This window comes from Streptomyces sp. NPDC042259, from assembly GCF_055582085.1.
The window spans coordinates 56,215-108,958 of record NZ_JBVJDW010000017.1; the positions used below are offsets into that span (position 1 = coordinate 56,215).

The following is a 52,744-nucleotide window of genomic DNA, read 5'->3' on the forward strand; positions in this document are numbered from 1 at the left end:
AAGAGGAGCGGCAGGCCCGCCGTACCGTCGCCTACCGGGCCTCCGCCTACGACGGCCTGCCCCTGGCCGTACGGGTCTCCGCGGCCAAAGTCCTCGAAGTGGTCGACCAGGGCCTGGACGCCGCACGTGCCCAGGCCGCAATGCGGGCCCTGGCCCTCACCGTCTACGACCACCGCAACAGCCGCTGACGCCAGCCGCCCGCGCTGCGCATTGCGCAGGCGGCCTGGGGCCGCCTTGAGCGAGTGCCCGGATGCCGTCATTCGGCAGAGGGTCATCGAGGCCGAGCCAGGCAAGAAGAAGCACGGCGCGATGTGGCTGGCGTGCATGGCCCCAGTCCAGCGCTGGTGATGGCCTATGACGGAGAAGAGGGAGCGGCTACGTTGCCAACCGGTCCTTCCACTCCTCCAGTGCGGTGGCGGTCTGCCGCAGGCCTGCTGCGAATTGGTCCAGCTCGGCCTTCGTCTTGATGTGCACGAACTCATGGAGGGCCTGGTCGCCCTCCATCAGTCCCAGATCCAGCCGGACAGGCGAGGCCCCTATCTCCCAATCATCGACGCTGAACGTCGTGATCTGCACGCCGAGGCCTTTGGGAATGTGATCTCCGGTGGGTAGCGGCAGGGTGATGGGCGCCGACTCGTGCAGGAGAGAGTCACCGTTCTCAGGGTTCTCATGGGCGTGCTCCTGGACGCACCATGAAGGGCAATTCAGCCCCGTCTTCGCCTTTTTCCGCGCAGCGGATTCCATGGCCGGAATCGTCTCACGCACCCGATCACCCTGTTGCCTGGCCCCGGCCGGTGGGGACGTGCCTGAGCTCCCCGTAGCGGCACCCCCGGCCTGCTGCGCCGCTGACGCACAGCCGGCGAAGGCGCGCTGTTCGACCACCCCCGCACCCTGCCCGCCCGACTGGCTGATCCGGCCCGTCTCATCGGCGAGAACGTCGAGTACTACCTGCCGGACACCCACACCCCCGCGGTCACCGCCGACTACCGGGAGTGCGCCCCGCTCCTCCTCCCCGATCCCACACTGGCCGACTGGCCCTCACCTCTGCGCGCCGTCTACCGCGCCCGCCGATGGATCGTGACGTACCGTCGGCACAGGCGCCTTGACAGGACGGGCGTTTATCCCGGCCTCGCGGTCCTCGCACGTCGCGCGAGGCCGGGACCCAGTCCCCGGCGGGGCCAGCGCGTGGCGGCCTCGGCACTTGACCGCGCCGGACCACCTTCGGTACCGCCCGGGACGGGTACATCACCCACTACCGCGTCCACGTGGCCGACGACCGTCACCTCCACGTCACCGGGACGACGCTGACGCCGGGCCCAGGAGTATCCTCCACGCCACGCAGGCGCCTGTACGCCGCACGCAGTTCAGCCAGATCGCCTACGCCCTACCCACCCGAGTTCCGCCACTAAAGGGCTTACCGCCTCATGCCGCTGAGCGTCCCCCTGCTGCTGGTCCCGGGCGAACCGGACCGCTCCTATACCGTGCATACCCACCGCGTCCGCTGGGAGGACGCCCGGCTCGCCGAGCACGGCACCCGGGGCTTCGCAGCCCTGATGGACGCCGCCCGCAGGCCTGCGCATGGTCTCCGAGTGCATCGCCGCCGAGCTGGCAGACGCCGACATCGCCGTTGTCCAGCACCCCGACGGGGCCGAGGCGGTGGCGCGCGTGCTGTGCGACGCCGAAACCTGCGCCGCCGTCGCCGTGCGCTACCACCGCGACGCAGAGGAGGACATCGAGGCCGAGACCGCCCGCGCCTGGGCTACCGAGAAGCTCGGGCACTCACACATGCAAGTCCTGTCCCTGCGTGAGGAGGAGCGCACGATGCCCGGCAAGTCGCCTGCGAACCTGCTTGCCGCCGTGCTGGCCGCCCAGCCGGAGCGCACCGGAGGCCTGTCCGACCGGGTCGTGCTGATGCTGGACGAGGCCGCCCACCTGTTCCGGGAGAACGGTCTCTTCCACGACCGGACCCCGGAGGGGGTGCGGGAGGAGATCGGCCGGCTGATCCGGACCGGCCGGGCGCGTTCGGCGACGGCGGGGATGTGCGGGCTGCGGTTGATCAGGTCGTCCGCAGCTGGCCAGAGGCCTCCACGCATGGACCGCCAGGGCGATGGTGCGTCACTGCGTATTCGACCAGGGGCCACTGAGCAGCTGGAGGCGTACCCCCGCCCGGCATCTGCTCTCAGCCTCATTGGCTCATTTAGCGTTCTATCCGAACCGAGGGGTACCGAGCCACCCTGTCGGAAGTGACTGAGAAGTCAACTGGCTGAGTGCGACGAGCGCTTGGGGGAGCCGGTGGTCTACGTTCCGATCCTTAAGGGCAAGGCAGTTCCTGGCACTTGAGCACACAACGCCGGAAGTTCGGTCCTGTATCCGTCCGGTGATGGAGCTCGTACCCGATCCCGGCCTTCGGGATCTGTTGGAGACATTCTGCGATCACGCCATGGACCGTGTCCCGGAAGGCATGGTGCTTACGGTCGATTGCGGTGCTCTGCCAGTAGAGCGGGTTTTGGAAGGGGATTCCGGCGGACCTGTGATGCGGCTCGGTGAGTCGCTGGGGCTGAGGGATGTACGTATGTGCCCTGTCGTCCGAGCCACTGACACCGACGACGTGCTGGCCGAGGCGGCGTACGTGACCGAGGGCCATCGGCAGGGGGCATGCCTACGTGTCTCTGTGACTCCTGGCCTGGACAAGCCACCAGATGAAAGACTGATCCGGAGGCTTCTTTGCGCCCTCCAGGCGGAGCCGGAGGAAGTTGACCTCCTTATAGATGCCGGGCCCGTGCGATCCCGCGCCGACAGGGACACGCTTGCTGGGAGGGCCATAGAAGCGCTCCGTAGTCTTTCGCGCTGGCCATGGCGCAATGAGTGTGTGGCTTCCGGTGCATTCCCCGTCAACCTGACAGGCTTCCCCCGGGGGCAGGCGACACCCGTAGCCAGATGGGATGCACAGCTATGGAAGCGGGTCGTGGGTCACTGGGGTAGGAAGCCACCTGACTTCGGGGACTTCGGTGTCACTCACCCGCGTATGCCGGTTCAAAGCCGTGGCACACCAGATCCCAATATGCGCTATACCACGACTGACGAATGGCAAGTCTTCGTCTATCCCCGTGTTCGCTCCGGGAATGACGACTTCTTCACCCTGAGCCGCGACCTGGTCTCCTCTTCCTACTGGCCGCCAACTGGCGCGCAAACCTCATGGGGTGATGCACGACTTCATGAATGCGCACACCGGCAGCGGCCGAAGGCCGGTGGTGGTAAGGAATGGAGGGCATGGGCAACATCGCATCATCTGGCTGTGGTGGCATCCAACCTGACCACTCACGGGCACCCTTGAACCCCTGACCACCCGCGAAGGCCCGGCTACGTTCCTCCGGCCCCCACACCTCCACTCACCAACACCACGCGGCCACTCTTCGACGGCGCATGCTATACACGAGTCCCCCTGGCCTGCGCAGCTTTAAGATGCTCGCAGACTTTTCCTGCAGGAGCAGAGCTGAAATCTCCACCGGTGCCGGTCTCACTCCCCTGACCAGCCCCGGAGTCAGCGCTGAGGTTTCAGGACGAGGGGAGTTCCTTGAAAGTATGGGTGCGGTGCCACTGGTAGTACGCTTCGCGCTGTGGAGTCCACCACGTGACCGTGCGACCGGCCAGTCGCTGCTGGATATGCTCGGCGACCTCGAAGATGCCCTCCGCAAGGGGGCTGACCTGGATGGCTCCTCCCTCGGCGACCGTGATGTACCCGTGCTCATACAAAGCATCGCAGCCAAAAGTGCAAGCGAGCATAGCGATATTGGCCAGGTCACGCTTCTCGTCATCGGTGCACATCGCCCGCTTCTTGATGTGCGCTCCTATCAAGAAGGTGCCGGGCAGTTCCCGCCCACACAGAGCGCACTGCCCCGTACTGCCGGGCAGGAGGCGACGCTTGAGGGCCACCTGCTCACCCCGCTGGGCACGTTGGGCTGTGCGCTCCAGCTCACCGTCGAAGGCAGCGATGGCCTTCTCTTCCTGCTCCGGATCCACGGCCAGGGCGGCTGCGGGGGAGGGGTCAAGGGTGAGGTAAGTCTGGAGAGTGTCACTTTCGTCCTCGTTGAGGACAGAGATGCCCATGATGTTGCGCTGCGGGTTCCAACTGAGGAGCTCGCGGATCTCGCTGACGGGAATGTCAAACCCCCGGGTACCAGAGAGGGCGTACATGTACTCCCAGGTATTGCCGTCAGCGTCGGTCCCCCACAGCTCCTCGGCCAAGGGCTGGCTGCGCCACATCAGTGCGATGGTGCCGCCGAAGTAGAGCTTCTTGTCGCCAGTGAAGAACACCCAGTCCCCAGGGCTCATCTTCTTGATACGGGAGACGTTGACGTTCTGCTTGCCCGGGACGACACCCCACATCTGCGCCGCGCCGGACGGAAACAGCTGCTTGAGCTGGTCGACGACCCCAGGCTCGAGCAGATGGGCGTAGTCCTCGAAGCTGACCGGGCTTGCGATGGTGTCTTCGTAGTGCTTGTTGACGACCTTCTCGGACCGGCGTGCCGGCTGCATCACGATGCGCATCGGATGAATCAACCCCCCAGTTGCGTGTACTTGTCCGCCCGGCCTCGCGCCTGCTCGACCGGGTACTTACGGCCGTTGACCTCGATCTTTTCCAGCAACGCCTGCTCCAGGTCGACGTCCAGGACGTCGGCCATCCTCAAAAGGTACGCGAAGACGTCCGCCATCTCCTCACGCACCCGAGCGGCTTTGGACGCCTCGCTCATCACGGTGGCGGACTCAGGGGCAGTCAGCCACTGGAAGACCTCCAGGAGTTCGCCACTCTCACCGGCCAACGCCATGGCCAGGTTCTTGGGTGTGTGGAACTGTTCCCACTCCCGTTCGGCAGCGAAGTCGGCAAGCGCCTGCTGAAGCGATCTGATGGTCATGACCAAGAAGTACCAGAAGCCACTGACACACCCCCCGGCGGACCCGCGCGCTGAGGCTGTCAGCCACCCCTGGTATAGGTCAAGCCATGCATGTCTACGAGGGCACCGTCGCCGACCTGGCCACGGAATTAGACAAACCGGCGTTCATCACGACGACCGAAAGCCGATTCACGCATCATTTCGGGACCACCCCCAGTCCACAAGAACTGCGCAGCTGGCGCCGCAGCTGGCCTCACCTGGTGGACGTACTCCTCGCCGCAGGCCTGAGCCACCTTCACATCCTGCTCGAGTACGCGCTGCCTGCTACCGGGGAACGCGTCGACGCCCTCCTGGCCGGCCAGACGCCCGACGGCCGGTTCGGCACGGTCGTCGTCGAACTCAAGCAATGGACCAACGCCCGCACCAACCAGGCGCGTCCGGGCATGCTCAAGGTCGGCGAGCGCACAGTGCAACATCCCGCCCGACAGGTCGGCGGATACGCCACCTACCTCACCGACTGGGTATCCCACGACGAAATCCCCCTGGACGTACGGGGCATCGCCGTCCTACATGACGCTCCCAGCACCCTGGTCGCAACCCTGCGAGCGCTCTCCGGCACCGGACCATCCTCCAGATTCCCCGTCCTGGGCCGCGATGACCTCACGCCCCACCCGAATGCCAGCGCCCTTGCCCACCGGCTCACCTGCGCTGACCTTGGCCCCGTGAACCCGGACCAACTGGGGGCATTCCTGCGGGCACGGCACCGCCCCTCGCCCAACCTGCTCGCACGAGCCGGCAAGGTGATCGACGGCCACGACGCTTTCGCCCTCATCGGTGACCAAGACCTCGCGCGCCAGGAAATTTTGCACACCGTCGCTGTCAGCCCCTCCCAGTCCAAGAAGAGCATCATCGTCGTGACCGGCGGGCCCGGCACCGGGAAGACCGCCATCGCCTGCCGAGTCCTGGGCGACCTATGCCAGCAGCCCGCCGCGAACCCACGTCTTGTCACCCCCAGCGGAACCCTCACCAGGCAGTTGCAGCGCACGGTCGGCTCCGTCTCCCGCGGACTCATCAGCACCTTCGTCGATAGAATCCCTGCAGGTGTGCAGCCCAGCAGCGTTGTACTGGTCGACGAAGCACACCGTGCACGGACCTACACAGACCACCGCCGCGGCACCTTCCCCACGACCTTGGGAAAGCTCATCGACAGGGCCGGCGTGACCGTGCTGTTTCTAGACGAGCAGCAGACTGTCCGGCCGACCGAAGGAATCACGCTCGACGAGATCACCCAGCACGCTACGAGCCAGGGCCACAGCCTCTGGCACATCAATCTCACCGCACAGTTCCGGTGCAACGGCTCAGGCGCCTATCTCGACTGGATCAACCAACTCCTGCAACCCGAAGGTCCCCCGCCGGCATGGATCGCCACCGACTACGACCTGGCCGTAGCACAGGATCCGCAGGAATGCGAGAACTGGATCACCGCGCACACCGACAACGGCAGCATCGCCAGGATCACCGCCGGCTTCTGCTGGCCCTGGGACTCTCCGCCCACTCCGCCCCTGCTGCCGGAAGTTCACATCTCCTGGGCAGGAACAGACGGCCCCCGCACCTGGTCCCACCCGTGGAACTCACGCGCCGACGTGACCGACATCGACCACCCCGACATACCTGCTCGCCCCTACTGGGCAACCGATCCCGGTGGCCACCGACTAGTCGGCTGCGTCTACACAGCACAAGGCATGGAATACGACTACAACGTCGTCATCATGGGCAACGACCTTATCCGCCGCGACGGGCGCTGGATAGCCGTCCCCGACGCCAGCCATGACGATGCACTCCGCCACCTGGCCCCGCACCGCTACCTCTCCTACGGCCTGAACACCTACCGCGTCCTCGCCAGCCGCGGCGCCAAGGGGACCCGCCTTTACTCCACCGACCAGGAAACGCAGAGCTACCTTCAAGCACTCCTGCCACCTACTCCGGAACAAGGGGAAGTACCGCTCAGCTGACCTGAACACTCTGCTCGGCAGCCAGCCGAACGCAGACCTAGTGCCGCGTCAGAGAGCATATGCGCCAGGTGGCGAGTCCCAGTACTGGCCGCGATCGGCGTCCCAACGGGGCGGTCGGCACCCGGGCAGCGGGGAAAAGTGGGTGCAGACCCCGGCGTACTCGGGGAACGGTGCTCTCTGCGCAGGCGGACGTGAGCCGATCGCGTCCGGAGCTCCCGGGGTTCGCTCGCCTCGACGGCCTGCTGTCCGTGGTTGCTTTGCGCTGTTCCCCGTACCGCCGGGGGTCTCCCCGTCGTGCGAGGCGGCGGACGGGTGGCCGTTCGACTGAGCGGCCTCTTTGACCGAAGGGGCAGGGGGCAGTCGGAGGCGGCCGGGCGCGGTGTCAGTTCGGTGTGGCGGGTGTTCCGTCAGTGTGGCGGGCTGCCCGTACGCAGGAGTCGATCCACGCGCAGAGCTCGTCGAGGGCGGTTTCGGCCCGCTCCCTGTCCCCGGTGATGAGGTAGTCGCCCTGCAGGCCGGAGAAGGCGCTGTTGAGCAGGGTGGCCGTGGGTAGGGCGCTGCTCTCGGGCATGCCGCGTCGCATAAGGCAAGAGGCGACGAACTCGGCGCGTCCGCGGACGAATCCGGCGCCGGGCAGCGGGAGTCGTCCTGCTGCGGCGAGCCCTTCGATCTCTCTGATCAGCCGAGTCATGGCAAGTTCGCGGGGGCCGAGGGTGCGGTCCCACGCCGAGCGGACGATGGGGCCGACCTCGACATCCGGGTCGTTCCAGCCGGGCGTCGACTGCAGCGCCGCGTGCTGGCGCTCGTCCAGTCGCAGGAGGACCGCGGTGAGGAGGGCGTTCTTGTCGGCGAAGTGGTGGGTGAGCACGCGGGTGGTCTGCCCGATCCCCTCCGCCAGTGTGCGCAGTGAGAAATTCCCGATTCCTGTGGCGGCGAGCTGCTCGATCGCCGCGTCGGTGACCTCACGACGGCGCTCCGGGCTGGCGGGTCTGGGCACTCGAACACACCTCCATGTCGTGCACAGTCATACTCTGACACAAGGTTAAGGAAACGTTTGTTACCCTTACGGTATGACGCCGTTATCCCGCGCCCGCCCGGTGTGGCTGCTTGCTCTCACACTTGCCGCCTTCGCTGTTCAGACGGACGACTACATCATCATCGGAGTCCTCCCCGCGATCTCGGACACCGTGCACTTGTCCGAGACCGCCACGGGTCAACTGGTCACGGTCTACTCGCTGACTTACGCCGTCGCCGCCCCCGTATGGGCGCTGCTGCCGGTGAGAATCGCCCGGAAGCGAGCGCTGTGCGGGGCACTCGCCGTATTCGGCGCCGCGAACTTCGCGGTGCTGCTCGTGGACGGGTACGCAGTGCTCATGGCGCTCAGGGTCGTCGCCGCCCTGGCTGCCGCCATGGTGCTGCCCTCCGCGCTCGCCGCGGCCAGCGCGGAGGCCCCACCGGAGCGGCAGGGCCGGTACCTGGCGACCGTCATGACCGGCCTGACCGGGGCGGTGCTGCTGGGGGTCCCCGTCGGCACCTGGATCGGCGCGGCCCTCGGATGGAGGGCGACCTTCGTGTTCGGCGGGCTCCTCGGCATCTGCGCGCTCCTCATGCTCGTCCGCACCCTTCCCCGAGCGGAGGCGCACGCTGTCGAGGAGCGAAAGACGCTCGGGTTCATGGTCCGGCCTCTCCTCAACGGCACCGTTACGGTGATCCTGCTGGTCACCGTGCTGACCGTCGCCGGCAATCTGGCGTTCCAGACGTACATCGCGCCGTTCCTGTCGGGGGTCTCCGGTGTGACGCCGACGGTGCTCGGCGTTCTGCTGGTCTGCTCCGGCGCCGGGGGCCTGCTCGGTACGCAGGTGTCCGGTCGTCTCATCGACCGGTACAGCCCGGGACGGGTCTTCGCGCTGGCGAGCTCGGTGTTCTGCGGGGCCATGCTGGCATTCGCTGGGTTCTGGCTCGTCCGGCCGGTCCCGGTGGCGTTTGCCGCCGCGCTGCTGGTGTGCTGGTCGGCTGCCGCGTGGGCGGTGCCGCCCAGCCTTCAGTCCCTGATGCTCGCCCGTGCGGGCAGGGAGGCCGCGGGGCAGGCGATGGCGGTCCACAGCAGCTCCGTCTACATCGGGGCCGCGCTCGGAGGAGCAGTCGGTGGGGGCGTCATCGCCGCAGACATGGGCCTGATTCCGGTCGTCGCTGCGGTCCTGGCGTTCCTCGGCCTCGTGGTCCTTGTGCCCGTCATGCGGAGCCGTGCCGACGGGGCGGCACACGGGGCCGTCATGACGGAACGGAAACATGAGACGACGACCTAGCCGGCCTGTGTTCGGGACATAGCCACCGTCACCGCTCCGGGGCGAATTCCATCAGGAACAGCCCCTTCTCCTCTGTAGGGACGGTGGACACGAGCCGCAGCCCGGCCCTCTTCCCTACCTGCTGGAATTCCTCCTCGGTCCGTTCCACCCCGCCCAGCACCACCAACATGGCCATGTCCCTCTGGCTCACCGCTAGTTGAGCAGCCGTCTCCTCCGATTCGGTGTCGCCCGACTCGGTGCGAATGCGATCCACGACGAAAACCCGGCCTTGCCCGTTGAGGGCATCGGCACAGCGGTGCAGCACGGTGACCGCGTCCTTGTCCGGCCAGTCGTGAAGGATGTGGGCCAGGAGGTAAACGTCACCGCCTGGCGGCAGTGCGTCGAAGAAGCTGCCGCTGAGCGCGGTCGCCCGTTCCGACAGCCCTTCCTCAGCGAATAGCGCGGAAGCACGTTTTGCCGTCGCTGCCTGTTCGACGACGGTGCCGCGCAGATGCGCGTGTCCGCGCAGCAGGGCGACCAGCAGCATTCCAGTTCCGCCGCCCACGTCCACCACATCTCGGACGGTCCTCCAGTCCCGGTTGGCAGCGAGCCACGGGCCGATACCGGAGATGTGGGCGGACATTGCACGGTCGAACGCTTCCGCCAGTTCCTGGTCGGCCGCGAGGGCCTTCCAGAATGGTTTTCCGTGGACATCTTCCCAGGCGGGCTGTCCGGTACGGACGGAGTGGAGCAGGCCAGGTATGACTTGGTCGCCGGCCCGGGCCCAGGCGTCGCCCTGGTCGTAAAAGCCCGCGATCCCCGCCGGGTGGTCGCGGCACAGTACTTGCCCCAATCCGGTCAACCCGAAGCCCGTAGCCCCCTGCCTCTGCAGCAGGCCCAGGTTCGCCAAGTGGCGCAGGAGCCGGAGTAGGGCATGTGGGTCCGTCTGGGTACACGCGGCCAACGGGCCGGGCTCGGTGAAGCCTTGGGCGACCAGGTCGGGGATGCGCAAGGTGACGGCGGCGCGTATCGCCCAGGGAGTGAAGAGCGTTCCCATGCAAGTGACCCGCTCCACAGCGGAGGGGGCCGTCGTACCATCAGAGGTTGCGGCGCTCATCGCGTCTTCCCTTCATGAGGCTGCAGCTAATGTCCGGACTGAGGCTTCGTGCGACTGAGGGACGCATCAGTGTGGTCCGTCCCGAACGCGGTGGGCAGATGCGCTGAGGCCGAGTGGGCTCCTCCGTTTCGGGGCCGAGGCCCTCCGGGTAGGACTCGGAAAGGCGCCACAGCGAGAACAGGCTGAGCACAGCGGTGGCGATGACGAAACCCGACACCGCCCACACCGATCCCGTCAGCGCGACGAGACGGTCGGACATGGTGGGCGCCAAAGCGCCGCCCACCATGACCCCAGTGTTGAAGACCAGGGCGACGGCGGTGAAACGGATGCGGGTCTCGAACATGCCGGCCAGGTACGCGCTCAACGGTCCTGAGTAAATCGCGTAGACGAGCATGGAGACAGAAAATCCAACCGTGATCAACCAGGGCGATCGGGTCCGCAGCAACCAGATCAGCGGAACCGCCCACACTGCACAGAGCAGCGCCCCGGCCATGCAGACCCTACGCCGCCCGAGGCGGTCGGAGAACACCGCCGATGCGAAGCCGGCGACCGACTGCACGGCGATGGAGGTCAAGGTAACGCGAAGCATAGTCCGGTGTGAGACGTCGAGAACGGTTGTCCCATAGGACAGCGCGAAAGTCTGCGTCACGAAATAGAGAACGTTGCCGACCACCAGTGCGCCGGTGGAGAGCGTCAACACCCGCAGCTTACGTCGGACAACGTAAGTGAGAGGAACCCGAACCTTCCCATGCCTTCGCGCAGAGGCCTTGAAGGCAGGTGTCTCGGATATCGAAACCCGCGCGAAGACCGCGACGCCAGCCAGCACACAACTGGCGAGGAACGGTACGCGCCAGCCCCATGCCCGGAACTGATCAGGCGTCATCCCCATCGACAGCAGGAGGAAAACGCCGTTGGCCAGCAACGCTCCGAGAGAGGCACCGGCTCCGGGGAATGCCGAGTACAACCCCCGATGGCGGGGCGGGGCATGTTCGACAGCCAGCACCACGGCACCCATGCCCTCACCACCGAGGGCGGCCCCCTGCATCATCCGGAGCAGCACGAGAAGTACGGGCGCAGCGACACCGATGTCCGCGTACCCCGGCAGCAGACCAATGGAGACGGTCGCCGATCCCATCGTCAGCAAAGAGTAGATGAGCACCTGCGTGCGTCCGGAGCGGTCGCCGAAGTGCCCAAAGATGAGGGCCCCCAGCGGTCGTACGACAAAGGCGACCCCGATCGACGCGAACGTCGTCAAGGCAGCAGTGGCGCCATTCGCCCCGGGGAAGAAGACGCTGGGGAAGACGAGCACCGCAGCAAGGGCGTAACTGAAGAAGCCGAAGTACTGACTGGTCGTCCCCACCAGGCCGGCGAAGGCGACCCTGCCGACTCCTGTGTGCCCGTTCTCAGATGCGGTTGCATGGGCCACTGATACCCCCGTTCCACCACTTGATGCCCCATGAACGAGTTCTTAACGCGGGAGCTTAGCCGCACTCAAAGTCGGCCGGGCGGGGAAATCAGGCCCCTCGGGCCCGAACTGAGGGGGCGACAACACTCGATCCTGCGGCTGACGTCGGTCTTTACGGGACTGGCTGCGTGGGACGCCCTGGAGTGGACTTGGTCCGGAAGGGCCTCATCAGCTAACAGGGGCAACACCAGTCACATCCGTAACGTGGTCACTGACTCAAAAGAACACCCGCGCATCATTGACCCGGCCTTCGCCCGGACTGCAAACTGCCAAAGGTCGAGGAAATTCGATGCGAGATGGCGGAGACACCTGGATGCCTGACATCCGCACCTCGACCCCTCCCTCTCGGCCCGATGCGGGGCGTCCATCCACCCCGGCGGGCAATTTCAGCGGATCCAACCCGACGAGGGCGGAAGAACGGTCTCCGCTTCCCTTGAGATTGGAGAAGCAGCATGCGAAGCGAACGGACAGAATGGGCTCCCGCCGGAACGGCGTGGATGCCCGAACGGACAGAATGGGCTCCCGCCGGAACGGCGTGGATGCCCGAACGCACCGAATGGGCTCCCGCCGGAACGGCGTGGATGCCCGAACGCACCGAATGGGCTCCCGCCGGAACCGCGTGGATGCCCGAACGCACCCTCGCTTGACAGTCGTCCCGCAGCGAGGAAACGCACCACTGCACATCGCGCAGCCGCCGTCCAGCGGCGGCTGCGCTCTGTCAGACACCATCACCGAGAGCTGAGGGGAACAATGACGTTCAAAGACGTTCTGGTCACTGGTGGAGCGGGATTCATCGGCCGCAACATGATCAGGGCCATGCTCGGCGACGGTTATCGCATCACGTCACTGGACAATTTCAAGATCGGCGGCTGGGAGCACATACCCGACGACATCCGCGACCACGTCGAATGGATCCAGGGCGACACCCGGAACCTCGATTTACTGATGCAGCTCATGAAGGGCAAGGACTCCGTCATTCACCTGGCCGCTCCCTCCTCCTTCCTCATGTACGAGGAGGACCCGGTCGGTGGAGCCTCGGTGACCACCCACGGCTTCGTCAACCTCCTTGAGGCCATGCGCCGTCGCGATGTCGGCAAGCTTGTGTACGCGAGCACCAGCGCCGTGTACGAGGGAAATCCCGTCCCTTACGTCGAGGGCATGGAGCTCAATCCGCCGGACCTCAAGGCGCTCTCCAAGAAATGGAACGAGGAGGTGGCCGCCCAGTACTCGGAGAGGTATGGGATCACGGCCATCGGCATGCGGCCCTTCAGTGTCTACGGCCATGACGAGTTCAGTAAGGGTGGCTACGCGAACGTCATCTCCCTCTTCGTCTGGGCTGTTCTCAACGATGTGACCCCGGTGGTCTGGGGTGATGGCCGGCAGACACGAGACTTCATCTATGTGGAAGATGCCGGTCTCGCCTTCCGGACGGCGTTGGAAAAGGACCTCGCCACCCAGGAGTTCAACGTGGGCACTGGCATCGAGACCTCCTTCAACGAGGTGCTGATCCTGATCGCCGAGGAACTGGGCAAGGAGGTCGAGCCCAAGTTCGTCGACGTCCCGATTGCCATCTACGCCCAACGGCTGCTCGCTGATGTCACCCGCGCCGTCGATGTACTCGGATTCCGGCACGAAGTCGACGTACGGGAAGGCATCCGTCGAGTGATCAAGGCCACTCGGAGTGTGCAGGCGACACGGAAGTGGGCGGGGCTGAGCAGCGCACAGATGTACTTCGAGACGCTGCCCACCAGTTGAGGCCGACGGGTGCCCCGGAGCGCGGTCTGTTCCGGGGGCACCCGTGCTGTTGTCCGGCACGATGGCAGGAGGAGAAGACGCCGTGCCCAAGGTTCTCGCCCTCACTGATTCGGCAGAGGACATCAAGAATTTCTGCGAGGAGGCGGACACCCTCTTCTTCGCGCTCCGTCCGCTGCCGGCAGCGGAGCACACGTACGATGCTTTCGCGCAGACGTACCGCAGGCTCAAGGCCTCCTGCGATCTCTCCACGGTCGACGTCGTGGTCGCGGAGTACGTCGAATCGATACCGCTGCTGTACTTCATGCGGCGCGACGGCTACCACTGCCCCGCCCTTATGATCCCGCACACCAACCCCTACCCGTTCGACGCTCTCCTCTTCTTCCTGCTCGTCGCAGAGCACCCCCACCCCGAGGACCTGGTCATCTGCGGTTCGCAGAACGCTGCGCGCGCCTACGCGCACATCACCCGGATACCAGCCAAGAACATTTGCACCTTCGGCATCAAAAACGTCTACCGCAAGCAGGACAAGCGGGAGTGCCGGGAGCGGCTGGGACTGCCCCAGGACCGCCGGATCCTGCTGTACACCGGCCGATTCATGAACGACAAGGGCCTGGCGCACCTCCTTGGCGGGTACCGCAGACTGCGCGAGCACGAGCCCGACGCTCTTCTCGTCATGTCCGTGACCCACATCGACCCGCCCTACTACAACCGGCTGGCGCCGCAGATGACGGACGTGGTCCTCTTCCACCGGCTGGAGAAGGAACGGACGGCCACCCTCTATAACGCGGCGGATATCTTCGTCTCCGGCGCGACGAGCATCTTCGAAACCTACGGCAAGTCCCCGCTCGAGGCCCTGGCATGTGGGGTCCCGGCAGTGGTGCCCCGCTTCGACGGTTTTCCGTACTACATCGACGACGCGAACGGCGGACTCGTCGACGTCGAGTACCTCGATCACAGCAACGGGAACCCGTACGAATTCGCCCGCATGTCGGAAACGCACTTCGTGGAGGTGTGCCGAAGGGTTCTCCGACGGACCGACCCGCTCGATTACAGGATCCCGGAATGGGCCACCTACGAAGGCACCATGAAGATCCTCCCCAGGCTGCTGCAGGCCATGGCGGAAACCCGTTCCACCGGCTCCCCGGGCAGTGGCTCCCATAAAATCGACAAGAGTCGGTACCCGGACTCCGTCGTGGCCGTCCTGGAGCACTACGGGCTTGAGGAAACCGAGGACCTGCTCGCGAAGGCCGCCCGGCTGGGGCTCGTCGACCGGAGCGACAGCGGAGACAACACGCTCCTGCGGAACCTGCACCACGACCTGTTCCTGACGATGGACACCCATCGTGGATGACCGGCTCATGGGCAGGCCTGAGGCGACGGACGCACGGCGCAAGGCACAGCTGGTCTTCGATCAGCTGGCCCCGCAGTACGACCGGTCGGACGTGGAGTTCTTCGGTCCGATCGGTGCGCGGCTCGTCGCCCATGCGAGAGTCGCTCCCGGAGACGCCGTTCTGGACGTCGGCTGCGGCCGGGGAGCCGTACTGTTCCCCGCGGCCCACGCCGTGGGGGAAGGCGGAAAAGTTACGGGGATCGACCTGTCCCGTGCCATGGTGGAGAGCGTGCTCGCCGAAGCGCGGGACAAGGGCCTGCAACAGGTCAACGCCGTGGTGATGGAGGGAGCGGAACCTGCGTTCCCACCTGAGAGCTTCGACGTCATCACCGGCGGGATGAGTGTGCACATGCTGGCCGACATCCCCAAGGTGTTCCGGGCGTACTACCGGCTGCTCCGCCCGGGCGGGCGCCTGGCCCTTTCCGCCCCCGTCACGGTCGACGACCCCGCGCCGGAAGTCTTCGGACTGCGGTCCATCGCCCGCCTCTGCGCCGCCCATAACGCGGGCAGCGGCATCTATCCCTACGCCGAGGCGTTCGGCGGAGCACGGCAGGCCCTGCCCGACCTCCGGGCGGCATGTTTCACGGAGGCCACGGCACGGGAGGAGCCAGCCTTCATCACCGCAGACTCCCCAGAGAGCTTTCTGCTCTGGACGTGGACTCATGGAATGCGGAGGCTCTGGGAACGGGTAAGCGACCGGGAACGGGCCGCCGCGGAAGACGACATCAAGGCCGAGGCACGCGCCCGCAGCAAGCGTACAGACCGCATTGTGCTGCCGACTCCGGTCATGTACGTCGTCGCCTCACGGCCGGATGCCTGATCTACCGCGCGCCTGATCCGCCATACCTCCCCACCAGCGCCGCGTCGCCGCCCACCCCCGGACCGACCTCTGTGATGTGACGGAAGGACACGATGACGAACGTGAGTGCCAACCCGCCGGCCACCGCCCCGGTGGAGCCGGCAGCCGCGTCCCGACTCTGGGAATGGGCCCGCGATCAGTTCGATCTCGACCCCTCCTATGTGCACCTCGCCCTGTCGATGCTGGCTCCTCACCCACGCCCGGTGCGCGAGGCCATCGCCTACCACCGGACGCGACTGGACCGTAACCCCGCCCTCCACTTCCAGCAGCGCGACGAACGGGTGCGGCGGGTACTCGAACGGGCGGGTATCTATCTGGAGACGCGGCCGGACGCGATCGCCCTCACGGAAAGCACGACGGCCGGAATGGCCGTGGTGTATACGGGCATGCGGCTCCGGCCGGGCGACGAGATCCTCAGCACGGAGCACGAGCATTACGCGGCCTCCGAGCTGTTGCGCTTCAAGGAGGCGGCCAGCGGTTCCTCCCATCGTCGAATCCGCCTGTACGAGCACGCTCCAACCGCGACGAGCGAGGAGATCGTCGCGGCGATCACGCGGGAGATCCGTGACCGCACCCGTGTGCTGGCACTGACGTGGGTGCATTCCGGAACGGGTGTGAAACTGCCGCTGGCGCGCATAGGCCGGGTGATCGCGGAGATCAACGCCGGGCGGCCCGAGGACCGTCAGGTGCTCGTCTGCGTCGACGCCGTGCACGGTTTCGGAGTGGAGGACTTCGCTGTCGAGGAACTCGGCTGTGATTTCTTCATGACCGGCTGTCACAAGTGGTTCTTCGGCCCGCGCGGTACCGGACTGGTCTGGGGCAGCGAGAAGGGATGGAACGCGATAGAGCCGATCATGACATCGTTCGACGTCGAGGTATTCTGGCCGTGGTATCTGGGCCGCACGCCCGACTCGGAGGCGCCCCGCGCCCGGCTGTGCACGCCGGGTGGTTTCCCCGCATACGAACACCGTTGGGCGCTGGCGGAAGCCTTCGACTTCCAACTTGCCCTGGGGAAGGACAAGGTCGCGGCCCGCATCGCCGATCTCAACGCTTACTGCCACAGGCGGCTCACGGAGATCGACGGCGTCTCCCTGCGCACCCCGGCAGACCAGACAATGCGGTCAGGCATGACCTGCTTCGACGTCACGGGCCAGGACCCCGCGCAGATCGTGGCCGCTCTGGAGAACGTCCGCGTCATGGCCGGTCAGACCCCCTATCGCAGCAGCGCGGTGCGGTTCGCGCCCGGCATTCTCAACTCGGTTGCCGACATCGACCGCGCGGTCCACGCCTTGGCGGAGATCGTGCGCGCGGATCGTAGGGAGAACTCGGCCCACGCTTCAGTGAGAAGGGGACAGCAATGACCGGCAAGGCCATTTCCGGGCTAAGCCTGGCCGACCAGCCGCCCGACTACGAGGCACTGGTCGCCTGGTGGGCCCATATGCGGGAGTTCGCCCCCGTGCACTATGACGAGAAGCTCGGCTACTGGCACGTATTCCGGTACGAGGACGCCGCCACGATCCTCAACGACCACACGGTGTTCTCCTCGGACATGCGTGATCTCATCCCGCAGCCCGAACAGTTCGCCACGGTCGCCAAGGGTGCCTTCCTGGGCTTCGACCCGCCGCAGCACAAGAAGCTCCGGAACTTGGTCAGCAAGGCGTTCACACCGCGTGTGACAGCGGAACTTGAGCCCCGGATCGAGAAGATCGCCGAAGAACTGCTCGACGCCATGGGGCGGTCAGAGAAGATCGAGCTGATCGACCAGTTGGCCTATCCCCTTCCGCTCACCGTCATCGTCGAGCTCCTGGAAATCCCGACCGTCGACCGCTTCCGGTTTAAAAAGTGGTCCAACGCCTTGTTCTTCCAAGGACGCACGGACGAACCTGTGATCGTCGCGACCCCGGAGATGCTGCAGTCCATCGAGCCCGCAATCGGGGAGATGAACGGCTACTTCCTCGACATCATCCGCAAACGTCGCTCACGGCCCGGCACAGACCTGATCAGCAAACTCGTCACAGTGGAGAGCAACGGCGAGCGGCTGGCGGACGAGGAGATCCTCGGCGTCTGCGGCTTCCTGCTCGTCGCCGGCCACATCACGACGACGATGATGTTGAGCAACGCCGTCCTGCTCCTCGGCGACCACCCCGAGCACACAGCCACGCTGCGCGCGGCCCCCTCAGCAGTGCCGGCGGCGGTGGAAGAAGTCCTCCGCTACCGGGGACAGCTACCGGCGGCGCCGCGCCGCACCCGGCAGCGGACACACCTTCGCGGCGTCTCGATACCACCGGACGAAATCGTCCTCGTGTGGCTCACCTCGGCCAACCTCGATGAACGGTTCTTCCCTACGGCAGACCGCTTCGACATCGCGCGCACTCCCAACCACCACCTCGCGCTCGGCCGGGGAATCCACTATTGCCTCGGCGCGCCGCTCGCTCGGCTGGAGCTGAGGATCGCCCTGCAGGCAATGCTCCGGCGGTGGAGCGGATTCACGGTGGGGGAAGGAGTCCGCCTCGAGGACCCCCGCCACACGATCGGGGCGAAGGAGCTCCCACTGCACGTACGTTGGAAGGACGAGAGCCTGGCGCTGTAATGCGCTGGTAGGCCGGTAATGGGTGGGTGAGATCGATGACCGTCCTACCCGTTCCCGTGCCCAGTGTGTGCGTGCGTGTGAAGCTGGACGTCGGTGCCTGCGGGCCGTGCGTGCACATCGTTACGGACTTCGATCCACCAGGCACCGATGATGGGCTGGAGCTCCTCGACACCGTGCCGCAGAATCGGCTGCCCGCCGAGTACCTACCGGCGTTGAGGGCGGGCCTGTTGGAAGGGCCTCAGGGGAGTGGCGGGCGCGGTCTTGCTCACGGATGGCCCTTCCACGACGTGGACTCCTGTGAGCGTGCTTACGAGATCGCTGGACAGCAGGCGGGCCGCGCTCATCGCTGCCGGGCTGCTGCCGCCGGCACAGGCTGGCACTCTGCGATGGGCAACCTGACCTGGCCGCGCCGCCAGCCCCGGCCGCTGCCAAGGCCAGGGTAGGCGTCTGGAATGGCGTTGCTCCCCTGGTAGCAAGCAACCGCGGCCGGAGGCGGCTGCTGCCCGGGTGGTGCACGCCGTGCGCCCCGGGCCGTGTGGACCGGGGCGCACCAGGTTGAGGAGCTGCTGACACATTGAGTAGTGAGCGGCCCCCGTTTACCGGTCAGCGCCCTCGGTGGCCCCAGGACTCGGTGTCGACGACGCGGCCGTGGTCATCGCGGAGGGTGGCGGTGTCGCGGTAGTTGTCCCAGACGTAGGCGCGGCGGTTCTGGTAGACGTCGCGGACGGTGTCACGGCCGCTGCCGGTGTGAACGCGGACCTTCTGGTGGGCGGCCAGGCGCAGGTGACCGAAGCGGTAGGTGTGCCGGTCGGCGTCCTTCAGGGTCCAGTTCCTCAGGTTGCCCACGTGGCGGCCGGTGTTGACGATGTCGACCCACTCGGCGTTGAGGCTCCAGGCGCTGCGGTCGTCCTTCCCGGAGCTGTCGTACTGGACCTTCCCGATCACGATGGGCGAGGTCACACGTCCCGGGCTGGCATGGGTGGCCGCGGCCGCGGGGAGGACCGTGGTGGCAAGGACCGCGCCGCACGCGACGGCGGTGGCGGCAACACGTGCAATAGCAGCTGAAGACATAACAACCTTGCTTTCAGGCATAGCCCGACGGGCCGTGCCAGTTGTTGGTGATCCCGGCGAAGTGCCGAGGGTCATCACTGTGCGCCCAACCCCAAGCCCACAGTTGAAAGTCCCAGCACGTGTTACACGAGGCGAACATTCACACCACCCGACAGCGCCCAGCGTTCACGCCTCAGCGCACACCATTAGTCGCACGCCTCTCACCGGCAACCCGTATCCCGTGGTATGCGCCGAGCAGCGCAGATGCCCTGTTGCCAGGCACACGCCCCCGCCCAGGGAATGGGGCCGGCTGGCCAAGGCCGGTGGGCTCAACGGTGCGTGAAGGGGCACCCGGAGTGTCACCTGTTGAAACAGCCCGAACCCCTGACGCTGGCGCCTGCGGTTCTCCGTGGCCCCCCGGATGCCAGGTAGCTGTTCGCGTAAGGCGTTCGCGGGCTCAGCTCGGATGGAGCCTGGCCGCCTGACGATCGCCACGGAGCGGGGGTCGACGAATGCGTGTCCTGGCCCTGACCTGGGACGCGGAGCAGCAAGACCAACGCGAGCGAAGCAAGGAGGGGCAGGGCTTGACGCTGGCCTGCAAATCGTAGGCCTTGGCTGTGGCCCGTCGGAGGTTTGCCGCCCCTGGCGTTGCAGTGGGGGAGGAGCGGGGACGTTGAAGGGCATCCGGACGGGTGCGCTCCGAATGTTTTTACCTTCAGGTCTTGCACGATCCAGGGGCGGCGGTCGCCTTTATTGGCGGAGGAGGACAACAGGGCCTCCAGGGGCAGCAGGAGTGCTCGGGGGAGCGTGCACCGTCTTGCGCCTGAAGCCGTTGATCGTCACGACTGGAGGGATTTGCGGTTCCGTGAATACACATCTCACAGGCGTCCCGCTCGCCACAGCGGTGAGCGCACATGCGTCCCGCAAAGGCGCCCGCGCCGCCCTGGCCGGCTCCCGGACAAGCCGGAGGGAGCTGCACCGCCGTCTTCGGACACGGCGGCACGGGCAGCGGGGAGGGAGCAGGTGACTTCTGCTTCGCCCCGCCGCACCGGCGTTGCTCCCATGACCGGACTCCCCGCCGACTACCGCGCCTTCCACGAGCTCTACCGAGGCACCTACGTCCACTGGGCCGAGCTGTTCCTCGGCAACCGCCACGACGCCGAGGAAGCCGTCGACCAGGCCTTCGAAGAGCTCTACATTGCCTGGAACACCGTCCTGTCCCAGGAATCACCCCGCGCCTACGCCTGGGCCGTGGTCCGCCACCGCACCATCGACTGCGCCCGCGCCCGCAAACGCCGCCCCACCGTCATCGACACCGCCGCGTTCGAGACCACAGCCCTGCGCAACGCAGTCGACCCGATCGGCGAACTCGAACACAGTCTGTCCGTCTTCGAAGCCATCCGGTCCCTGCCTGAGCGCCAGCACGACGTCATCGTGCTGCTCCACTGCCTAGGCCACACCACCCACGAAGTCGCCGACATCATGGGCATCACTGCCGGCGGGGTGCGCTCCGCCGCCCGGTTCGCCCGCCACCGCCTGCGCCAGTCCCTCGGATTCGACCGCGACACCTCCGCCCGGGAAGGGGGGAACACACATGACTGACCACCTGCTCAACGAGGCGCTGGCCCGCGTACGACTGGAACACCGCCCGTACACGTGCTCCGACACCGCGGACGCCGAGACCCGCCTCGCCGCCCGGATCACCGCCCGCATGTGGCACGGCGCCCTGAACTTCGACGACCAGATGGCCCCGGCCCGCAGCGCCGCCATCCGCGCCGCGGAACGAAGCTGGCTGCCCCACCGCGCCTTCCGCCGCCAACTGCGCGCCCTGTGCCGCACGGTGGTGACCCAGGACCTCCACAAGCTCGGCGAATTCCTCGCCCGCCGCATCCTGGAACCCGACGGCGCCCTCGTCCTGGGCTGCGTGCTGCAGCTCGCCGAGCGCGAGGACTCCGCACAGTTCTGGTGGCAGTTCGCCGCAGGCGCCGGCAACCGCGCCGCCGCCTGCTGCCTCTACCTCCACCACATGGCCCTCGGCGAACGCCGCGAAGCTGGCCTCTGGCACCACCAGGCCGGCCTGGAGAACCTCGTCCCCAAAACCCCCGAGAACCTCAACCGCACCGACCTCAACGCCGCGCTGCGCATGCTCGAGGCCCTGCGCGACAGCGACGGCGCTTTCTCCGCAGCCGCCAGCGCCGTGATCGCCTACGTCCCCGACGCCCTGGACGACGTCGACGACGTCGACCTGCCCCTCCCCGAGCCAGGATTTCCTCAGCGGATCGAGCAGCTCACCGCCACAAACTGATCTGAGGCGCGAGACCTTACAGGCCGGCCTCGGCCAGTACCCGATCAGCTGTCACGTCCGCCTGCTCCTGCGTCGTCAGAGCCGGCCGGTGAAGTGCGACGGCTAGGTCCTTGGCGAAGCCGTAGCCGGGTTGCATCACCACCTCCGCGGTGCCCGGCGGGGGAGCGGTGCGGGCTACAGCAGGCGTTGCTGCTCGCCAGCGGTCGAAGCCGTCCCCGTTCCCATGGCAGGGGGAGCGCTACATGGTTTCGGGCTGCGCAAAGGGACCCCTGGACGGTGCTTACCGCGTCATCGGTGGACGTGCCGCCGGAGGGCTGGACAGCTGAGCTGTGCCGACGTGGTGCGCCGAGGAGAGGTGGAGAGACAGGGGGAGAAAATGTTCTTCCACTCCTTGATTCGCTCAAGCGAATTGCTATTTTTTGCATTTGCTCGTGCATGAGGAGCGGAATTGACATTCCGATTGTGGCGAGTGAACCCCAAAGAGTGAACCTGGCGCTGCGCCGGAGCCGAGGTTGACTCCAGGAAGGAAGGAGACACTCCCGGCATATTTACGGCCAAGTGTCATATGTGATCCGGAAGGACGCTCACTCGGTAAATAAGTGATCAGAATATTGCACGTGAGGGATGGTTTTGGCCTCTTGTGCTGAATTTTCATTCGATTCTTGATTTGGGGCGTCAACCTCTGCGTGCAGCGCTTGCGTGAGACGCAGATTTGCATGGCGGGAGGAGGAATCTCGCCCTTCCGTCATCGGCGCAAATATTCTGCGATTAGCTGTATGGTCATCCTGGAAATGCAGGGCGTGCTTGATGTGACGCCTACATGCAGCAGCCCCGGGTGGCACCCCGGGGCTGCATCCGAAGGTCATCATGCGTGAAAGGAAAGAGCATGACCATTCGAAAGGGCCGAGGGCGTTCGCTGACGTCCTCGGCATCCTGCAAGCAAAGCATGCCTCATCCCGCAGGGCCGAAAACCTCGGTGAGCGTGTGGGATATCAGGATCGGTCTCGGAATCGTCCTGGTGGTGATCATCTTCATCTGGGTAGTTGTGCGGGAATCGCTGCCCCTGAGTGAGCTGGTGCCGCTGCTCGGGTCCCTCTCGGCAGCCGCTGGCTGCTGCTCGGTCCGTCTTCTGCGTATCCGCCGAAGCTGACGCGCGCGTGGGGCGGCAGCCCAGGCGTCTGCCGCCCCACGCCCGACTGGCCTGCGGGAAGTAACCTCGCCTTCCGCGCGGGCGGAGACGGAGACCCCCGCATGAGCGTCTTACCACGTAAGGGGACCTGCGGATCTTGCGGTGAGCGTCTGGGGCACGAGTGCCGGCCCGGACGGCCTCGGGCATATTGCGACGCGAAGTGCAGGCGGCGCGCTCAGCGCAACAGGGACCGCCGCCGACGCCAGGGTCCCGGGACCTCCGCACTGCCCTCGGGGGCAGTTGTCGCCGGAGGTCTGCAGGTCCTCACCTGGAATCTGGTAGCCGCCGAGGAGTCCGGGGCGCGGCTTCGGACCCTGCTCGACATCACGGAACGGGTGGAGAGCGAGCTGCGCCGCTACATCGCCGCCGCGGTGCACGATGCCCGTGCCGCCGGAACCTCCTGGCAGGACATCGCGGCCCAGACCGGGCTGAGCGAAACCACAGCCCGGGTCCGCTGGAACGAGACAAAGATCGAGCAGCTGCTGGCGGAACACCCTGGCACACACCCGCCACCGGACGTACCCCAGCCTGCCAGCGAACGCCACGAGCCGAACCCTGAAGTCAGCGGACCGCACAAGAGCCCCGAGCCACTGGTCGCCCCTCGTGCACTTGCAACAGCGCTTGCCACGCTGCAGCGCCGGAGCGGAATCCCCCTGAGCGAAGCCGCCTTGCAGGCCGACTTGCCTCCCGCAGACCTCTACCAGATCCTCGCCGGAACCCAGGTGCCCTCCTGGCCGGTCATCCACATGCTGACCACCATCCTGAACGGCAACCCTGAAGAAATGCGCGTCATCTGGGAGGCTGCACAGGGCAGGAGACGCCCCTCCGGACAGGCGGTTACTGACGCTGCTACCCGCCTGCGTACCGCGCTGCGCGGCCTACACCTGGCAGCCGCCTGCCCCGAACCGGCACAACTCAGCACACTCACCGGCCTTACCCCCGCTGTGATCACCGGCACTCTGACCGGCTCACACCTGCCCGACTGGCCCACCACAGAGCGCTTGGTGACCGCTCTGGCCGCGCACCCCATCAGCGTCCGGCACCTATGGGATGACCTGGACTGCGCCCGCACCAACAGTCTCTCTACCCGCCCTCCCAGCGGGCACTGAACCCCGACCCAGGAAGTGAACCCGCATGAGCCAGCGCATCACCGCGCGGCGCACCCCCCTCCTGCCTCCCGACTCCTCTCCGCCGACGGCAGCCGACTTAATGTCCCCCCTGGCCCTGGCCGCATTCCGCCAACTCCACTACCCCCTCTACCTCCGCTACGCCCGCGCGCGAGCCGGGGACCGCGAGACAGCCCAGCAAGCAGTGGCAGACGCATTCGGCGAGCTGGGCGTCACCTGGTCGAGAGCGCTCCGCAGCCCCTGCCCCGCCGCTTTCGCCTGGCGCCTGCTCAACCGGTCCGTCACCCGGCACACCGGCACCCCAACCTCACGGCCCTCACACGCCACCTCCTGCTTAGCCGACACACCCCAAGCAGACGCGGTGCTCCTGCGAAACGGCCTTGGGCTGTCGGTTGACGAAACCGCTGCCCTGATGGGCACGGACGGCTCCTGCGTACAGGTCCTGCTGCGAGTAGCCGAGCGCTGCGCCGCCCCTTCTTCTCCCTAGCCCGGCTCCGCACCCGGTGCGTAAGTCCGCGCTCTCCGGGGAGAGTTTCTCCCCCTTGGATTGACGTAATTCACCCTTGTGCGTCCCGCCCCCTCGTTCGAGGGACTGGTTCCTGAAGTTGGCAATCTCTAGCATGGGCACTTCCGTCAGCTCAGGCATCTTTGGCCAAGGTCAAAGGTCACAGGGGGACATATGGCCCACGGAGACAAACCGAAAACCCACGCGATTGATGTGCACACGCCCAGCGTCGCCCGTATGTACGACTGGCTGCTGGGAGGGGTGGAAAACTACAAATCGGACCGCGACGCCTGCGAGAAACTATTGGCAATCGCGCCCAGTACTCAGGTTCTCGCCCGCAACAACCGCGCCTTCCTGCGACGCGTGGTCCGCGTACTGGCCGGCGAATACGGCATCGACCAGTTCATCGATCACGGTTCAGGTCTGCCGACCCAGGACAACGTCCACCAGATCGCCCAGCGCATCAACCCGGACTGCCGCGTCGTCTACGTCGACCATGACCCCATCGTTCTCGCCCACGGCCGCACCACGCTGCAGGAGAACAAGAACACAGCCGTCATCCAGGCTGACATGAGGGAAACCGGGGACATCCTCGCGCATGAAGAGACCCGCCGGCTCATCGACCTGAAGCGCCCCATCGCGGCGCTATTCGTCTCCGTCCTGCACTGCCTGCCGGACACCAACGACCACAACGACCCTGCGGCTTTGATCAGGCGAGTCGCCGACGAGCTGGCGCCAGGCAGCTTCATGGTCATCTGCCAGCTCGTCAGTGATGACCCAACGGTGCGGGACGACGTCACCAAGCTGATGGATGACAGCACCGGCGGAGCCTGGGGCCGCGTCCGCGAGTCGCAGGAGGTCCGGGCCTACTTCCGCGGCATGGACATCCTTGCCCCCGGCCTGGTGGACGTCGTCGACTGGCGCCCAGACGCACCGCCTCCGCCGACCGCTCAGCGCGCCAAGGACTGGGTCGAATGGGGCGGCCTCGCCCGGCTGTAAGCCCAGAAGGTGCGCGGCGCCCACATCCTCACCTACGGCTGCGGCGCCGATACCGGTCGATGGCCTCGTCCAGCAGCCGGTTGGTCTCGTCCCTGGACGCTGCCACGTAGCTCAACTCGTTGAGCACATTCCGGTACTCGTCAATCTCTGCGGGACGGGTCACATACATAGCACTGTTGATAAGCTCGACGTAGACGAGTTCAGACGGCCCGCCATCGCGGAAACGCAGATGAGTAATCGGATACGTCGGGGCAACGTCAGCCCCGTGCTCGAACTCGACGATGCGAATGTTGATGTTCTGCACCTCGGCCGCGTGCTGGAGGTACTCCAGCTGTTCACACATCACCTCAGCCCCACCCACGGGTCGCTGCAAGATGCCCTCGTCCAGCAGCGCTACAACCCGGGGGGTGGGCTGCCTGAGCATGCACTGCCGGCGCATCCGCAGCTCAACCCGCTTCTCGATGCTTTCCGGCGGCGCGCTAGGCATCGCCGCAGTCACGAGCACGCGCGCGTAAGACCGGGTTTGCAGGAGGCCCGGCACCACGTGATTTTCGTAGGTGTAGATCTGCTCGGCCGCCCCCTCCAGGCCGACCAGGCGCTTAAGAAACCCCGGAGTGACATCGCTGTACTGCTGCCACCACTCGTTGTGCTGGGCCTGGTGCAGCAGGCTGTCGATCTCCTGCATCTGCTCAGTCGTGACGCCGTAGAACCGCACCAAGTCGTAGATGTCCCGCTCCTTTGGCGGACTCTCACCACGCTCCAGACGGCTGATCTTCGATACCGAACCACGAATGACCGGCGCCACATCCTTGAGCCCAAGCCCACGCTCCTGTCGCAGGATGCGCAGATGCTCCCCCAGTAGTCGTGCCGCAGCCTCCCGTTTGGAGTCGCGGCCCATGGAGATCACTGATGCCCCCACGGGCTCTTCCGGCTTGCGAACGGCGGACATCCAGACTCCCGTTGAGGTCTGATCAAAGGCAACAGCTACCCAGCATGAAGCCCGTATGTCCACCGAACCAAGCTTTGGCCTAAGCCTCCCGGTATGCGATCAGGCTGTCACGTGATCGAACTCCCCGCCCTTGGCGCCACTAAGAAACGCCACCATCTCCTCGCGCGTGTAGACCAGGGCCGGCCCTCCAGGGTGACGCGAGTTGCGCACCGCCACCGCCCCCTCGGGTAGCCTCGCAACTTCAATACAGTTGCCCTGCCCAACGCTGGCACTGCTCTTCACCCACACTGCTCCGCTGATCTCGCTTGCCGCTACGCCATTTTCGAACCGCATGCCCTGCCCACCTTCCGCTCAGCTGACTGGCTCCGCCGCGGGAATCACGCCGGAGAAGGTGCGTCCTCTTCCGACGGCAAGATCATCGATTCCCATATGCAATTGCACGGCGGGTAACTGATGGGAATGCTAGGTCAGAGGCGACATGCCATGGAGTCCCCCGAAAGTGTGTGATTACCTGACGCCCGGGAGGGTCATGGGTGTTGCTTGCCGCCTTCGGCCCACCCTCAAGTGGGTCCTTCCCGGAGGCGCTCAGTGGGTTCAACGGCGCGGACATGCAAGGCAGTTGAAGGGCAGGGCGGAATGGGAGGGTCGTCAGGGAGGTCATCCCACGTTTGTGCCGGTCAGAAGTGGGTGGTGATGCCTGCGATCGGCCATCCAATGTGCCTCGAGGGCGCCTCCGGTCGCCACTCCACCCACTGATGCCGTAAGGCTGCTGCGCCCGCCGCTAGTTGGGGGGCTCGTTGGGCGGCCGGTGCTTCCACTGCGACGGCACCGGGCTTGCTCGCCACCTGTGGGAGCTGGCGGCCGGGCAAACCTGAGCGCCTGGGCAAGCCCAAGGGCAGCCTGGGCTACGGGCCGTCCCGTCCCGGGCGCAGGACGTCGGCGTAGACCCGGGCCCGCACCCCGGGCTCGCCGGGATCCCTGCGTACCGGGCCGATGCCCGAAGTAGCCCAGCGCTCCTCCAACGCGGCCATGACGGCCCGGACGGTGTCCTCGTCCCCGCCGGTGATGTCCAGCACCACCAGGCCGGGCTCTGCGACGTGCTGCTCGTCGATCGGCTTCATCCACAGGTCGACGACAGCGCGGCGGGGATCGGTTCGCCGGTCGACCTGGAGTTCTGCCACCTCATCCACCACCGCTCCCCGGAAGGCGAGGCGCGGCTGGGGGTCGTCTTCACCGCGCAGCGTTGGGCCGGGGAGCCGCACAACCGGGAGCCAGGCAAGTGCTCGGGCCTGGTGTGGGCCGCCCCTGCCCAGCCGCCGGCCGACACCGGCCGCGACCACCGGCTGACCGCCAGCCAGGTCCTGGCCATGGCGGCCGAACTGGCCCGGGACGCCGGCCGGGACGTGCTGCACCTGCACGGCGCGCACGGCATGACCGACGCCAGCGACGCCCAGCTCTTCTACCGCCGCGCCACGGTGGAATCACGGGTGCTCGGCTCGCCCGCCCGCGTACGGGCCGACATCTGGCCGCTGCTGTCGGCGCGCCGCCCGGCGGACTGAGCCGCCCACGGACCGAAGGCGGACGCGGAGCCCGTCACATCGCGCGGGAGCGACGGCATGCCGACCATGCCCGGGGCCCCGCGTCCGCCTTCGTACACTCCCCACCGGCCCGGAAGGGCCCACGAATCCCCCGGACGGGGGCAGGCGCACCCCACCGAGTGATCTTGAGAGCCGCAGCGGGGGGGGGGGGGGAGCCGCCGAAGATGTCGATACCCGAGCCGTCCGTCTGCCGGCGCCGGCGCGCCGGCCGCACGGCCTCAGCCTGCGCCGCACCGCCTTCGTCTTCGCGCTGCTGGCCATCGTGGTCTGCGGCGCCGGCCTGACGCTGCACATCGCCGCCGCCCACGTCGCGGCCGTCGTGACCACCAGCGACTTCACCGGGCCCGCCCTGGACTACGCCGCCCGCACCGGCATCCTCTGCCTCGACGAGCGGGCCCTCGCCGACTGGACCGCCGGCAGCGCCGCACCCCCGTGGCAGAAGGTGTGCGAACCGGTGGAGCCGGCCGGGGCGTACGCGTACGCCCCGGCGCCCGAGGAGCGCCCGTAGGGCCTCTCCCCGGACGGCCGGCGGGTCAGCTCACGTGGACCCCGATGACGCACGTGTCGTCGTCGGTGTCCGCCTTGCTGTGGGTCAGCAGCCGGTCCAGCAGCTGCTCGACCGTGGGCACGGACGCCTGCGCGATCGTCAGGAGGCTGGTGAGCGACTCGTGGACCGAGCAGTCGCGGCGTTCGACCAGGCCGTCGGTGAACATCAGCAGCGTGTCGCCGGGCAGCAGCCGCAACTCCTGCTCCTCGTACGTGACCTCGCCCAGCGCCCCGAGCAGCAGCCCGTCGGTCATGGGCAGCGTGGTGGCCTCGCCGTCACGGATCAGGACGGGCGGCAGGTGGCCGGCGCGGGCCCAGCGCAGGGTACGTGTGCCCGGGTCGTAGAGCCCGCACACCGCGGTGGCGGTGACCTGCTCGGTGAGGTGATGGGCGACCGTGTTGAGCCAGGACAGGAGCTTGGCCGGGTCGGCGCCCGTCACCGCCAGGCCCCGCAGCGCGTTGCGCAGCACGACCATGCTCGTGGCGGCCTGTATGCCGTGCCCGGCGACGTCGCCCACGCACAGCAGGACCTGGCCCGACGGCAGCACGACCGCGTCGTACCAGTCGCCTCCCACGAGCGAGTCCGTCTCGGCCGGACGGTAGCGGACGGCGGCCTGCAACCCGGGGGTGTCCAGGGGCGCCCGCTTCGGCGGCATGATCGCGTGCTGGAGTTGCAGCGTCAGGCGGTTGCTCTCGGCGGCCTGGTGCTCGGTGTGGGCGAGCTGGTCGCGGGTGGCGGCCAGCGCCACCTCCGTCCAGTGCTGGGCCGAGATGTCCTGATAGGCGCCGCGCACGGCGACCAGGCGCCCGTCGGGGTCGAGGGACGGCTCGGCCACCACGCGGATGTGCCGGGTGACGCCGTCGGGACGCTGGAGGCGGAAGGAGGCCGAGGCCGAGCGCCGGTGGTGCAGCACGGTGCGCAGGAACCGGCCGATGGCCACGGAGTCGTCCGGATGGGCGCGTGAGGGCAGGTCGTGCAGGGTGATGGGCGAGGACGTCGGCGGCAGCCCGTGCAGCGCGAACAACTGGTCGTTCCAGGTGATCTCACCGGTGACCAGGTCCTCCTCGAAGCCGCCGATGCGGCCCAGGCGCTGCGCGTGCTGCAACAGGCTCGCCAGGCGGGCCGTGTCGTCCTCCGTCCGCCACACCAGCAGCACGCACCCGTCGTGCCGGGTGACGCCCACGTCGATGACGGCCGTCAGCGGCACCTCGTCGATCAGCGCGGTCAGCGTCATGCGCCGGGCGCGGAAGGACTCGCCGGTGGCGTGGACGCGCTCTATCTTCTCGAAGAGGCCGCCGTCACCGGCGGCCATGGGGTACGCCTCCAGCAGGCGGGCGCCGGCGACCGCGCCGCGGGGACGCCCGGCCGGGTCGACGAAGCAGCTGTTGACGTGATGGATGCGGAAGTCGGTGACGAAGCCCCCCTCGACGCACGGCAGCAGCACCAGGGCGGGGTCGAGCAGCCCCTCGGCGAGCTCCATCAGCTCCCGGCAGCCCGGCGGCAGCTCGTCGGCGGCCACGGCCAGGCCGGTGTCCGCCGCGGGACGGTCCTCCAGGGTGTGGGCGCACAGCTCGGCCAGCGCCTCGACCTGCCGGTGGATCTGCGGCGGCTGCGGCGGGAGCGGCTGCGGCCAGCAGATCTCCAGGATCCCGAGGACCCGCCCGCCGGTGCCCGTCGGCACGGCCACCCGCCCGCCGTCGACATACTGCCGGCCGATGGACGGCGGGCCCGCCTCGGCGAGGGAGGGGAACCACACCGCGCTCCGCTCGGCGACCGCCTGCCGGGCCACCGTCGCCACCCCCGGCGGCACGTGCCGCCAGCGCCCGGCCTCGTCGGCGGGGAAACCGGCGCAGCCGGCCAGCGTGAGCGAGGAGTCGTAGCCGACCGTCCACACCGCGACGGCGGTCGCGCCGAGCGGCGCGAGGGCGTGCTCCAGCAGCGACTCGGCGACGGCCTGGGTGTCGTCGGCGGCCAGCGCGCCGCTCTCGGCCGTGCGCAGCCGCACGGCCACGGACGGTTTGTCCTCCGGTGCGCCGTCGTCGGTGGTCCCGGCAACGAAGTCGCAGGCGGCGGCGGTCAGGCGGTCCCGGGCGGCCTGGTTGACGACGTCGGCGGCCAGCTCCAGCTGGGAGACCCCGGCCCGCTCGGCGAGCGCGGACAGTTGCCGGGCGGCCTCCCCGGGGCCGCAGCCCAGCCGCTCGACCAGGACGCCCTTGGCCAGCTCGACCAGCGCCCGGCCCTCGGCGGCCGCGTGCGCCTCCCGCACCTCCTTGCGCAGCCGCTCCACGGTGGCCGCGAGCCGGCCCACGGAAGCGGCGTGCTCGGCCCGTTCCCCGGACGCGAGCAGTTCCTCCACGACCGCCTCGACGTCCATCTCCACGGCCGCGCCGGGGGCGGCGAGGCCGCCGGTCGCGTCCGCCGGCTCCTGTGCCCCGTACCGCGAGCGCGGTGGCGCACCGTCCGCCGGGGGCGGCGACGGCTGCTCGGGTGAGGTCACGATGTTGCTCCTCCAGAGGAACGGTGGGTGGCGGTGCCGGACGGCGGGGTCAGATGCCGAGCCAGCGGCGCACGCACGCGATCAGGTCGTCGGTGTCGACCGGCTTGGTGACGTAGTCGCTGGCGCCCGAGGCGATGCTCTTCTCCCGGTCGCCGGGCATGGCCTTGGCCGTGACGGCGATGATGGGCAGCTCCGCGTACTGCGGGCGGCGCCGGATCTCGGCGGTGGCGGCGTAGCCGTCCATCTCCGGCATCATCACGTCCATCAGCACCAGGTCGATGCCCGGGTGGGCGAGCAGGGTCTCGATGCCCTTGCGGCCGTTCTCGGCGTGCAGGACCTGGATGCCGTGCATCTCCAGCACCCCGCTGATGGCGTAGAGGTTGCGGGCGTCGTCGTCCACGACGAGCACGGTGCGCCCGGCCAGGCTGCCGTCGATGGCCGGGGAGGCGGGCCGGGTCTCCTCGCCCCGCACCAGCGGCAGCACATCGCCCGGCTGTTCCGCCGTCAGGTGCAGGGCGATGCGCTCGCGCAGCTCGTCGAGGCTGGAGAGCAGCTCCAGGGGCTGGGTGCCGGCCCGTGTCCGGAGCGCCTGCTCCTGCGCCGGGGGCAGCCGCCGGCTGTTGTGCGCCAGGACGGGCACGCTGGTCAGGGCGGAGTCGCCGTCCATGGCCTCCAGGAAGCGCAGCGCCTCCCGGCCCGGCATGTCGATCTCCAGCACCACGCAGTGGCACGGTTCGGAGGCCAGGGCCGCGGCGGCCTCCTGGGCGCCCACGGCGGTGATGACCTCGACCCCCTCGCCGGGCCGGCTCGCGTCGCGGCCGCCGATCAGGTCGGCCACCGCGCTCTCCGCGACCAGGGAGAGCAGCCCGCGGGCGCGGTCCTCGATCACCAGCAGCCGCCGCCTGGGGCGGGCCTCCGGGATCGCGGTCAGTGCGGCCCGGCCGTCCTCCTCGGTGCCGACGGGCCGCTCCTCCCGCGTGCGGTCGTCGCCGGCGTCCGCCGCCGTGTTCTCCGCGAGCTCGCCCCGGAGGACGGGACCACGGGCGAGGGGGAGGAAGAGGGTGAAGGTGCTGCCCTCGCCCAGGGCGCTGTGCGCGGTGACCGCGCCGCCGAGCAGGTAGGCGATCTCCCGGCTGATGGACAGCCCCAGACCGGTGCCGCCGTAGGCGCGGTTGGTGGTGCCGTCGGCCTGCTGGAAGGCGCCGAAGATCGTCTCCAGGTGCTGTTCGGCGATGCCGATGCCGGTGTCCTTGACCCGGAAGGCCACCACGTCCCCGGGGGCGACGGAGTCGGGCACCTCCTCGGGCGCGGCCGGCTCGATGCGCAACTCCACGCCACCGCGCTCGGTGAACTTCACGGCGTTGGACAGCAGGTTGCGCAGCACCTGGCGCAGCCGGGAGTCGTCGGTGACCAGGTCGGCCGGGGTGTCGTCGGCGACCCCGATGGTGAAGTCGAGGCCCTTCTGCGTCGTCATCGGCCGGAACGTCGACTCGACGTAGTCGATGAGGGTGCGCAGCGACACCCGGTCGGGGTTGATGTCCATCTTGCCGGCCTCGACCTTCGACAGGTCGAGGATGTCGTTGATGAGCTGGAGCAGGTCGGAGCCGGCGGAGTGGATGATGCCGGCGTACTCCACCTGCTTGGGGGTGAGGTTGCGCGTGGTGTTCTGGGCGAGCAACTGGGCCAGGATGAGCAGGCTGTTGAGCGGCGTCCGCAGCTCGTGGCTCATGTTGGCGAGGAACTCGGACTTGTACTTCGAGGCGAGCGCCAGCTGCTGCGCGCGGTCCTCCAGCTCCTGGCGGGCCTGCTCGATCTGGAGGTTCTTCGCCTCGATGTCGTGGTTCTGGGCGGCCAGCAGGGCGGCTTTCTCCTCCAGTTCGGCGTTGGAGCGCTGGAGCTCCTCCTGCTGCACCTGGAGCTGCTCGGACCGCGCCCGCAGCTCGTCCGCCAGGCGCTGCGACTCCTGCAGCAGCTCGTCGGTGCGCGCGTTGGCGACGATGGTGTTGACGTTGACGCCGATGGTCTCCATCAGCAGCTCCAGCAGGTCGCGGTGGACCTGGGTGAACGGCGCGACCGACGCCAGCTCGATGACGCCGAGCACCTGCTCCTCGACCACGATCGGCAGCACGACGAGGCTGGCCGGGGGGGTCTGCCCGAGCCCGGAGGAGATGGTGACGTAGCCGTCGGGCAGGTCGTCCACGGCGATGGTGCGGTGGGTACGGGCGGCCTGGCCGACCAGGGAGCGGCCCAGCGGGATGCGGGTGGGGCGCCGGGAGTCGGCGGGGTAGCCGTAGGAGCCGATCAGGACGAGCTCGGTGCCCTCGGCCGCGTCCTCCGCGAGGTAGAAGGCGCCGTACTGGGCGGCCACCAGGGGGGTGAGCTCGTCCATGATGAGCTCGGCGACGACCGACAGGTCCCGGTGGCCCTGCATCAGCCCGGAGATGCGGGCCAGGTTGGTCTTGAGCCAGTCCTGTTCCTGGTTGGCGCGGGTGGTCTTGCGGATGGACTCCACCATCGCGTTGATGTTGTCCTTGAGCTCGGCGACCTCGCCGGAGGCGTTCACGGTGATCGAGCGCGTCAGGTCGCCCTCGGCGACGGCGCTGGCCACCTCGGCGATCGCGCGGACCTGCCGGGTGAGGTTGCCCGCCAGCTCGTTGACGTTCTCCGTCAGCCGCTTCCAGGTGCCCGAGACGCCCTCGACCTCCGCCTGGCCGCCCAGCCGGCCCTCGCTGCCGACCTCGCGGGCGACGCGGGTGACCTCGGCCGCGAAGGCGGAGAGCTGGTCGACCATCGTGTTGATGGTGGTCTTCAGCTCCAGGATCTCGCCGCGCGCGTCGACGTCGATCTTCTTCGACAGGTCGCCGCGGGCGACGGCGGTGGTGACCTGGGCGATGTTGCGGACCTGCCCGGTCAGGTTGTTCGCCATCGAGTTGACGTTGTCGGTCAGGTCCTTCCAGGTGCCGGCCACGTTGGGCACCCGGGCCTGGCCGCCGAGGATGCCCTCGGTGCCGACCTCGCGCGCGACGCGGGTCACCTCGTCGGCGAACGCCGACAGCGTGTCCACCATGGTGTTGATCACCCCGGCCAGCGCGGCGATCTCGCCCTTCGCCTCGACCGTGATCTTCTGGGACAGGTCGCCGCGGGCGACGGCGGTGGCCACCTGGGCGATCGAGCGCACCTGCCCGGTCAGGTTGGACGCCATGACGTTGACGTTGTCGGTGAGGTCCTTCCAGGTGCCGGAGACGCCGCGGACGGTCGCCTGGCCGCCCAGGTTGCCCTCGGTGCCGACCTCGCGGGCGACGCGGGTGACCTCGTCGGCGAAGGCGGAGAGCTGGTCGACCATCGTGTTGATGGTCTCCTTCAGGTCCAGGATCTCGCCCCGGGCGTCCACCCGGATCTTCTGGGACAGGTCGCCCTTGGCCACCGCGGTGGTCACCTGGGCGATCGAGCGCACCTGGGCCGTCAGGTTGTCGGCCATCACGTTGACGGACTCGGTCAGGTCCTTCCAGGTGCCGGAGACACCCTTGACGTCGGCCTGACCGCCCAGTCTCCCCTCGGTGCCCACTTCGCGGGCGACGCGGGTGACCTCGTCGGCGAAGGCGGAGAGCTGGTCGACCATCGTGTTGATGGTCTCCTTCAGCTCCAGGATCTCCCCGCGCGCCGTGACCTTGATCTTCTGGGACAGGTCGCCGCGGGCGACGGCGGTGGCCACCTGGGCGATCGAGCGCACCTGGTCCGTCAGGTTGCTCGCCATCGAGTTGACGGAGTCGGTGAGGTCGCGCCAGGTGCCGGAGACGCCCTTGACGTCGGCCTGCCCGCCGAGCTGCCCCTCGGTGCCCACCTCCCGGGCCATGCGCGTGACCTCGTCGGCGAACGAGGACAGCTGGTCGACCATCGTGTTGATGGTCTCCTTCAGATCCAGGATCTCGCCCCGGGCGTTCACGGTGATCTTCTGCGACAGGTCGCCGCGCGCCACCGCCGTGGTGACCTGGGCGATGTTGCGCACCTGGTCGGTGAGGTTTCCGGCCATGAAGTTGACCGAATCCGTCAGGTCGCGCCACACCCCGCCGACCCCGGGCACCTGTGCCTGGCCGCCCAGGCGGCCCTCGCTGCCGACCTCGCGGGCGACGCGGGTGACCTCGTCGGCGAACGAGGACAGCTGGTCGACCATCGTGTTGACGGTCTCCTTCAGCTCCAGGATCTCGCCGTGCGCGTCGACGTCGATCTTCTGGGAGAGGTCGCCGCGCGCCACCGCGGTCGCCACCTGGGCGATGTCGCGGACCTGGGTGGTGAGGTTGCCCGCCATCGCGTTGACCGAGTCGGTCAGGTCGGCCCAGGTGCCCGACACCCCCGGCACCACGGCCTGACCACCCAGGGCGCCCTCGGTGCCGACCTCGCGCGCCACCCGCGTCACCTCGGACGTGAACAGCGCCAGCTGGTCGACCATGCCGTTGAAGACCGTCGCGATCTCACCGAGCAGGCCCTCGGTGCCGTCCGGCAGCCGCGTGCCGAAGTCGCCGTCGCGCACCGCCGTGAGCCCGGCCAGAAGCTGCCGCAGCTCCGGCTCACCCACCTTGCCGGGCCCCGCCTCGGCCCCCTCCTGTGGTGCCGGTTGCGAACTGTCGACAACAGTGCCAGCCATGTCCAACCCTCGTTCCGCCTGCCAGCCGCCACCACAGGACGGACGAACACCGGCCGGTCACCCGTCCGGCTCCGGGGCAGCACTGAGTGTGTCCGGCGCGTCGTCGTCACTGTTTGGAAAGAAATACTGCGCAATAGTACTCAGTTGATCGACGGGTAATCGGGGTGCAGGGAGATGACGATGGGGGCGGAGGCGGCGACCCGCGGCGGCCCCAGACGCCGGAGGGGCCGGCTCGGCTGAGTCAGCCGAGCCGGCCCTTACCGCGGGCGGTGCGCTTCGTGATCCGCCGGCCGCCGCTAGTGGTGCTCGTATTTCGCCAGCGCCAGTCCGAGGCCGAAGAACGTGGGAGCCCATTCCCCGACGAAGATGCCCCAGCGGTCGGCGCGGTCGGTGCCGGCCGACTCGCCCTTCACCGAGCCGAGCCAGGCCAGGAACGACAGCCCGATGGAGGCGACGGCGGCCGTGTAGGCGTGGTCGCTGCGCAACCCCGCTTCGTGCAACTTCTTGATCACCATGGGTACCCCCTTCGAGCGAGGTTCATCGTCACGGTGACACTGACCGGGCCCATCGCACAGGAGAGCAGGGTGCGGGCCACCCGTCCGTCGTTGTCCACCCAGACGTCCGCGAAGACGGGAATCTCACCGATCTGCTTCTTCCCGTTTCAGCGGTGCCGCTCCAGGGTGAGGATGGCGGCTGCGATTGACGACATGCGATTGGGACTGCACCGGGCTTTGGGGAAGACCCACCAGGACTTCAGTCGTGCGACGCGTGCGCCTGGCTGCTGCTTGAGGCGCCTGTGGCGACGGTTTCAAGTCGATTGCCGGGCGCCTGACGCTGCGCGACCATCGTCGGATGAGTACCGATGAAGGTCGGAAGCTGATGCGGGTGGTGCAGACGTGTTCCGCGTACCCGTCACAGTGGGATGCCTGGACGGCGGACGGCCAGTACCTATATTTCCGATACCGGCATGGTGAGGGCTGCGTCGAACGGCACCCTGGCCCTGACTTTGATGACAGTCCGGAGTCTTGGAACGAGGGCCTCTCTGGGCTCGTCATCGAATGGGACGACGGCACCGACGGCGGTGTCATCAGCCTTGAGGACTTCCTCACGGCAGCGGGCTTGGTGCTGGCGCCGGGTGCCTTGGTGAATTGAGGTCCTGGCACGCGGTCAGGTACGGAGCCAGATGAAGAGGGCGGCTGTGGTGACAGTGCCGAAGGAGACGTAGCCGCTTGTCGTACAGGCGCCGCCGGCCCGAATCGGGACCGGCGGCCGGACGACGGGGGTGCGTTCGGGCCCGCTCGGCCTGCAGTCGGGTGATTCTCGCCGCGCTCGTCAGGTGGAGCGATCCCGGCGCGGCCTGTCTTCGCGACGGTCTGCCGCAGCGAGGCTCGGTGATCCCATACCGGCCTCCTCCCAGTACGACCCGCTTGGCGATGGATTTGTTGCCGGCTTCTTTGCCCGTGCACTCGTTCGCCCGGCGGTCCGGACGGTCGGAGGGATGTGTTCGATCTGTGAGACGGATCGTGTGGGTGTCCACCGAGCTGTCGACGCCTGCTGGCACTGTAACTAGGCAGAATTCAGTAGACGGCCGGAACGGTCGCGTCACGACGATCGCCTTCTCCAGCACACTGTTCCGCCCTCGCCCCGCCGCACTCACCCTCAACAGCGGACGGCGCACGAGTATTCAGTCGGACGGCGTGCTTGGCGGGTTTCACGGCTCATGTGCTCGCCGGTTCACCTCCGATGCGCGATTCGCACGGACGCGACATATGTTCTGCTTCTGGGGGATCTTCGCAAGATACCTAGTGTTTTTCGCTGTGCGCCTTGACTGTAAGTATGAAGTCGGTCTTCGAGCGAAAAGGAGTGTGACGTGTCCGGTGAACTGGTAGGAGTGATCGAAAACAGGGTCAACGCGACCCGGGTCAAGGATGTGGCAAACGACACGGTGCGGTTGGAGTATTCGGCTTCCGGTGGGGGCCAGGTGAATGGTCATCAGGTGACCGATCTGGCAACGCACGAGTCCGTGTGTCTGAGCGACGGGACGGAAACGGCAACGGTGAAAATCGTGGTCCACGCCGTGCAGGGTGGTGACCTGCTGGTCCTGACAGGCAGCGCGTCAGGAGTCGTGCACGGTGGCTCGGTGCGATTCGAAGGGGTTGTGCACGCGCGCAGCACCGCCAAGAAATTCCGTGACCTGAACGGGAAATCGTTGCTGGCGCGAGCGGAAATGACCGACGCTGGAACGGTGAAACAGGTGTGGCGGCGCTTGCCTGAGTAGTAGATCGCGTTTCCGCCGGCCTGCTGTGCCGTCAAGCGACCTCGTGCTCTACGCCGGCGAACGCGAGGGCAAGTGCACAGGATACGGGAAGAACCTTTCCGCGGAACCTTCGTGATGGACCAGTGCGCGCCACCCGGGAGAAATGATGACCGAATACCGCGGCAATTCCGTCGGCGTGCCGGCCGAGCCCGTGGCCGTGATCGGGGCTTCGTGTCGTCTGCCGGGTGGCGTGGACTCGTTGAGCGCACTGTGGCGGCTGCTGGAGGAGGAGCGGGAGACGGTCGGTCCGGTGCCGAAGGACCGGTGGGACGCCCACGCGCTGGAGCAGGCCCTGCCCGAGCAGGTAGCGGCGCTGATCCGTTTCGGCGGATGGCTTGAAGGGGATATCGGCGCGTTCGATCCGCAGGCGTTCGGGATGTCGGGGCAGGAGGCGGCCTGGCTGGATCCGCAGCACCGGCTGCTGCTGATGGTCGCGTGGGAGGCGCTGGAACACGCCGGCATCCCCTTGCAGGCCCTGCGGGGCTCCCAGGCAGGTGTGTTCGCGGGAATGTACTCGATGGACAACCTGCTGCGCGGGCACCGCCGTCCGCAGGAAGCGGACGCGTACTGGTTCTCCGGTGCCGTGCACGGGGTGGGAGCGGGACGGTTGTCGTACCTGCTGGATCTGCACGGCCCCAGTCTGGCGGTCGACACCGCCTGCTCCTCGTCCCTGGTCGCGGTGCACCTGGCGTGCCAGGCGCTGCGGGCCGGTGAGTGCCCGCTCGCGGTGGCGGGTGGCGTCTCGGCCGCGTTGGGGCCGGAAGTCAGTGCGGCCTCGGCCCGGTGGCGGATGTACTCGCCTACCGGACGGTGCCGGGCCTTCGACGAAGGGGCCGACGGGTATCTGCGGGCCGAGGGCTGCGGCATTGTCGTTCTCAAACTGCTGGCTGCCGCCCAGGAGGACGGGGACCGGGTCCTGGCGGTTCTGCGGGGATCGGCCGTCAACCAGGATGGCGACTCCGGCCAGTTGACCGTGCCCTCCTCCCGGGCGCAGGCGGCCGTGTTCGTCGAGGCCCTGGACCGGGCCCGGGTGGATGCCGGGCGGGTGGGCATGGTGGAGGCGCACGGTACGGGCACACCGGTGGGGGACCCGCGGGAGTTCGCCGCGGTGAAGGAGGTCTACGGAACGGGGCCCGGACGGTGTGCGATCGGGTCGGTGAAGACGAACATCGGCCACACCGAGCCTGCCTCCGGCGTGGCGGGACTGCTGAAGGCCATCGTGTGCCTGCGACGCGGCCTGGTGCCGGCCAGCTTGCACTTCACCCGGTGGCACCCTGACATCGACGCCGGCGGATGCCGGCTGTTCGTGCCCACACGGGCCACCGAGTGGCCGGTGCCGGGCCGTCCCCGGCTGGCGGCGGTCTCCTCCTACGGCGTCGGCGGCACCAACGCGCACGTCATCGTCGAGGAAGCCCCGGCCGCACCGTCACGGCGACCGCCGGAGCCGAAGGACTTGTCACCGGCTCGGGTGGGGGCGTTCCTGATCAGCGCGGCTTCGCCGGGGGCGTTGCGGAAGTCCGCGGCGCGGCTGGCGACCTGGCTGGAGGGGGACGGTGCCGGGGAGTCGCTGAGGGATGTGGCCTACACGCTGGCGGTGCGGCGCTCGTACCAGACGCACCGGGCCGCTGTGGTGGCCGCGGACCGCGGCGAACTGGCCGAGGGTCTTCGCCGGCTGGCGGCCGGTAGGCCGTCGACCGCCGTGACCACAGGCCGGGCCGCTCCGCAGGAGCACGGGGCGGTGTTCGTCTACTCCGGCCACGGCTCGCAATGGGCCCGCATGGGCCAGGGACTGATCGGCCGGGATGCGGCGTTCACCGCTGCTCTCGAGGAACTGGAACCGCTGGTGCAGGCGGAAAGCGGCTTTTCCCTGCACGAGGTCCTCACCGCCCGCACGGTGGTGAGCGGGGTGGAGCGGGTCCAGCCGACCCTGTTCGCCCTGCAGGTGGCGCTGACGGCCATGTGGCGCGACCGCGGGGTGGTGCCGGCAGCTGTCATCGGGCACTCGATGGGCGAGGTCGCCGCTGCCGTGGCCTGCGGAGCGCTGAGCCTGCCCGACGGGGTGAAGGTGATCTGCCGCCGCTCCCGGCTCCTCACCCGCGTCCGCGGCGGGGCGATGGCGGTCGTACGGCTGCCTGCCGAGGAGACGGCCAGGGCTTTGGCGGAGGGCGGCTGCGACCAAGTGGAGGTGGCGGTCATCGCCTCCCCGAACAGCACGGCGATCTCCGGGGACGCCACCCAGATCGAACACCTGCTGCAACAGTGGGAAGAATCAGGGGAGGTCGAGGCCGCCCGGGTGGCGGTGGAGGTGGCCTCCCACTCCGCACAGATGGACCCCATCCTCGCCCCCTTGCGCGACCGGCTCGCCGAGGTGAGGCCGCAGCCCGCGTCCATCCCCTTCTACAGCACCGTCACCGAAGGCCCCCGCGCGCCGGTCAGGCTGGACGCCGGGTACTGGGCGGACAACCAGCGCCACCCGGTACGGTTCGCCGCAGCCGTCCAAGCCGCCCAGAGCGCGGGCCACCGCCTGTTCGTCGAAGTCAACGCCCATCCGCTGCTGGCCGGTGCGATGACCGAAACTCTGGCTGCCCACGGATCCGGGGAGGCCGTGGTCGTGCCCTCCCTGCGGCGGGACGGACACGAGGAGCGGGACTGCGCCGCCCACGTGGCCGCTGTGCACTGCGCCGGCTACCCCGTCCCCTGGAACACGCACGTCGAGGGCCGGTTGGTGGACGTCCCGGGCACCTGCTGGGAGGAACACCATCACTGGATCGAACCATCCGAGCTGAGCCGGGGCCTGCCCCCCGTCGCCGGCGTCACTGCAGGGCATCCCCTGCTGGGCGTGCATGTCCTTGACCCGGCCCGGCCCGGGCGGCACCTGTGGCAGGCCACCGTCGATCCGCAGCGGCAGAGCTGGCTGAAGGATCACCAGGCCGCTGGGGAACCGGTCATGGCCGGGGCGGCCTGGTGTGAGATGGCCCTGACCGCCGCCACCCACATCTTCACCGAGCCCGTGCGGAAGGTATCCGTGCGGCAGGTGACCTTCGACGCGTTCCTGCACCTCGGCGAGGACCCGGTACACCTGGCCTGCAGTGCCCAGGAGAACGGCGGCTCAGCCGTATGGAAGGCCATGGCACGAGCCGGTGACGACTTCGAACCCCACGCCGGCGCCACCCTCGCTCTCGCTGCCGAGGAGGCATGCCCCGACCGCCTGCCGGTGGAAGACCTCCACCGTCGCTGCCCCGTCGAGACGGACCTCGCAGCCCTGCGGGCCGGCTGGGCCGACACCTGTGCCGTCGCCTACGGCCCGGCCTTTTGGGCCATGCAGAGTCTGCACGTGTCACCGGACGACGCCCGGCCCGAGGCCCTGGCCCGCTTGACCGTCCCCGACGCGGCTCGCCTGTACACCGGCGGCTTCGCCTGGCATCCGGTGCTGCTGGACGGGTGCCTGCAGGCCCTTCTGGCCCTGTGGACCAGCCGCACCGAACTGCCTCAGGGCACCGCCTACCCTCAAGGCATCGGCGCACTGCGTGTACACGGAGACACATCCACCGGCAGCTACTGCCACGTCCGCGCCGACGAACTCGACGAACACACCGTCACCGGATCCCTGCAGCTGCTGGACGCCGCCGGGAACATCGTCGCCAGCGCCGAAAACGTCCGCTTCGCCCACGCCCCGAAGTATCCGGGCGCCGGCCGTCTGCAGCGCTACCTCATCCAGCACCGCTGGCAGCCTCAGCCCTTGGCCGGCTCCCAGAGCCGGCGGGACGCCACCTGGCTGCTGCTCACCGAGACCCAAGACCTGCACCCGTGGCACCGCGACTTCGCCCAAGCCCTCGGCCGGCCCGCGCTCGCCTGCGCCCCGCCCACATCGGCCCCGGACGACGAAGCCGAGGGGATCCGCCGGTCCTTCGACGCAGCCCTGCACAGCGCACGGCCCTGCAGCGACGTCGTCGTCGTCCTCGAACCGGACACCACCACCGGCACGGACAACGACATCGCTGCCGCGCAGCGGGCCCAGCAGCGCACAGCCCGCCTCACCGCCACCGTCCAGGCCCTGACCGACCACCACCCACCCCCTCGCCTGCACATCCTCAGCCACCACGGCCAGGCCGTCCGCGAGGACGACACCGTGGCGCTCGGCCACGCCGGGCTGCGCGGCGTGCTGCGCACGCTTCTCTACGAGCACCCGGAACTACAGCCCACCCTCTACGACACCGACACCCGCACCCCCGCGCAGGAAGTGGCCGCCCAACTGCTGGCCGACGACCTGGAGGACGAGGTGGCCTGGCGAGACGGCGACCGCTACGTCGCCCGTCTGGTCCCCGCCCCACTGAGCCCGGCCGAGCGCCGCACCACCGAAAACCGGATCGGTCACCTGCCGGTACGCGCCGAACCCGACGGCAGCACTATGACGTTCACCGCCGCCGGAGCGCCCCCTGCGCCGGGAGACCACCAGGTGACCGTCGCCGTGCACACCACCTGCCGCTTCGAAGACGGCCCCGGCGCGCCTGCAACGCATGCCTGTAGCGGCACCGTGACGGCAGCGGGGCCACGAGCGTCCCTGGCCGCCGGGCAAGAGGTCGCTGTCGTGACCACCGACACCGACCTGGTCAGCCACCTGACGGTCGAGGACCGCTGGTGCGTCCCGGTACCCGCCCACCAGGACGCCGCCGAGCTGGCCTGCTCACTGCTGCCCTACCTGACCGCCTACTACGGCCTGCACCACCTGGCCCGCATCCGCCCCACAGACCGCGTCCTGATCATCGGCTCCGGGTCCCTGGCACTGGCCGCCCGGCACACCGCCACCGCCATCGGGGCCGAGAGGCACATCAGCCCCTCGGCCACCGACTGCCGCGGCCGATGGGACATCATCGTCGACACCAGCCACGCCCCCGACCCCGCTGCCCACACTCTCCTCGCTCCGGCAGGCCAGCTACTGCTCACCACCTCCCGCGCGCAGCACGCCGGCTCCAAGCCCATCGCCACCCGTCTAGTGGACACCTCCGTACTTCTGAACACGACGCCCACCGCAGCCGCCGGATTGCTCGCAGAGGTAGCCGACGCCCTTCTCTGCCAGACGCTGCCGATCCTGCCCGTCGCCCGGCTGCCCCTGGAGGACCTGGCCCGCCCAGCCCCCTCCAGCCAGCTCGCGGCCTACCAGTGGCCCACCGGCACCGTCACGGCCTTCCTGCCACCCGACCGCGTCCCCCTCGTCCGCCCCGACGGCGCTTACGTCATCACCGGCGGCCTGGGTGACCTGGGGGTGGTGCTGTGCCGCTGGCTCGTCGGCAAGGGCGCCGGCACCATCGTCCTGAACAGCCGCTCCCAACCCGGCCAGCACACCTCCGCCCTCCTGAGCGAACTACGGCGCACCGGCACCCGGATCGAAGTGATCTGCGCCGATCTGGCCGAACCCGGTACCGCCGACTATCTGCTGCGCACCGCCGAGCGCCATGGCCACGGCCTGCGTGGAGTCATCCATGCCGCGGCCGTGGTCGACGACGCCGCCGTCACCAACGTCACCGAGGATCTGCTGGAGCGGGTCTGGCGTGCCAAGGCCCGGGGAGCGTGGCTGTTGCACGAGGCCTGCGAGGGGTACGACCTGGACTGGTGGGTGGGCTTCTCTTCCTTCGTCTCGCTCCTCGGATCCCCCGGCCAGACCGCTTACGCCTCTGCCTCCGCCTGGCTCGACGCCCTCGTCACCCACCGCGCGGCCGCCGGACTGCCCGCCACCGGCATCAACTGGGGCGCCTTGGCCGACACCTGGGCCGAGACCGGCATCAACGCCCGCACCCTTGGCGACCGCGGCTTCGCCACCATCCCCCTCGACGATGCCCTGGCCGGGCTCGAAACGCTCCTCACCCACGCCCGCACACGCACCGGCTTCGTCACCCTCAACCTGGCCCGCTATCTCGATCTCTACCCCACCGTCGCGGCCTCCCCCTATCTCAGCCCGCTCATGCCCGCCGCCGCGCCCACCAGCGGAGCTGGCCACCCCTCCGGAGGCAAGGCGCCGCTCGATGCGCTGCTGCGGGCTCCACGCGGCCGACGGCGCCAACTGCTGCAAGAACTACTGACCGAGCAAGCCGCCGTGCTCCTAGGCTGCTCACCCGATCGCGTCGAGCCGCACATCCCGCTACCCGCACTGGGCATGGACTCCCTCATCACCATCCGGCTCCGCAACCGCCTCCAGCACACCCTGAGCACCGCACTGCCCCGTACGGTGCTGCACAGCCAGGCGACTATCACCGCGCTAGCCGCGTACCTCGACGACCACCTGCCCCACCCAACCGACACCAACGCGGAGCCGTCCCCCCCCCCAGGTGGGGGCACACGGCACACCCCCCACCACCGCTGACAAGGTGACCTACGTTTTGGAGGCGGGCTCGGGCCGGTCATTTCGTAGGATCGGCGGGGCCCAGGGCTCCGGGTATGGCTCAGTGGGTCGCCAAGCTCAGTAAGACCATCGCGAACCAGAGGGCCGAGCTCCAAGAGCTCCGCCAACTGGTGACCAACCTGACCCGCGCCAGCGCCGTTCTCACCCAGGGGGTGGACGCGCAGGCGGAGCCTGCCCCTGCATCGGACAACGTCATCCCGCTCCGACCGCCCACTATCTGAAATCCGGCAAGGCTAATTCGTTCAGGCAGCGATGCCGAGCTCGTTACGGTGCGGTGGATGAATTCGCGGATTACCGCATTGGCTGTGTCCACGGGAGCGGCGTGCGTACTCGACGGTCGTCACCAGCGCGGGGTTCCGCTCGCACAGCTCGTCGAGCCCCTTTCGCTCAACGTCGGTGAGGCGCTCGGGCCGCCGCATGATCCAAGGGCTGCCGTGCCGGCGCAACGGCTGTCCGGAAGCGCTCCCCACCGTACGGGGCGTCAGCCCTACGACGAGTCCGGCCGACGCGTCCATCTGGGACTGCTCGAGGAACGGGCCTTCTGGGCCTGGGTCACGATCGAATTCCTGCAGCACACCGGCGTCCGGTTCGAGGAGATGCTGGAGGCCAGCCACCACGCTCTGATCCAATACAAGCGCCCACCAGCGGTGAAGTAGTACCTCTGCTCCAGGTCGCTCCTTCGAAAACCGACGAGGAACGGCTTCTCCTCGTCAGCCCAGAACTGGCCGATGTGCTCAGCACGATCATCGCCCGCGTCCGTGACCCTCGAACAGGCGCGAGCCCGATGCTCCCCAACTACGACGTCGTGGAGAAGGTCTGGAACCCGCCGATGCCGCTGCTGTTCCAGTGGACATACGGAGGCCAGCGCACACCGGTATCCCGTCAACTGATCCGCAACGGCCTCAACGAGGTCCTGGAACGAACCGGGCTCACCGACTCCGCGGGCCAGCCCCTCGACTTCGCTCCGCACGACTTCCGAAGGATCTTCATCACCGACGCAATCCGCAGCGGCCTGCCGCCCCACATCGCGCAGGTCCTCGCAGGTCACTCCGACATCAACACCACGATGGGCTACAACGCCATCTACCCGGCAGACGCCATCGAAGCCCACCGCGCGTTCGTAGCCCGCCGTCGATTGCTGCGTCCCAGCGAGGAATACCGGACCCCGACGAACGACGAGTGGGACGCCTTCCTCGCCCACTTCGAGAAGCGGAAGGTGTCCATCGGCACCTGCGCACGCGCCTTCGGATCCCCCTGCATCCATGAGCACGCTTGTGTCAGATGCTCGCTCCTCCGGCCTGACCCGGCCCAACGGGCACGGCTTGCCGAGATCCGCGACAACTTGATCGCCCGAATCGCCGAAGCCGGGACGGAAGGCTGGCTCGGCGAGATCGAGGGTCTCCAGGTCAGCCTGGCTGGCGCCGAGGAGAAGCTCAGCCAGCTCGATCGGGGCCACGGGCAGCATACGGCCGTGGACCTTGGCATCCCCACGATCACCGCTTCCGCTGTTCCACGCCAGCACCGGCCACAGGAGCAAACGTGATCCCGACGTTCCACCAACATGCTGGCCTTGCCGACAAGTTCGGAGAAGCTCGCCCAACTGACACCGTGGCGACCCGCCCTACGCAGGCGGTCGACCTTGGCACGCCCCCACGAATCGACAGCTCGTCGGCCGCGTCAGTGAGATCTCTCGCCTGGGTCGGTAGTCGCGGCGCTCCTTCCTGAAGATCGGCACATCCCAGCAGCGCAGACAGCCAGCTCAGGCGGCCACGCCGCTATTGTTGTCACTCTTGCCAACAAGCTATTGTCATCCTTGCCAATAAGGAGGCGGCATGACAGGGCGACGGCGCAGGCGCACGCCAGAACAGGCACGCGAGGAGATCCTGGACGCCGCCGCCGAGCTGATCGCTCGGTACGGGCCGGATGGCGTGGGTCTGCGCCGCGTCGCGGAGGCGGCTGGCATCTCCCACGGCCTGGTGACCCACTACTTCGGCACCTACGGCGCGCTGGTCCGGGCCGTACTGCAACGCGAGAACGAGCGGCAGCGGAAGCGCGTACGCGAGCGGATGCGTGCCGATCACGGCGTACCGTACGCGGACGACATGACCCAGGTGCTGTTCGAGACGCTTGCGGACGAGCGCTATGTACGCCTATTCGCCTGGTCCAGCCTCCACGCCGAGGACGTCGGCACGTCGTCACAGGGGCTGTCCGAGTTGGTCGACGCGGTCGAGGCCGGCATTCGGCTCGTCCTGCCAAGCCCGGCCAGGCCGGACCGGAACCGGATCGAGGCCGTCGTCCTGCTGGCACTGTCCGCCGCGTATGGATACGCGCTCGGCAACCGCTCCTGGCTGGCCGGGCTCGGGCACGACCCGGACGACCCGGCCCATGCAGCCGCCTTCCGCGCTGCCCTGTCATCCACGCTGGCCACGTACTTGACCGGAAGGACTGCAGATCAGTGACACCCAGTCTGCTGTTAGTCATCGGCATCACTGCCGTGATCGTGTGGAGCCAGTTCTCCGCGCGGCCAGTCCGGTCACTGACCCATGTGTGGGTCGCCCTCCTCATCGTGCGCGGCTGTGTTCCACCAGGTCCGAGCCGCACGACCTCTGCCGGAATCGCGTTCCTCGTCGCCGGGCTGATCGTTTCGGTCCTAGTCGGCGTCCTACGCGGTCGCACCATGCTGATATGGCGGGAAGCGGACGGACGGCTGTACCGCAAGGGCGGTCGGGAGACGCTGCTGCTGTGGCTCGCCACCGTCGCCGTCAAGTTGGGCCTGGGCGTCGTCGCGGAAGCCGCGTTCGGTGAGCCGCTCAACGGTAACGCTCTGTGGCTCGGCCTCGGTGTCACGTTGGGGGGCCAGCATCTAGTGATGACGTACTACGGCCGTCGTCTGCCGGTACCGGAGTCAACGTCGCAACTATCGATGGGTACGCGTTGATCAGGACACTCAAGCGCCTTTAGTTCAGAGAAGCTTGCGTCCGATGCTCGCTCCTCCGCCCTGAACTCGCCCAGCAAGACCGACTGATCGAGATCCGCGACAATCTGATCGACAGGATCGCCGAGGCCCAGCGAGAGGGTTGGCTCGGCGAAGTCGAAGGCCTCGAGATCAGCCTTGCCGGCGCCGAAGACAAACTGTCTCAGCTCGACGCCGCTCTCAAGCCCACGGTCACTCACCTGGGCCTGCCTACGTTCGCCAACATCGCCGGACGCACCTCCCCACCGGCCCCGGACCAGCCTTGAATACTCGTAGCCGCCTCGAAGACGGACCGCCTAGGCTCCAATCCATGCGCACAGTGTTCGTGTTCCCCACAGGTGAGCGAGCTGAGACCATCGCCGCACTTGATCGACACCTGAACCAGCAGCGCCATCCCTGGACCCTGGACGGCAACCTCTACATCGACATCGATGAAGAGCAGAACGGCTGCCTCTTCTCTGACTGGGAGCCCGACGACGTGACGGTCCTCGACGGGGCCGTCGGATTCCACCCCACCTGGGCAGTGCAGATCGATATCTCCGGTCGGATCGACGGCACCGCAGAGGTTCACCAGATGATCGCGCTGCTACTCGAACATGGAGGCGTGGCGATCGATGACTACTCCGCCCACCCCTGGACCATGCAGGAAATCCAGTCCGGAGCAGTGATCGACGGTCTGCGCTTCTTCGACTTCCGGGCCTCTCACGAACTCAACCGGGAGCCGGGACGTTCCTGACTCAACGTGCACCCTCGTGCCGAACCGGTAGTTCGGAGAAGGCCTTCTCGACGAGTGCGGCGCTGTGGCTGAGGATGCGGAACAGACGCTGGGCCACGTCCGCACTCGAACCGGTCTGCGCCCTGCGCAGCTGGATGAGCTGCTCCTGAGCGCCATCGACGAGGCTGCTGATCTGGGCGCGCTGTTCGACGGGTACCGCCGCCCGCCACATCGTCCCCGAACCAGGCGCCTTCTTCTCCTTGCCCAGTACCCGCAGCTGGCCGGCCATGGTTGCGGCCTGGTGTTCCTGCCGCAGCCACCACGGGTCGTTGTCGTACCCGGGCGGCCCGCCGGCGCCGCGGCGAAGGCGGATGACGCTGCCCATCCATGCGATGAGCGGCCCGCCGTGGTCCGTCGCGGCCAGCGGCCCCAGCCATCCTCGGCCCAGCCGCTCCCCGAGCCGGCGGCAGAACATCCCGTCGGCGGGCAGCGCCCGCGGCTGCCCCGCACAACTGTCCACCCACACCAGCTCGGCCATGCCCGGATCCAGCAGTGCATCGGCCACTGCCACTACCTCCGGGAAGACGACCGCGTCTCGCCCCACGATCCGCCACCGCTCCAGATCACCACCGGCGTCACCGCCTGCAACCTGGTGCAGACGCCGCGGCCAGATCTTCTCTCGCTCCCAGTGCAGGGCCTGCTCCCACCACCTGGCCACCACCGCCTGCGCCAGCGCGAACACCCGCTCCGGCTCCGCACCGGCCCGCACCGCCCGCCACGACAGCGAGACCCACCGCCGCTGCGCCGCCACCGCCTCCGGCAGACCCCGCAGATCGAGGTGCTCCAGCGGCTGATTGGCGTCCGCGTCCAGCAGCCACCGCCCATGCCGCACGCACACCCGCTCCCACCGCGGCGCATACCGCACGACCCGCACGGCCGTCCCCGTACGCCTGGCGGCGCACAACCGACAGCCAAATGCCACCGGCCCGGCGACCGAGCCGCCGATACGCCACGCCGCCGCCGGCACCCGTCCCTTTCGGCCGCCAGCTTGGCGTCCTCTTCTTCCCAGGACGGCAACGCCCGCGCCAGCACGTCGTCCTCCATGCCGCACAGGCCTACCAGACGCTGTCGTCCGGCTGCATTCAGCAGCCCCTCGGCATCGGCCCGACAAGCCCCGTCCTCGTGCTTGGGCTGGTGGTTGCGCCAGTGCCAGCAGGACCGTAATGCCTTCGCTTCCATCCCATAGCGGCTCGCGATGCGGCAGATCAGCGACGAGGTCGTTTCTCCCTGTAGGGGAGCGGTCCGCAGTAGGCCGGTGTGGTGGATCACTCCACCACGGTCCCGTGTTCGCCGTCCCCGGCGGGCACTTTTGCAAGGATGCCCAGCGGTCATGGCCTGAACCTGCTGACAGCGCGGGACCCCGGGCGTTCGCCCGGGGCCACGGCTGGTCCGGCTCGGCGACCGGCCAGCGGTGGTGTCACGCCCACTCCACGCCCAGCTCGGCGAGGGCGTCGCGCTGGTCCTGGGTGAGTTTGTCCCGCCTCGATTTGGTGTTCGATACCCATACGCCTAGCTTGATGATCACCGGTTCCGTCTCGCCGTCGACTGCGATCTCCTCGGCGTGGCTGCGCGGCACGGGCCGGTCGGCGCCTTCCCGCTCGACCCACTGCGCGAGGGCCGCCAGGCCCCGCTGGAACGACTGCTTCGCCTTGCCCGGCCCCTTCGTTGAACGCGGGGCCGCCGGGGCTGGAGCGGGCCGTTCGACGGGCGTCACACCCAGCGCGGTCAGTCGTTCCTGTTGTTCGGAGGAGAGTTGTGTCCAGTTGGTCGCTTCTCTTTGCCGCGTGAGCCATCGTCCGATGTCGTCGCCTTCGAACAGCACCCCGGGGTCGATGGCCGGCAGGACGCCGTCGGCGTCGACCAGGTCCGCGAGCACCTTGTAGTGCCGCTGCCAGTCGAGTGGCCAGGGGCAGTTCCAGTCCGGGTCGATCGCCGCCAGCTGCGCCGCGCGCTCTGCGGCCCGTTCCGGGTCTTTGCCCAGGCCGTTCTTCGCGCCTTTGCGCCTGAGATTGGCCAGGTGCTGCCCGATGGGCACCATCGCCCTCGCCCTCGCCCTCGCCCCACACCGCGTCTTGCCGGGGTGCGAGGTGCCCGTGCGCGCGCCGATAGGAGCAGAACGCGGCGAGTTTGTTCTCCCACGCTTCGTCGCCGGGCTCCCACACCATCCCGGCCTCGTCGAGGAGCTCTTTGCGGTGGGGGTCGAGTTCACCTGCGCGGTGCGCCCGGCGTTGCTGGTGCACCCACCGGCCCAGGGGATAGCCCTTCGTCGTGCCGACCTCGGTCTCGGCGTCATAGGGCACGGCGTACAGGCCGGTGATCCCGTTCTCGGCACGCCACCGGACCAGGGCCTGGTAGCCCTCGAGCCAGACGAGGGACTGGGGCCGGATGACGCGGCAGCGGCTGAGGGCGGCGATGTCGGCGGCGTCGCGGCGTCGCGGGGGGGGGCGAAGTTGACCACGACCGAGGTAACCCGGTCGACCTCCTGCTGCGCCTCGCTGCTCTCCTCGGGCATGTCCCCGTTCTCCGGCCCGGCCGCGCCGGCGGGGCGGACGTGAATGCGTCGGCGTTCGGTGCCGCGGGTCAGGGCGCGGGAGGCGAGCTGGTCGACCATGCGTTCCGAGTGCGAGCGCAGGGCTTGGAGGATGTCGACCAGGGGCTGGTAGCTGGCGGAGGCGACCATGTCCTTGGGGTCCTCGCCGGGCTGGAGGAAGACGGGGATGATGATCCGCGCCGTCTTCACGCTGCCGTCCGGATTCGGCCGCAGCGCCCGTCCGATGTTCTGGACGATGTCGACCTGGGAGCTGCGGGAGCCGACGATGCACACGGCCTCGACCCCGCGCAGTCCGGTGATGTCGACCCCGACCCCGAGGGCGCGTACGGAGGAGAGGAACGCCCGGTGTACGCGCCGGTTCTGGGCGTCGATGCCGTTGGCGAACCGCTGGATCACCTCGCGCCGGTGCGCGATGGGATGGTCCCCGCACAGCCAGTCCGCCCACACCCGGTCCGGAGGCAGGTGGCGGCCGTCCTCGAGCTCGTACAGCTCGGCGTCGATCGATGACGCGGGCAGCTCCGCCGCCTCGGCCAGAGCCGCCGCGGAGGCCTCAGCGGTGTACAGCTCGGCGGCTGTGCGCGGCATCTGCTCGGCGAACGCTGCGGCTTCTTCGACCCGCTGGTGGAACACCATGGTGGTGTGCAGATTCTGCTGCGCCGCGTGCTCCAGCAGTGCTGCTTGGAGCAGGGCCATGCGCCGGCCGCGCAGCGCGTCCTCGGACAGGCCGAGGAGCGGGTCGGGGTCGCGGATCTCGAGCACGTCGATCTCGAAACCGGCGAGGATCGAGCGTTCTACCGCCTCCGCCAGCCCAAGATCAAAAATGCGGGTGCCGTAGGTGCTGGAGTCGTCCTCCATCGACGCGATGACCAGCTCTTGGCCGTCCTGCCCGCGCTGCGGCCGGGGCGCGGCGAGGATGCGCGGGGTGGCGGTCAGGTAGAGCCGGAAGTCGACAGGGATCCGGCTGTTGTCGTGGATCGCCGCCCACGGCCGTCCCATGTCTCCGGCCGTCATGTGCCCCTCGTCCAGAATGGCCAGGTCAAACGGAGCCATCCGCTGCCCGTACAGCCGTTCCCCGCCCGCCAGAGCCGATTCCAACGGCCCAGGGACAGTCCGGCGACCAGTGACGTCGGCGGGGTCCTCGCGGTCCACGAGGGAGGCGTACGTGGCGAGCACGACCACCGGACCGGCCCCGGCCCACAGGGCGAGCTGGATCGGGTTGGTGGTGGTGCGCACTCCAAGCTGCTCCAGGACCTCGTCCTTGTCCACCGAGCAGACCGCGACCATCGGCGCCCGGTGTCCGACCCGCCGCCAGGACTGGGCACTCTGCACGATCAGGTCCAGCGTGGGCACCATGACGAGGATCCGGCCCTCGGGGAAGTACTCCAGAGCGCACGCAGCGGTGGTGATCGTCTTACCGGACCTGGTCGCGGACACCCCCATGGCACGAGCCCCCTCCGGAGGCACAAAGGATCTTGCAGGAAATCCGACCCAGTTACGAAAACGCAATTTCTGGTCGACCTGGTGTTCCTTGAGCGGAATCAAAAGCATTTCTAAGCCCTCCCCGATTCCCATTTCTGTGGTCCTTCAGATGGCCGCGTGCGGAACGCAGGCCGCACCCGAGCAGTTCCGGATCGACGCACCCGCCCTGCCAGCCGGGCTTTCCGTCCTTGAAGGGCGGTTGGTCGTCCGGGTCGTAGTACCCGACACCGAGCGTGCAGAGGATGCAGTCCTCGTCGCTGGTCACCGTCCGCGCCGTACACAGACCGCCGGCCTTGCCCAGCATGTCCAGCACCCGGCGCCGCGCCGTGGCCAGTCCCGGTCCGCGATGCCCCCCAGGGCCTCGCTCACCGCCATCACGCCTTAGAGGACATCTCATTTGGCGAGTCTGCGGTAGCAGATGAGTGTGCAGGCGAGGCTGGTGAAGGCCAGGAAGTGGTCGGCCTTGCGCTCGTATCGG

Annotated in this window: 39 protein-coding genes and 2 pseudogenes (1 of these 41 cut by a window edge); 25 read left to right on the plus strand and 16 right to left on the minus strand. The window is 68.2% G+C overall.

Annotated elements, in window-relative coordinates; translation table 11 throughout:
• On the plus strand, nt 1–188 hold the 3' portion of the coding sequence (locus ACZ6MA_RS31630) for a hypothetical protein (protein ID WP_469438077.1). Its footprint begins 319 nt before the window's first position; 188 of the gene's 507 nt are visible here — the last part of the coding sequence; its start codon lies beyond the left edge, outside the window; its stop codon occupies nt 186–188.
• 187 nt (nt 189–375) lie between these two features.
• Here the strand turns inward: ACZ6MA_RS31630 and ACZ6MA_RS31635 are convergent, their stop codons facing one another.
• Nucleotides 376–744: a DUF6907 domain-containing protein gene (locus ACZ6MA_RS31635; protein ID WP_469438079.1), complete on the minus strand. Its 369-nt coding sequence runs from the start codon at nt 742–744 to the stop codon at nt 376–378.
• An 834-nt stretch (nt 745–1,578) separates the two neighbouring features.
• Between ACZ6MA_RS31635 and ACZ6MA_RS31640 the strand changes: the two genes are divergently transcribed.
• Complete coding sequence (locus ACZ6MA_RS31640; protein ID WP_469438080.1) at nt 1,579–2,247, plus strand: hypothetical protein; 669 nt, start codon at nt 1,579–1,581, stop codon at nt 2,245–2,247.
• A 121-nt stretch (nt 2,248–2,368) separates the two neighbouring features.
• Entirely contained in the window at nt 2,369–3,334 is a 966-nt protein-coding gene (locus tag ACZ6MA_RS31645; RefSeq protein ID WP_469438144.1) for a beta family protein, read from the plus strand.
• Between the two features lie 221 nt (nt 3,335–3,555).
• Here the strand turns inward: ACZ6MA_RS31645 and ACZ6MA_RS31650 are convergent, their stop codons facing one another.
• Together ACZ6MA_RS31650 and ACZ6MA_RS31655 are read right to left on the minus strand one after the other, a co-directional pair.
• Nucleotides 3,556–4,548: a hypothetical protein gene (locus ACZ6MA_RS31650; protein WP_469438082.1), complete on the minus strand. Its 993-nt coding sequence runs from the start codon at nt 4,546–4,548 to the stop codon at nt 3,556–3,558.
• Nucleotides 4,549–4,556: 8 nt separating this feature from the next.
• A complete protein-coding gene (locus tag ACZ6MA_RS31655) occupies nt 4,557–4,913 on the minus strand; it encodes a nucleotide pyrophosphohydrolase (RefSeq protein WP_469438084.1) in 357 nt (118 codons plus the stop codon).
• 86 nt (nt 4,914–4,999) lie between these two features.
• On the opposite strand from ACZ6MA_RS31655, the gene ACZ6MA_RS31660 reads away from it, so the two are divergent.
• Nucleotides 5,000–6,904: a DNA/RNA helicase domain-containing protein gene (locus tag ACZ6MA_RS31660; protein WP_469438086.1), complete on the plus strand. Its 1,905-nt coding sequence runs from the start codon at nt 5,000–5,002 to the stop codon at nt 6,902–6,904.
• A gap of 382 nt (nt 6,905–7,286) precedes the next feature.
• Here ACZ6MA_RS31660 and ACZ6MA_RS31665 read toward each other — a convergent pair whose 3' ends face one another.
• On the minus strand, nt 7,287–7,901 hold the full coding sequence (locus tag ACZ6MA_RS31665; protein ID WP_469438088.1) for a TetR/AcrR family transcriptional regulator: 615 nt from the start codon (nt 7,899–7,901) through the stop codon (nt 7,287–7,289).
• Nucleotides 7,902–7,974: 73 nt separating this feature from the next.
• On the opposite strand from ACZ6MA_RS31665, the gene ACZ6MA_RS31670 reads away from it, so the two are divergent.
• A complete protein-coding gene (locus ACZ6MA_RS31670) occupies nt 7,975–9,210 on the plus strand; it encodes an MFS transporter (protein WP_469438090.1) in 1,236 nt (411 codons plus the stop codon).
• Nucleotides 9,211–9,238: 28 nt separating this feature from the next.
• Here the strand turns inward: ACZ6MA_RS31670 and ACZ6MA_RS31675 are convergent, their stop codons facing one another.
• Together ACZ6MA_RS31675 and ACZ6MA_RS31680 are read right to left on the minus strand one after the other, a co-directional pair.
• Nucleotides 9,239–10,246 carry a methyltransferase gene (locus ACZ6MA_RS31675; RefSeq protein ID WP_469438092.1) on the minus strand — a complete coding sequence of 336 codons (1,008 nt, stop codon included), beginning with the start codon at nt 10,244–10,246 and terminating at the stop codon, nt 9,239–9,241.
• A gap of 40 nt (nt 10,247–10,286) precedes the next feature.
• Nucleotides 10,287–11,666 (minus strand): MFS transporter, encoded by a 1,380-nt coding sequence (locus ACZ6MA_RS31680; protein ID WP_469438094.1) that lies wholly within the window; start codon nt 11,664–11,666, stop codon nt 10,287–10,289.
• A gap of 855 nt (nt 11,667–12,521) precedes the next feature.
• Between ACZ6MA_RS31680 and ACZ6MA_RS31685 the strand changes: the two genes are divergently transcribed.
• From ACZ6MA_RS31685 to ACZ6MA_RS31705, 5 genes are all read left to right on the plus strand, one after another.
• Nucleotides 12,522–13,526, plus strand: a complete 1,005-nt coding sequence (locus ACZ6MA_RS31685) for an NAD-dependent epimerase/dehydratase family protein (RefSeq protein ID WP_469438096.1) — start codon at nt 12,522–12,524, stop codon at nt 13,524–13,526.
• An 82-nt stretch (nt 13,527–13,608) separates the two neighbouring features.
• Nucleotides 13,609–14,877 carry a glycosyltransferase family 4 protein gene (locus tag ACZ6MA_RS31690; RefSeq protein ID WP_469438098.1) on the plus strand — a complete coding sequence of 423 codons (1,269 nt, stop codon included), beginning with the start codon at nt 13,609–13,611 and terminating at the stop codon, nt 14,875–14,877.
• Nucleotides 14,870–15,736 carry a class I SAM-dependent methyltransferase gene (locus tag ACZ6MA_RS31695; RefSeq protein WP_469438100.1) on the plus strand — a complete coding sequence of 289 codons (867 nt, stop codon included), beginning with the start codon at nt 14,870–14,872 and terminating at the stop codon, nt 15,734–15,736. The genes ACZ6MA_RS31690 and ACZ6MA_RS31695 overlap by 8 nt, the downstream gene beginning before the upstream one ends.
• Before the next feature lie 101 nt (nt 15,737–15,837).
• A complete protein-coding gene (locus ACZ6MA_RS31700) occupies nt 15,838–17,136 on the plus strand; it encodes an aminotransferase class V-fold PLP-dependent enzyme (protein ID WP_469438101.1) in 1,299 nt (432 codons plus the stop codon).
• Nucleotides 17,133–18,365 (plus strand): cytochrome P450, encoded by a 1,233-nt coding sequence (locus ACZ6MA_RS31705; RefSeq protein WP_469438103.1) that lies wholly within the window; start codon nt 17,133–17,135, stop codon nt 18,363–18,365. The genes ACZ6MA_RS31700 and ACZ6MA_RS31705 overlap by 4 nt, the downstream gene beginning before the upstream one ends.
• A 603-nt stretch (nt 18,366–18,968) precedes the next feature.
• Here ACZ6MA_RS31705 and ACZ6MA_RS31710 read toward each other — a convergent pair.
• Nucleotides 18,969–19,325 carry a lamin tail domain-containing protein gene (locus ACZ6MA_RS31710; RefSeq protein WP_469438105.1) on the minus strand — a complete coding sequence of 119 codons (357 nt, stop codon included), beginning with the start codon at nt 19,323–19,325 and terminating at the stop codon, nt 18,969–18,971.
• 1,152 nt (nt 19,326–20,477) lie between these two features.
• Here ACZ6MA_RS31710 and ACZ6MA_RS31715 point away from each other — a divergent pair.
• The 5 genes from ACZ6MA_RS31715 (at nt 20,478) to ACZ6MA_RS31735 (ending at nt 25,540) form a co-directional block, all read left to right on the plus strand.
• Nucleotides 20,478–21,017 carry an RNA polymerase sigma factor gene (locus ACZ6MA_RS31715; protein ID WP_469438107.1) on the plus strand — a complete coding sequence of 180 codons (540 nt, stop codon included), beginning with the start codon at nt 20,478–20,480 and terminating at the stop codon, nt 21,015–21,017.
• Nucleotides 21,010–21,720 carry a hypothetical protein gene (locus ACZ6MA_RS31720; RefSeq protein ID WP_466842432.1) on the plus strand — a complete coding sequence of 237 codons (711 nt, stop codon included), beginning with the start codon at nt 21,010–21,012 and terminating at the stop codon, nt 21,718–21,720. The genes ACZ6MA_RS31715 and ACZ6MA_RS31720 overlap by 8 nt, the downstream gene beginning before the upstream one ends.
• A gap of 886 nt (nt 21,721–22,606) precedes the next feature.
• Nucleotides 22,607–22,870, plus strand: coding sequence for a hypothetical protein (locus tag ACZ6MA_RS31725; protein ID WP_466842435.1), 264 nt, complete (start codon nt 22,607–22,609; stop codon nt 22,868–22,870).
• Nucleotides 22,871–23,244: 374 nt separating this feature from the next.
• Nucleotides 23,245–24,018: a hypothetical protein gene (locus tag ACZ6MA_RS31730; RefSeq protein WP_469438109.1), complete on the plus strand. Its 774-nt coding sequence runs from the start codon at nt 23,245–23,247 to the stop codon at nt 24,016–24,018.
• Between the two features lie 697 nt (nt 24,019–24,715).
• Complete coding sequence (locus tag ACZ6MA_RS31735; protein ID WP_469438111.1) at nt 24,716–25,540, plus strand: SAM-dependent methyltransferase; 825 nt, start codon at nt 24,716–24,718, stop codon at nt 25,538–25,540.
• 28 nt (nt 25,541–25,568) lie between these two features.
• Here ACZ6MA_RS31735 and ACZ6MA_RS31740 read toward each other — a convergent pair whose 3' ends face one another.
• From ACZ6MA_RS31740 to ACZ6MA_RS31750, 3 genes are all read right to left on the minus strand, one after another.
• A complete protein-coding gene (locus tag ACZ6MA_RS31740; protein WP_469438113.1) occupies nt 25,569–26,489 on the minus strand; it encodes a helix-turn-helix domain-containing protein in 921 nt (306 codons plus the stop codon).
• A gap of 99 nt (nt 26,490–26,588) precedes the next feature.
• Nucleotides 26,589–26,822 (minus strand): DUF397 domain-containing protein, encoded by a 234-nt coding sequence (locus tag ACZ6MA_RS31745; RefSeq protein WP_469438115.1) that lies wholly within the window; start codon nt 26,820–26,822, stop codon nt 26,589–26,591.
• Between the two features lie 572 nt (nt 26,823–27,394).
• Entirely contained in the window at nt 27,395–27,610 is a 216-nt protein-coding gene (locus ACZ6MA_RS31750; protein WP_469438117.1) for a DUF6207 family protein, read from the minus strand.
• Between ACZ6MA_RS31750 and ACZ6MA_RS31755 the strand changes: the two genes are divergently transcribed.
• Together ACZ6MA_RS31755 and ACZ6MA_RS31760 are read left to right on the plus strand one after the other, a co-directional pair.
• Nucleotides 27,587–28,048, plus strand: a complete 462-nt coding sequence (locus tag ACZ6MA_RS31755; protein WP_469438119.1) for an NUDIX hydrolase — start codon at nt 27,587–27,589, stop codon at nt 28,046–28,048. The genes ACZ6MA_RS31750 and ACZ6MA_RS31755 overlap by 24 nt on opposite strands.
• Before the next feature lie 301 nt (nt 28,049–28,349).
• On the plus strand, nt 28,350–28,595 hold the full coding sequence (locus tag ACZ6MA_RS31760; RefSeq protein WP_469438121.1) for a hypothetical protein: 246 nt from the start codon (nt 28,350–28,352) through the stop codon (nt 28,593–28,595).
• Nucleotides 28,596–28,620: 25 nt separating this feature from the next.
• On the opposite strand, the gene ACZ6MA_RS31765 is transcribed toward ACZ6MA_RS31760, so the two are convergent.
• From ACZ6MA_RS31765 to ACZ6MA_RS31780, 4 genes and pseudogenes are all read right to left on the minus strand, one after another.
• On the minus strand, nt 28,621–31,131 hold the full coding sequence (locus ACZ6MA_RS31765; RefSeq protein ID WP_469438122.1) for a SpoIIE family protein phosphatase: 2,511 nt from the start codon (nt 31,129–31,131) through the stop codon (nt 28,621–28,623).
• A 49-nt stretch (nt 31,132–31,180) separates the two neighbouring features.
• Nucleotides 31,181–35,773, minus strand: a complete 4,593-nt coding sequence (locus ACZ6MA_RS31770; RefSeq protein ID WP_469438124.1) for a HAMP domain-containing protein — start codon at nt 35,771–35,773, stop codon at nt 31,181–31,183.
• 296 nt (nt 35,774–36,069) lie between these two features.
• A complete protein-coding gene (locus ACZ6MA_RS31775; protein WP_469438126.1) occupies nt 36,070–36,288 on the minus strand; it encodes a hypothetical protein in 219 nt (72 codons plus the stop codon).
• 146 nt (nt 36,289–36,434) lie between these two features.
• A pseudogene (locus ACZ6MA_RS31780) lies at nt 36,435–36,539 on the minus strand (IS5/IS1182 family transposase); the annotation flags it as partial.
• Nucleotides 36,540–36,625: 86 nt separating this feature from the next.
• On the opposite strand from ACZ6MA_RS31780, the gene ACZ6MA_RS31785 reads away from it, so the two are divergent.
• The 8 genes from ACZ6MA_RS31785 to ACZ6MA_RS31820 all read left to right on the plus strand — a co-directional run bounded on the left by ACZ6MA_RS31785 (nt 36,626) and on the right by ACZ6MA_RS31820 (nt 48,197).
• Nucleotides 36,626–36,925: a hypothetical protein gene (locus ACZ6MA_RS31785; protein WP_469438127.1), complete on the plus strand. Its 300-nt coding sequence runs from the start codon at nt 36,626–36,628 to the stop codon at nt 36,923–36,925.
• A 718-nt stretch (nt 36,926–37,643) separates the two neighbouring features.
• Nucleotides 37,644–38,051, plus strand: coding sequence for a hypothetical protein (locus ACZ6MA_RS31790; RefSeq protein ID WP_469438129.1), 408 nt, complete (start codon nt 37,644–37,646; stop codon nt 38,049–38,051).
• Between the two features lie 142 nt (nt 38,052–38,193).
• On the plus strand, nt 38,194–44,448 hold the full coding sequence (locus tag ACZ6MA_RS31795; RefSeq protein WP_469438131.1) for an SDR family NAD(P)-dependent oxidoreductase: 6,255 nt from the start codon (nt 38,194–38,196) through the stop codon (nt 44,446–44,448).
• Nucleotides 44,449–44,792: 344 nt separating this feature from the next.
• On the plus strand, nt 44,793–45,143 hold the full coding sequence (locus ACZ6MA_RS31800; protein ID WP_469438132.1) for a hypothetical protein: 351 nt from the start codon (nt 44,793–44,795) through the stop codon (nt 45,141–45,143).
• Between the two features lie 74 nt (nt 45,144–45,217).
• Nucleotides 45,218–46,030 (plus strand): site-specific integrase, encoded by an 813-nt coding sequence (locus tag ACZ6MA_RS31805; protein WP_469438134.1) that lies wholly within the window; start codon nt 45,218–45,220, stop codon nt 46,028–46,030.
• A gap of 289 nt (nt 46,031–46,319) precedes the next feature.
• Nucleotides 46,320–46,946, plus strand: a complete 627-nt coding sequence (locus ACZ6MA_RS31810) for a TetR/AcrR family transcriptional regulator (RefSeq protein ID WP_469438135.1) — start codon at nt 46,320–46,322, stop codon at nt 46,944–46,946.
• Nucleotides 46,943–47,425, plus strand: a complete 483-nt coding sequence (locus ACZ6MA_RS31815; protein WP_469438137.1) for a hypothetical protein — start codon at nt 46,943–46,945, stop codon at nt 47,423–47,425. The genes ACZ6MA_RS31810 and ACZ6MA_RS31815 overlap by 4 nt, the downstream gene beginning before the upstream one ends.
• 346 nt (nt 47,426–47,771) lie before the next feature.
• On the plus strand, nt 47,772–48,197 hold the full coding sequence (locus ACZ6MA_RS31820) for a hypothetical protein (RefSeq protein ID WP_469438138.1): 426 nt from the start codon (nt 47,772–47,774) through the stop codon (nt 48,195–48,197).
• 1 nt (nt 48,198) lies between these two features.
• Here the strand turns inward: ACZ6MA_RS31820 and ACZ6MA_RS31825 are convergent, their stop codons facing one another.
• The gene (locus ACZ6MA_RS31825; RefSeq protein WP_469438140.1) at nt 48,199–49,068 is read right to left on the minus strand and encodes a hypothetical protein; all 870 of its coding nucleotides are present in this window, start codon (nt 49,066–49,068) and stop codon (nt 48,199–48,201) included.
• Between the two features lie 585 nt (nt 49,069–49,653).
• Nucleotides 49,654–52,335 (minus strand): annotated as a pseudogene (locus tag ACZ6MA_RS31830) (helicase associated domain-containing protein).
• Nucleotides 52,336–52,744: the final 409 nt, after the last annotated feature.

Bases quoted from the DNA above. Each gene is read 5' to 3' on its own strand.
- ACZ6MA_RS31635 (WP_469438079.1), bottom strand. From the start codon at position 744: ATGGAATCCGCTGCGCGGAAAAAGGCGAAGACGGGGCTGAATTGCCCT.
- ACZ6MA_RS31640 (WP_469438080.1), top strand. From the start codon at position 1,579: ATGGTCTCCGAGTGCATCGCCGCCGAGCTGGCAGACGCCGACATCGCC.
- ACZ6MA_RS31650 (WP_469438082.1), bottom strand. From the start codon at position 4,548: ATGCGCATCGTGATGCAGCCGGCACGCCGGTCCGAGAAGGTCGTCAAC.
- ACZ6MA_RS31655 (WP_469438084.1), bottom strand. From the start codon at position 4,913: ATGACCATCAGATCGCTTCAGCAGGCGCTTGCCGACTTCGCTGCCGAA.
- ACZ6MA_RS31660 (WP_469438086.1), top strand. From the start codon at position 5,000: ATGCATGTCTACGAGGGCACCGTCGCCGACCTGGCCACGGAATTAGAC.
- ACZ6MA_RS31670 (WP_469438090.1), top strand. From the start codon at position 7,975: ATGACGCCGTTATCCCGCGCCCGCCCGGTGTGGCTGCTTGCTCTCACA.
- ACZ6MA_RS31675 (WP_469438092.1), bottom strand. From the start codon at position 10,246: ATGGGAACGCTCTTCACTCCCTGGGCGATACGCGCCGCCGTCACCTTG.
- ACZ6MA_RS31685 (WP_469438096.1), top strand. From the start codon at position 12,522: ATGACGTTCAAAGACGTTCTGGTCACTGGTGGAGCGGGATTCATCGGC.
- ACZ6MA_RS31705 (WP_469438103.1), top strand. From the start codon at position 17,133: ATGACCGGCAAGGCCATTTCCGGGCTAAGCCTGGCCGACCAGCCGCCC.
- ACZ6MA_RS31715 (WP_469438107.1), top strand. From the start codon at position 20,478: ATGACCGGACTCCCCGCCGACTACCGCGCCTTCCACGAGCTCTACCGA.
- ACZ6MA_RS31720 (WP_466842432.1), top strand. From the start codon at position 21,010: ATGACTGACCACCTGCTCAACGAGGCGCTGGCCCGCGTACGACTGGAA.
- ACZ6MA_RS31725 (WP_466842435.1), top strand. From the start codon at position 22,607: ATGACCATTCGAAAGGGCCGAGGGCGTTCGCTGACGTCCTCGGCATCC.
- ACZ6MA_RS31735 (WP_469438111.1), top strand. From the start codon at position 24,716: ATGGCCCACGGAGACAAACCGAAAACCCACGCGATTGATGTGCACACG.
- ACZ6MA_RS31740 (WP_469438113.1), bottom strand. From the start codon at position 26,489: ATGTCCGCCGTTCGCAAGCCGGAAGAGCCCGTGGGGGCATCAGTGATC.
- ACZ6MA_RS31745 (WP_469438115.1), bottom strand. From the start codon at position 26,822: ATGCGGTTCGAAAATGGCGTAGCGGCAAGCGAGATCAGCGGAGCAGTG.
- ACZ6MA_RS31750 (WP_469438117.1), bottom strand. From the start codon at position 27,610: ATGAAGCCGATCGACGAGCAGCACGTCGCAGAGCCCGGCCTGGTGGTG.
- ACZ6MA_RS31770 (WP_469438124.1), bottom strand. From the start codon at position 35,773: ATGGCTGGCACTGTTGTCGACAGTTCGCAACCGGCACCACAGGAGGGG.
- ACZ6MA_RS31775 (WP_469438126.1), bottom strand. From the start codon at position 36,288: ATGGTGATCAAGAAGTTGCACGAAGCGGGGTTGCGCAGCGACCACGCC.
- ACZ6MA_RS31785 (WP_469438127.1), top strand. From the start codon at position 36,626: ATGAGTACCGATGAAGGTCGGAAGCTGATGCGGGTGGTGCAGACGTGT.
- ACZ6MA_RS31795 (WP_469438131.1), top strand. From the start codon at position 38,194: ATGATGACCGAATACCGCGGCAATTCCGTCGGCGTGCCGGCCGAGCCC.
- ACZ6MA_RS31810 (WP_469438135.1), top strand. From the start codon at position 46,320: ATGACAGGGCGACGGCGCAGGCGCACGCCAGAACAGGCACGCGAGGAG.
- ACZ6MA_RS31820 (WP_469438138.1), top strand. From the start codon at position 47,772: ATGCGCACAGTGTTCGTGTTCCCCACAGGTGAGCGAGCTGAGACCATC.